This is a genomic window from Arthrobacter sp. CAN_A214 (assembly GCF_015751955.1).
Lineage (GTDB): Bacteria > Actinomycetota > Actinomycetes > Actinomycetales > Micrococcaceae > Arthrobacter_D.
Map to the genome: position 1 here is coordinate 283,530 of NZ_JADOUU010000003.1, position 51,488 is coordinate 335,017.

37 protein-coding genes and 1 pseudogene (1 of these 38 only partly in view) are annotated in these 51,488 nt (G+C 62.4%); 25 read left to right on the forward strand and 13 right to left on the reverse strand.

The features are described from left to right. On the forward strand, positions 1 to 1,060 hold the 3' portion of the coding sequence (locus IWX65_RS04945) for a DNA cytosine methyltransferase (protein WP_334683664.1). Its footprint begins 395 nt before the window's first position; only the last 1,060 of its 1,455 coding nucleotides appear in the window; the start codon falls outside the window, past its left edge; its stop codon occupies positions 1,058 to 1,060. Here the strand turns inward: IWX65_RS04945 and IWX65_RS04950 are convergent. Genes IWX65_RS04950 through IWX65_RS04965 form a run of 4 tightly spaced genes read right to left on the reverse strand, consistent with a single transcriptional unit; the run spans position 1,050 to position 8,477 of the window. Continuing rightward, on the reverse strand, positions 1,050 to 3,131 hold the full coding sequence (locus IWX65_RS04950; protein WP_196881312.1) for an AIPR family protein: 2,082 nt from the start codon (positions 3,129 to 3,131) through the stop codon (positions 1,050 to 1,052). The genes IWX65_RS04945 and IWX65_RS04950 overlap by 11 nt on opposite strands. 2 nt (positions 3,132 to 3,133) lie before the next feature. Then, a complete protein-coding gene (locus IWX65_RS04955) occupies positions 3,134 to 4,117 on the reverse strand; it encodes a PD-(D/E)XK motif protein (protein WP_196881313.1) in 984 nt (327 codons plus the stop codon). Next, entirely contained in the window at positions 4,114 to 7,023 is a 2,910-nt protein-coding gene (locus IWX65_RS04960; protein WP_196881314.1) for a Z1 domain-containing protein, read from the reverse strand. Before IWX65_RS04960 ends, IWX65_RS04955 begins: the two co-directional genes overlap by 4 nt. Continuing rightward, positions 7,020 to 8,477, reverse strand: coding sequence for an ATP-binding protein (locus IWX65_RS04965; RefSeq protein ID WP_196881315.1), 1,458 nt, complete (start codon positions 8,475 to 8,477; stop codon positions 7,020 to 7,022). The genes IWX65_RS04960 and IWX65_RS04965 overlap by 4 nt, the downstream gene beginning before the upstream one ends. A gap of 349 nt (positions 8,478 to 8,826) precedes the next feature. Here IWX65_RS04965 and IWX65_RS04970 point away from each other — a divergent pair, with 349 nt between their 5' ends. After that, complete coding sequence (locus IWX65_RS04970) at positions 8,827 to 10,140, forward strand: hypothetical protein (protein ID WP_196881316.1); 1,314 nt, start codon at positions 8,827 to 8,829, stop codon at positions 10,138 to 10,140. A 283-nt stretch (positions 10,141 to 10,423) separates the two neighbouring features. Beyond that, a complete protein-coding gene (locus IWX65_RS04975) occupies positions 10,424 to 10,657 on the forward strand; it encodes a hypothetical protein (RefSeq protein ID WP_196881317.1) in 234 nt (77 codons plus the stop codon). Between the two features lie 207 nt (positions 10,658 to 10,864). Here IWX65_RS04975 and IWX65_RS04980 read toward each other — a convergent pair whose 3' ends face one another. Then, positions 10,865 to 11,554 (reverse strand): DUF6308 family protein, encoded by a 690-nt coding sequence (locus IWX65_RS04980; RefSeq protein WP_196881318.1) that lies wholly within the window; start codon positions 11,552 to 11,554, stop codon positions 10,865 to 10,867. 92 nt (positions 11,555 to 11,646) lie between these two features. Further along, positions 11,647 to 18,132, reverse strand: a complete 6,486-nt coding sequence (locus tag IWX65_RS04985) for a DUF4011 domain-containing protein (protein ID WP_196881319.1) — start codon at positions 18,130 to 18,132, stop codon at positions 11,647 to 11,649. A gap of 151 nt (positions 18,133 to 18,283) precedes the next feature. Between IWX65_RS04985 and IWX65_RS04990 the strand changes: the two genes are divergently transcribed. Next, positions 18,284 to 19,894 carry an SIR2 family protein gene (locus IWX65_RS04990; RefSeq protein ID WP_196881320.1) on the forward strand — a complete coding sequence of 537 codons (1,611 nt, stop codon included), beginning with the start codon at positions 18,284 to 18,286 and terminating at the stop codon, positions 19,892 to 19,894. 1,407 nt (positions 19,895 to 21,301) lie between these two features. On the opposite strand, the gene IWX65_RS04995 is transcribed toward IWX65_RS04990, so the two are convergent. Continuing rightward, positions 21,302 to 23,023, reverse strand: coding sequence for a GmrSD restriction endonuclease domain-containing protein (locus tag IWX65_RS04995; RefSeq protein WP_196881321.1), 1,722 nt, complete (start codon positions 23,021 to 23,023; stop codon positions 21,302 to 21,304). A gap of 289 nt (positions 23,024 to 23,312) precedes the next feature. Here IWX65_RS04995 and IWX65_RS05000 point away from each other — a divergent pair, with 289 nt between their 5' ends. The 7 genes from IWX65_RS05000 (at position 23,313) to IWX65_RS05025 (ending at position 29,354) form a co-directional block, all read left to right on the forward strand. Then, complete coding sequence (locus IWX65_RS05000; protein WP_196881322.1) at positions 23,313 to 24,395, forward strand: 2-keto-3-deoxygluconate permease; 1,083 nt, start codon at positions 23,313 to 23,315, stop codon at positions 24,393 to 24,395. Beyond that, positions 24,392 to 25,684, forward strand: a complete 1,293-nt coding sequence (locus tag IWX65_RS05005) for a four-carbon acid sugar kinase family protein (protein WP_196881323.1) — start codon at positions 24,392 to 24,394, stop codon at positions 25,682 to 25,684. Before IWX65_RS05000 ends, IWX65_RS05005 begins: the two co-directional genes overlap by 4 nt. Next, a complete protein-coding gene (gene pdxA / locus IWX65_RS05010; RefSeq protein ID WP_196881324.1) occupies positions 25,681 to 26,706 on the forward strand; it encodes a 4-hydroxythreonine-4-phosphate dehydrogenase PdxA in 1,026 nt (341 codons plus the stop codon). The genes IWX65_RS05005 and pdxA overlap by 4 nt, the downstream gene beginning before the upstream one ends. Positions 26,707 to 26,782: 76 nt before the next feature. Then, positions 26,783 to 26,914: a hypothetical protein gene (locus IWX65_RS17710; protein WP_334683665.1), complete on the forward strand. Its 132-nt coding sequence runs from the start codon at positions 26,783 to 26,785 to the stop codon at positions 26,912 to 26,914. Between the two features lie 59 nt (positions 26,915 to 26,973). Further along, positions 26,974 to 27,861, forward strand: coding sequence for a GntR family transcriptional regulator (locus IWX65_RS05015; protein WP_196881325.1), 888 nt, complete (start codon positions 26,974 to 26,976; stop codon positions 27,859 to 27,861). A 372-nt stretch (positions 27,862 to 28,233) separates the two neighbouring features. Then, entirely contained in the window at positions 28,234 to 28,473 is a 240-nt protein-coding gene (locus IWX65_RS18045) for a UTRA domain-containing protein (RefSeq protein WP_196881326.1), read from the forward strand. Further along, positions 28,470 to 29,354, forward strand: a complete 885-nt coding sequence (locus IWX65_RS05025) for a class I SAM-dependent methyltransferase (protein WP_196881327.1) — start codon at positions 28,470 to 28,472, stop codon at positions 29,352 to 29,354. The genes IWX65_RS18045 and IWX65_RS05025 overlap by 4 nt, the downstream gene beginning before the upstream one ends. 102 nt (positions 29,355 to 29,456) lie before the next feature. On the opposite strand, the gene IWX65_RS05030 is transcribed toward IWX65_RS05025, so the two are convergent. Beyond that, complete coding sequence (locus IWX65_RS05030; RefSeq protein ID WP_196881328.1) at positions 29,457 to 29,915, reverse strand: SRPBCC family protein; 459 nt, start codon at positions 29,913 to 29,915, stop codon at positions 29,457 to 29,459. Positions 29,916 to 30,083: 168 nt separating this feature from the next. On the opposite strand from IWX65_RS05030, the gene IWX65_RS05035 reads away from it, so the two are divergent. Then, positions 30,084 to 30,539: an excalibur calcium-binding domain-containing protein gene (locus tag IWX65_RS05035; RefSeq protein ID WP_196881329.1), complete on the forward strand. Its 456-nt coding sequence runs from the start codon at positions 30,084 to 30,086 to the stop codon at positions 30,537 to 30,539. 152 nt (positions 30,540 to 30,691) lie between these two features. On the opposite strand, the gene IWX65_RS05040 is transcribed toward IWX65_RS05035, so the two are convergent. Continuing rightward, positions 30,692 to 31,936 (reverse strand): metal-dependent hydrolase family protein, encoded by a 1,245-nt coding sequence (locus tag IWX65_RS05040; protein ID WP_334683666.1) that lies wholly within the window; start codon positions 31,934 to 31,936, stop codon positions 30,692 to 30,694. Between the two features lie 139 nt (positions 31,937 to 32,075). Between IWX65_RS05040 and IWX65_RS05045 the strand changes: the two genes are divergently transcribed. The 3 genes from IWX65_RS05045 (at position 32,076) to IWX65_RS05055 (ending at position 35,069) form a co-directional block, all read left to right on the forward strand. After that, a complete protein-coding gene (locus IWX65_RS05045; RefSeq protein WP_196881331.1) occupies positions 32,076 to 32,921 on the forward strand; it encodes a MurR/RpiR family transcriptional regulator in 846 nt (281 codons plus the stop codon). A 132-nt stretch (positions 32,922 to 33,053) separates the two neighbouring features. Next, a complete protein-coding gene (locus IWX65_RS05050) occupies positions 33,054 to 34,493 on the forward strand; it encodes a sodium:solute symporter family protein (protein WP_196881332.1) in 1,440 nt (479 codons plus the stop codon). A gap of 252 nt (positions 34,494 to 34,745) precedes the next feature. Next, positions 34,746 to 35,069, forward strand: coding sequence for an NIPSNAP family protein (locus IWX65_RS05055; RefSeq protein ID WP_196881333.1), 324 nt, complete (start codon positions 34,746 to 34,748; stop codon positions 35,067 to 35,069). A gap of 99 nt (positions 35,070 to 35,168) precedes the next feature. On the opposite strand, the gene IWX65_RS05060 is transcribed toward IWX65_RS05055, so the two are convergent. Beyond that, positions 35,169 to 35,609: a DoxX family protein gene (locus tag IWX65_RS05060; protein ID WP_196881334.1), complete on the reverse strand. Its 441-nt coding sequence runs from the start codon at positions 35,607 to 35,609 to the stop codon at positions 35,169 to 35,171. Positions 35,610 to 35,936: 327 nt separating this feature from the next. Between IWX65_RS05060 and IWX65_RS05065 the strand changes: the two genes are divergently transcribed. The 3 genes from IWX65_RS05065 to IWX65_RS05075 all read left to right on the forward strand — a co-directional run bounded on the left by IWX65_RS05065 (position 35,937) and on the right by IWX65_RS05075 (position 39,580). Then, on the forward strand, positions 35,937 to 36,767 hold the full coding sequence (locus IWX65_RS05065) for a matrixin family metalloprotease (RefSeq protein ID WP_334683667.1): 831 nt from the start codon (positions 35,937 to 35,939) through the stop codon (positions 36,765 to 36,767). A 61-nt stretch (positions 36,768 to 36,828) separates the two neighbouring features. Beyond that, entirely contained in the window at positions 36,829 to 38,652 is a 1,824-nt protein-coding gene (locus IWX65_RS05070) for a tetratricopeptide repeat protein (RefSeq protein WP_196881336.1), read from the forward strand. 88 nt (positions 38,653 to 38,740) lie between these two features. Continuing rightward, complete coding sequence (locus IWX65_RS05075) at positions 38,741 to 39,580, forward strand: class I SAM-dependent methyltransferase (protein WP_196881337.1); 840 nt, start codon at positions 38,741 to 38,743, stop codon at positions 39,578 to 39,580. 411 nt (positions 39,581 to 39,991) lie between these two features. On the opposite strand, the gene IWX65_RS05080 is transcribed toward IWX65_RS05075, so the two are convergent. Beyond that, positions 39,992 to 41,413, reverse strand: a complete 1,422-nt coding sequence (locus IWX65_RS05080) for a ferredoxin reductase (RefSeq protein ID WP_196881338.1) — start codon at positions 41,411 to 41,413, stop codon at positions 39,992 to 39,994. Further along, positions 41,410 to 42,714, reverse strand: a complete 1,305-nt coding sequence (locus tag IWX65_RS05085; protein WP_196881339.1) for an aromatic ring-hydroxylating oxygenase subunit alpha — start codon at positions 42,712 to 42,714, stop codon at positions 41,410 to 41,412. Before IWX65_RS05085 ends, IWX65_RS05080 begins: the two co-directional genes overlap by 4 nt. 160 nt (positions 42,715 to 42,874) lie before the next feature. Here IWX65_RS05085 and IWX65_RS05090 point away from each other — a divergent pair, with 160 nt between their 5' ends. The 5 genes from IWX65_RS05090 (at position 42,875) to IWX65_RS05110 (ending at position 49,900) form a co-directional block, all read left to right on the forward strand. Beyond that, complete coding sequence (locus tag IWX65_RS05090) at positions 42,875 to 43,807, forward strand: LysR family transcriptional regulator (RefSeq protein WP_196881340.1); 933 nt, start codon at positions 42,875 to 42,877, stop codon at positions 43,805 to 43,807. 142 nt (positions 43,808 to 43,949) lie between these two features. Further along, positions 43,950 to 44,543, forward strand: a complete 594-nt coding sequence (locus tag IWX65_RS05095; RefSeq protein WP_196881341.1) for a TetR/AcrR family transcriptional regulator — start codon at positions 43,950 to 43,952, stop codon at positions 44,541 to 44,543. Positions 44,544 to 44,861: 318 nt separating this feature from the next. Further along, positions 44,862 to 46,565 (forward strand): choline dehydrogenase, encoded by a 1,704-nt coding sequence (gene betA / locus IWX65_RS05100; protein WP_196881342.1) that lies wholly within the window; start codon positions 44,862 to 44,864, stop codon positions 46,563 to 46,565. Between the two features lie 33 nt (positions 46,566 to 46,598). Continuing rightward, positions 46,599 to 48,170 (forward strand): aldehyde dehydrogenase family protein, encoded by a 1,572-nt coding sequence (locus tag IWX65_RS05105; protein ID WP_196881343.1) that lies wholly within the window; start codon positions 46,599 to 46,601, stop codon positions 48,168 to 48,170. Positions 48,171 to 48,328: 158 nt separating this feature from the next. Next, positions 48,329 to 49,900, forward strand: coding sequence for an APC family permease (locus IWX65_RS05110; RefSeq protein WP_196881380.1), 1,572 nt, complete (start codon positions 48,329 to 48,331; stop codon positions 49,898 to 49,900). Positions 49,901 to 50,003: 103 nt separating this feature from the next. Here IWX65_RS05110 and IWX65_RS05115 read toward each other — a convergent pair. Beyond that, positions 50,004 to 50,186, reverse strand: a pseudogene (locus tag IWX65_RS05115) (DMT family transporter); the annotation flags it as partial. Positions 50,187 to 50,543: 357 nt separating this feature from the next. Here IWX65_RS05115 and IWX65_RS18050 point away from each other — a divergent pair. Further along, positions 50,544 to 50,834, forward strand: coding sequence for a helix-turn-helix domain-containing protein (locus tag IWX65_RS18050; protein ID WP_442859163.1), 291 nt, complete (start codon positions 50,544 to 50,546; stop codon positions 50,832 to 50,834). Beyond that, positions 50,834 to 51,427 carry a 5-formyltetrahydrofolate cyclo-ligase gene (locus IWX65_RS05125; protein WP_196881381.1) on the forward strand — a complete coding sequence of 198 codons (594 nt, stop codon included), beginning with the start codon at positions 50,834 to 50,836 and terminating at the stop codon, positions 51,425 to 51,427. The genes IWX65_RS18050 and IWX65_RS05125 overlap by 1 nt, the downstream gene beginning before the upstream one ends. Positions 51,428 to 51,488: the final 61 nt, after the last annotated feature.

The window sequence follows — 51,488 nt, forward strand, 5'->3', positions numbered from 1 at the left end:
CCAGGCATACTCTCTTGCCGGCAGATCCAGACGCACAGGAGACGCGAACTTCGCTTCAGATCACAAACACTTCCTGTATCGCGAGTACCTCCACATACTCGACGAGTTCAAGCCGACGATCTTCGTTATGGAGAACGTTAAGGGCCTGCTCTCGTCAAAAAACGGCGACGACAGCATGTTCCAAACAATAATGGCCGACCTCCGAGCCCTGCCGAGCGGCGTGACGTACGAGATTCGATCACTGGTCGTCGATGAAGATCCGGAAAGACTTAAGCCATCAGATTTCATCATCAAAGCTGAAGACTACGGGGTGCCGCAGAAGCGGCATCGGGTCATCCTCCTCGGTGTTCGATCGGACGTCGCTCCATTAATCCCTCGTCAGGTACTCGTTCGAGCAGACACGCCTGTCACGGTTCGTGCAGCTTTGGAGGATCTGCCTTCCGTCCGCGCTCAGACGTCGAAGCGAGTCCCGAAGGCTACTGTTGATTGGGCGGTGGCAGAGCAGGCTGCGCTGCAGGAGCTTGCGGAGCTAGGGTCTGTGCCAGTTCCTGTTGGTGACGTCCTAGGAAGCACAGCCCACCTTATATACCGAATTTGGATACGGGATGACATGGTGCCGGTGCCGAGTCAGCACCAGCCCCGGCCTCACATGGTTTCTGACCTTGCCAGGTACCGAGTTATGGCAACAATGGCCGAGAGGATGGGTAAAAGTCCTAAGTACACGGACCTACCCGCCGTCCTGCACCCTGAACACAGCAATGTGTCGAAGGAGGGCACCCCTTTCACCGACCGCTTCCGGGTTCAAGTATGGGACGCGCCCTCCACGACAATCGCTTCGCACATCTCAAAGGACGGCCACTACTACATCCACCCAGCTCGCGATCAAGCGCGCAGCTTCACTGTCCGCGAAGCCGCGCGCCTTCAGACCTTCCCGGATAACTACTTCTTTGAAGGCCCAAGGACGCAGCAGTTTCACCAGGTTGGAAACGCCGTTCCGCCGCTACTGGCAAAGCAAGTTGGCGAAGTAGTGGCATCGATGTTGGCAGCGATTAGGGACTAAAAGTCCTGAATCCCTTAGCATTAGCTGCCCCTACCAAGGCAAAAAGACGCGCAGCCTGTCTTTCAGATGGCAGCCCTGGTCGTCGACCTGTCACCAAATCGAGAATGCCCATGTCAGTAGGGCTGCCCACTCGGTTGCTCAGCGCGAAGGCACGAAGCTCAGTCCAGTGCTCAGCCGGGATCTCAAGCAACCGCATCTGCTGGTTGATTCCGTTGTCAATTTTCTGAGTCTGTCGAGCATTGCGCTTCTTCTCGGCTACTGCAGAGGGGTCAGCCAAAGCTGCCATGAACTCAGCCGGCAGCATAAACGAGTAGGCGGCGACAGTGTTCCAGCAATCGACCTTCTTCGCCCATTCCGTGACGTTCCTGACGGGACGTTGCTCATTCGTCAAAATCTTTTGAACGGCGGTGGCGATTTCAACCGCAACGTTAAGCACGCTCTCGGGTACCGCCTGTCGCCTCCAAATCACTTCAAAATCGAATAGGCGGCCCCGACCCTGCGTCTCGACCAGCTGTGCGATTTTTGCGACGGTGTAGGTGACGATATTTGCAAGATACGCACGTTCTTCCTGATACCAGTCAGTCTTGATAACGCGGGAGCGGATGGCGTCGAAAAGCAGTGCTTTGGCGACTGCTTCCTTGAAAAACGTCTCGTTGAAAGCGGATTCGTCTTTTTCCCACTTCTTCGCAATCAAGTCAGCGAAAGCAACAAAGTTCTTTTGCGCCCCCGCGCTCACCGTGTGAGGGCGTTGCTCCCAAGACATCAAGTATTTGGCCAGCCCCGGCTTGTCGAACTTGTGTTGCTTAGGGTATTGCTTATCGAAGCGGGCAGCAGAGGCGGCAGGCAATTTGTTTCGCTCGTTCTCGTACTGACCCCTTGTTCTCTCGTAGTACCACTTGGTGTCATACGTCGCGCCTGCCACAGCCGGAGCCAGTATCCGCCGGGACAGCTCCTCAATACGAACGTGAAATGGGCTGTTGGAGAAGAAGTCGGCCGCGCTCACTGCATTCTGGCTATTTGCATATCTCGAAATGCTGGGTACCAGGTCATTGGCCAGGTCAGGGGCAATGACAACCAGTTTCATCGGGACGTGTACGCTGTCGAGGACACTTTTAGTCTTCGATTCCTTCTGGACGAAAAATAGCGAGGCGGTCGTCTGACCCCCGTTAACAATTTGCAGATCCTCGATCAGGACTAGAGACGAGGAATCATCCGATGTCTGCACGGACGTGGCCGTCGCGGTGATGCCGTTATTGAACGCCATGAAGCGTTCGGGCGAGGCGAAAACGGTTTCACGGATACCCTTGTTTACGCGTCCCCTATTTGTTAGGTACGACCGCACGTTGCTCTCCAGCAGTCGACTGCCAAACTTCCCATAGAGAGAAGCAAGCAGATTGCCTGGGACGGATGCGAGATACGTCTTAACCTCGCTTGTTGCTTCTACCTCAAGCGCCGGTAGACCATTGTTTCCGGTCCAAGGGCGAAGATCGATGAGAAGCGGCTCTCGTCCGGACTGTGACTCCTGCAACTGGTGAAACCGTTCAATGTCCCAGAGGTGCAGGTCAACCGGAATGCCGCTTTCTGTCTCTGGCGGCAGTTCCCGGAGACGGGAGCTCAACTTATCATCTGTAAGGAGATAAATGCGGTACCTAGATACGTTCGCCGCTCGATTGTAAAGATCATAGGCAAGCTGGAACGCCGCTGAGCTTTCCTCCCGTCCGTCGAAAAATGATTTGTCGCGTGCATCGGCCAAGAAGTTCTGCACTGACTTGAGGTATGCCTTCGCATCCGTCGAGGAGAGCACACCGGCCTCATTCCCCCCAGAGTAGGCCGTGACGATAAGCGCGACACTATTGTCGGCATTCTCAAGGTCATACCCGTTAACTCTCAGTTTGCGGCGCCGGGCGCCCACACCTTCAAAGTCCAACGTCACTACGTCGTCAAATTCGCCGGCCTCGGCCAGAATCTCCGTGCAGCGCTGGGTGAAAGCCGTGGCGAGGAACTCACCGTCGGCGTCAGCAATCGAACCAACTGCGGACAGCAGGTTCGATCGGTAGTCGTCAAGTTCCATCGTTAATCCTTACTCTTCAGAAGCGAAATAAAAGCTGCCTCTTCATCAATTTGATAGGGCGCTAGCTCATCAAGACCAAGCTTGTAGCGGACGCTGGTGACACCCGGGGGCGTCGTATCGCTGGTAATTCGCGGAAATGACTCTGAAACTGCAAAAAAACTGAACGAGCGGCAGTGCAGGTACACATCCTCGTAGTTGGAATCGTTCGGCTCAAGGCCGAGTTCCTCCAGTGCTTGGTCGAGGCCCTCCAGACTCCCGGGCTCGGCAGTCTCAAGGGTCGATCTAACCGCTCGCACTTTCGAACTAAGCGACATTGCCCCGTCGAAGGGTACTGAACTGTCCAAGACTTCGACGAGAACTAGCACAATGTCGGTGCCTGTCAACTGATACTCAGAGCTAATGTCTATCGCTCGAGCCGTGGTTCGCCTACTCTTTACCTCGTAGCGACGCTGCGGAAATTCGAAATCCTGGTCCGCGCCGTACGGTCCTTGCCAGGCATCCATTAGCGATTGGACTCCCACTCTCGGACCTACCTGGTCGAACGCGAAGGCGAGCTCAGCATAAAGTCCCCTGATTTTCTCAATGCTCAACTTCTGCCGATCATCCTTGAGGAGCGAACGCCACTCCTCGATCGATGCCAGTGCTCGAGTGAGTCCTGCCTCCTCATTTAATTCCTGACGCACCCGCGCGTAGATCTGCCCGCACAGCTGCAGGAACACATGGCTGAAAGTTTGATCAGCCAATGTGAAGAGAAGGAGCCATGACTGGTCATGCTCCCGCCTCACCCGGGACACTTCGACCGCGGATGACATCGCTGGCAGGTCGGGGATCCTTCTTGCAATCAGGCCGAAACTTAGTCGTCCGCGCAGATCACCGCCGTAGACCAAACGGGTTGGAATTTCAGGATCAAGTTCACGCAGACCGACTAAGCCACCAACATTCACCTCGAGTGCCCAGCGATCCGTGGACCACGGCTCTGCGCTCATTGCTGTTCGTCGTCTTCAATAAACAGGTCCTCGAAGTCATCCAGCCAATATTGCTGAGCAACTTTGTTCAACACGTACTTCACCCTTCCGTTAGGTGAGTTCCCGCGATCGGACGCAGTCGCCGCGGGCAGCGCGATTTTGAGAGCGAGGAGGGCTTCCACCTGCCGTAGAGACTCGACTAATTCTTGGTCCTCCTGTGTCGCATCGCCTTCGATACGAATCCCGCTGGTCCTTCCCGAATCAGGAATCACGGCGGGGTTCGGATCGAGACAGTAAATCATCAGCTGCGGCCTTGGCAGGAAGCGATAGAAGGCGCCCTCAGGCACAGCAGCAGGTGTGGTGGTCTGCAGGTATGCATCAATGGCGGCTGTCTGAACGTCTTCGTTTAGCAAGCGACGGAGATCGTCACTACCCGCGACACGCGCACGTGCGCCACTGACCCATAGCGATGGAGCGAATGTCCTCGCACCTCGCTGCGGGGTGGCTCTTAGTACAAGCTGCCTATGCACCTTGATCACTGCGTTACTATCCGTGTCGCCACCTACGAGAAGAGTCTGGCCATCGTGATTCCTGAGAAGAGATGAGTCATCACCACGCTTGCCGTTCATGAGGACGATGTCCCATTCCCGGAACTTGGCGCCCTGGCTCGCCCGAATCATATTTTCCAAACCGGAGCCGGTGAAGAAGATGTCGTCGCCCGCTGCCTTGAACTGATGAAGGAAGTCAGCCACCAGTTCCTTCGGTACTCGACTAAGCCGGTTGTACCCGCGAACAGTGTGGTCAAGGAAGGAGGCCGACTGTGCTCCAGCGGACAGCAGATTTTCAAGCGCTGTGAGGTTGCCTCGTTGCTCGTCGAAGTCCGTAGAAAGGCGCCGAGTTTCGAGATTCCGTCCGAGCAGATTGACTACCTTCTCCGATACGAGCGTGTGCTTCGACTTATTCCGCGCGGTGATAAGCAGTGACTCCGGATGCTGCTGGACTGCCAAGCCAAAGTCGCGTGGCGTCATGTTATTCCGCCGCATCTGCGCGAGGTCCTCGCGGAGCTCCTCAATGGCATCGGCGACAAATCTGTAATCCGCCGCGGTCTTATCACTAATCCATAGGCGACACAGATCCTGAAACCCGTCTCTGTACCCGAACCATCGCGCCATCTGCATCATCGTGTCAGCGGCTCCAACACTTCTGTGGAAGTAACTCACGACCAACCCGTCCAGGGTGAGACCACGGCTAAGTAGATCGCCACCTACGGCTATCTGTCGCGGCGGGACCTGTTCTTCGAACTCGTCGTCCTCTCCTTGGCTGTTTACCGCGGAGTTGTAGACCTTGACCCTGACCTCGGATGCAGCACTATGAAGCCGCTCGAGCACAGCATCCCAATCCTCGTTAACCCCGGCGTAAGCCTCCTCGAAGGTCTCCCGGAACTCATCGAGAATTGCGTTCCCTACACCCTGCGCATAAGCCAAACTGTGTAGCTCAATGGCCGACTTGTAGCTGAAAAGCTCCTGAGTCAGGAGTTCTCCAACCTTGTTCTGAACTGCAGTGAAGCGCGATACGTTCACGAGCATGGACCTACGCTTTGGGGGCTGAACCCGAAGGTCCATGACTGCGTTAGCCAGTAGAAATACACGCACAGCTTTTCGGAGGCTTTCCGGAAGGGCAGATACAACTTGAGTCTTCTTGTGCTTGATCGGAATCCACGACTGGGCGTCCGCCAGACTCATCAACCCCGTGCTATCCGATTCCGAACGGCCGAACGTAGCCCTCATGCCGACGTAATTCGAAGGTGCCTCTAACGGGTAGATGTAGTCCTCAGGAAAGAGGTCATCGTAGACCTCGCCCTCCGATTCCACGGCCCCGGATGCCTCATGGTCGATGAAGATGTTTGCGAACGGCGTCGCCGTGATGGCGACATAGGAGGACCTGCTGAAGCTACCGAGGATAGTGCGGATGGCAGCGTTGATCGCCGTCGGATCCTCCTCTGCGGCTGTATTGATTGATGCGTAGTCAGACTCATCGTCGAGCAGAAGTAGCGGCAGATCAATCTTTCGACCATGTTCCGCTTGGCTTCGGGCCCAACCCGTTACTGCGTTTAGGACGTGTTTGTTTTTCTTCAGTACGAAGACGACTGGCGCCGAACCATCATTCGGTAGCGGCATACTCGAAGCCTTCTTGCTTGCCTGGAGGTAGTCCATCAGCACAGTCGTCTGGCTGATGGTATTCGCGACGCTACGATCAATTTGGCCCACGCCGATGTGAACGTCCTTCGTTAGAGAGGCACCTCTCGGCGTGCCTACTCGCGCTGTGTCGCGACCGATGAAGCCTTCATCAACGCGCTCGTGAGTCTGGCGGCGCAGGTACTCCGTGTTCCCCGACAGGATGATCACCAGCCGGTACCCTGCATCAGCTGCCTTATTGATTAAGCCAAGGTAGTTCTGCGTCTTCCCTGACTGAACATCTCCGATGATGAGCCCGCGCCGGTTCCAAGGAGCTGCTGCTTTTGGATCACCGGCGAGGTCGAGGATGTCGTCCGTAAACTTATCCAATCGTTCCAGCATCTGCCCCGAGCGCCCGGCTCGTGCAAGCATCGTCCGATAGGCCCGCCACCTGTTCCACCTGATCTCCGCCTTCACGTCGGGCAGCCATGGAATGTGATTCTTTACCACCGGACCATCTCCAGGTCCGGTAGGTATGTGCGCACCTACACGGTCCATCACCCGTCGCCGCAGCTGGTGAAGTTGTTCATCCGTCGCATCAACTGGCATCTTAGGGAGCACCAGCTCGAACGCGTCTTCGACCTGCGACTCAGTAAGACCGAGGTAGCTTTCACCTGACTTCGGGTCGGTTAATATACCCAGCACCGCACCTTCAACAGAGGACAGCGGGAAGTAGAACTTAAGATCAGTCATGATTTGCTAACCGTTCCTTCCAATATTTGGCGTGACTTCGGGTTGGAGTCAAATGGTTCAGAGACGGCGATTGATTGCACGAAGGCCTCGGGCGTCAGCGTTCCTCGCAGCGAGCTCCATAGGGATGAGGCGAGCAGCATCAACTCTTGGTCAGAGTCCTTGCTGTCCAGTTGAGTCTGATCTTGGCCCATACGGTTGTAGACGTCATCCACCGGGAAGCTTCTCTCAAGCAGACGAAGCAATGCGTCCATTGATTGACTGCCGCTGGGCGGCTCGGATGCTAAAGCTATGACGGCGGGATGCTCCCTGTTGATTTCATATCGGAACGAGTTGCGGTCGTCGAACACGTTCCAGAGCCGCGTATGCTGTCCCCCACCCGTGCTGCGGCCCCTGTACTCGTGAACCTTGCGGCTTGGAGCGATGATGTTGTTGGCAACCTGACGAAGGCGGCGTTGGATGCTCGGCGGTGGAACGGCTTGGGCCTTCTTGATGTCGAGTGCCCAGAGGTGATCGAGGGAGTTCGGCACATCGACCCGTACCCGGGCGAGTTTCCCTAATTCGTGTTTGGGTGCAATGCGAAACCAAGTGCCCCAGATCACGAGACGCTTCTCACGATATATGTAGAAGCCCTGGCTGTCGCGCATGGAGCCTTCGACCTGCGCTCGCTGTCGATCCGCAGTAGAGAGCTTATTTAGGTGAGGAAGAGTGTACGGACGTAGCTCGATGGACTCGCCTTCGACGTCAATCCGTTCGATAGGGCCAGGAAGGGTCGCTTTGTGGTTCTGCAGGAGCGGATCCGCGCCCGTCACGGCACGATAGTTGATGGCAATTGAAAACTTAGTGCCGTGCTCTCCGGCAAGGAATCGGTGAAACACGAGCGCCAGGTGCTTGCGCACCTCGATCATGTGAGCGTCGAGCCCTGCCACCAGATCTCCGACCGTCGCTTCCAACTGGTCGAGCTTCCTCCAAAGCACAAGTGTGCCGTTTTCATGCTTGTCGAGCTCATCAAAAGCTTGCAGTAACCGGCACTCGTCCTCGGATAGCTCCAGCAGGCTCCAACTCTTCGTTTCCATTAAGTAGTCGAGATCCCATCGGTAACCGCTGAGGCAACCGTCGTGTTTAGTGACCAGAACCAAGTCTCTACATTGAGATATGGACGCCGTTTTCAGGCCTAGCCCAAACCGGCCGAGGTCATGGGTAGCTCGCTGATCCCGTGAGCTCGCACCGGCAAGCCTCATTGCGTTCTGAGCTTCGATGGCTGACATTCCGACGCCGTTATCTACTATCGCGACATAAGGCTCTTGCTGAGCGGAGAAAAAAAGATTCACCTCCGTCGCACCAGCCGTGATCGAGTTGTCAATCAAGTCCGCGACAGCGGTCTCCAATGTGTAACCAACGGCCCTCATAGATTCCATCAGATGTGGATCCGGCACCATTGCAATCACGTGGCTCACACGTCCCCATTCTTCTCGTGCTCCTAATACTGCTAGCCACTGTAGTGGTTGCGCACCCGAAATGAGCTTGCCCTCGATGGACAGGTTGGTATCGGATTGATTATGGGGTAGCTGCAGCTATCGGATCATCCCGAGTCCGCCCTTGAGCGGCGGCTGCTTAGCGCAAGACCCGCTCCTGTGTTTGGTGCATCCCCTTACCGCCAGCACTCCAGGTCATGGCGCAGGACTAGCTGGCGGTTACCCAAACATACTAGAATCGCGTCCCTTACCGGGCTTTCCTGACGCCACGGTCGGATCGCTACGACCATGCGGGACCCTTTTGAAGTCCACTCAACGGAAGCAGGTTGGATTGACTCACGACGATGGCGAAATTGATTCCGGAACACACTTAGTTCCGGTGAAGGAACATAAGTGGCAGCTACAGTTTGTCAACGCTCCACGGACCAAGGTTGATGACGAACTCTTTCTGGTCCGGTACGTTGTCGGCTCCACCCAGGAGTGCCAGTACCGCACAAACGGTGAATGGCTGGATACTTCTCGATGCCACGAGGAGGACGCTTGGTTCTTCCTCATCGCAGCCGATGATGAGTTCTCCCTGTTCGACTATTCACAGATGCACGATGAGAGCATTGGAGTAGAAGTCGGTTACCTGGTAGATCAAGCCGTCGAATGGTACGACCACCCCGGCTTGAGATTGAATATTGCCTACGAGGTTTTCGACATCAAGGAGCAGCAACTGTACGTTCGGCGCCTGCCAGGGCGCTCCGACCTTCGAGTTGAGCTCGCAACGCAGGACCTTTTGTGGGGCCGCGGTTCAGGTGGCCGATGGACGCTCCAAGAACACCTCACGTTACGTGAGCGTATGCAACGATTAGTCCTCATCGAGCATGCCGAAAAGTTGATACGGGAATCCAACACCGTTCGATTTTCGCACCCCACCGCGGACGAAGCCTTCGACCTCCAATTGGCAACCGCGATTGCACTGGGAGTCCCGTTTCGAGTGATTCCGACCTTCGATTCAATGCTGTTCGAGTTAAAGGACGACAACCTTCTTCGCTGGGAGGCCGTCCGGCCCTTACTGACTATCTCCGCAGAAACCGCGCTCATAGGACGACCACAAGGCGACGAATTCATGGGGGTCCTAGTCCGGTCCGGTCCGCATACCTGGATCCGTCACAGCGGCTCCTGGCTGCCTGTCCGGAGGAAATCAGATCATGAGCGGAGCTTGATGCCGCTTGCCTTCGAGGACCTGATGGACGCTGTCCTGACATGGGACGTAGCAGAGGAGACGAAGACCCTGCAGCCTCAGCGACCCGAGTTTTCCGTTCGTTCGGTCTATTTTGTCACCAAGGACGATCCCGGGGAGGTATCGGACTTCTCCATAGTAGGGCTGGTTCGTGGCAGCATCGGAAAGGGGTATGGCAAAATTCGTCGTGGGAGATTCTGGCAGCACGGGTACTTGCCCGTCCTGGATCAGGAGAACCATATGCCTACCGATGAGAACGACTTACGTCCGGGGGGAGGAGAGTTCCTATGCACTGTTGATCGTGATTTGGAACCCTTCGCCATCGCATTCTGGGATGCGAATAGCGCTCCTAGCTCCGAAGCAGGACCGCGGGTCACGAAGTCGAACTTCACGGCATGGATTGCAACATCGACCTAGGATGCTGGTCCTGATGCCGGATGTCAGCACAATACAGTTCAAAGGAGTGGTCGTGTTATCGCTAGATGTTACATGGGGAGATATGAAGTCGGTGCACCGCTATAATTTCGGTTCCGATACGGTTCTCTCGATAGATCACCTGGCTGACCGGGACATATTGAAGTTGGGGTACTTCAAGCACGACGACGAGTTCTACTACGAGATGGACCCAGCGTCGGTAGTCCAAGCCCGACTGGAACGTTGGCCCCGCCGCCCGTCGCCTGGAGACCATGAAGAATTTTTCGTGACGATGAATGCCGCCGGTACCGTACTCCTCGTACTCGTCCTGGTGAATGGCGAACGTTTCTACTATCGAAATGAAGCCGAGTGGGTCTACATCGGCCCAGGAGACAACGTCGTCGGCTTCGACGAATATTCGCTGGTCGCCGTTGCCGGACGAGTGGTGGACTTCTTCGACTACGCGGAGGCCAACGAGTTCGGCCTCATCGAGGAGAGTGTCGAGAGTCTCAGGATCTGACTCCGCCGGCGGGTTCGACCAGCATCAGGTGAGCAGGACATGATGCTCGACTGCAAATCCGCACCGGTGACAGCTCCCCCCTGCCTAAGCGTGCAGGGTTACGCGACAGGCCGGGAGCTGCTGGAGGTCGGCCTCACGCTCGTACCCGCCCTGCAGCGGCTCACTCCAGGAACCACCCCAGTGGACGCACGAGGATGGAGGAGACCCCTACTCCTCGGGGTCCACTATGTCATCGTCATTGTCAGGCTTGAGCCCAAGCTCGATGCCATGCATCCAGAGCACGATGTCCATGACCCGCAACGCCGAGATGTGTTTGGGAGCATCAGCGGCTTCGCGGATAGCCTCCAGCCGCCCGGGGAGATCGGTACCATCAGTCAGCGCGGCGTGCCATGTGGCCCACTGGCTTCCGGAATCCTTGAGCCCCATGAGGGGACGAACTACAGAGTCGTAGATAGGAATCAGGCGCGAACGTTTACGAGCCATGATCTTGCTTGCCCGGGTGGGGCCGATGCCCCACTTTCCGTACTTCCTGCCCCGTAGGAGACGCCACAGCTCGTCCGCGGGATTACCCGGTGCATTCAGCTTCTCGATGTCCGCATCCCAGAGGTCGACGTCGACCGGAATCTGCCGAAGCAGTTCAGTGATTTCGTCGGCGTGCTTCTCAAGCAGACCGATAGCTGCGCGTCCCTTGATGTCTACCGATAGGAAGCACACAGCCACCAGGTCATCGGCGGTGATCCGGTCAGCAACCTCGGTACGATCGCCGCCCCCTGCCCAGTCATCGAAGCGGGTGCCCGTGCGAGGATTGATGTTGCCCTCGATAGGCCGGTAGTAACGGTGGACGAGTTTAGCGGCATCGGCCACCTGGTCTACTCGAAGAATCGGTGGATAGATCATCGCGCTCTTTTCGGTAGTTGTTGTGGTTGAAGATCCTGAGTCGCTCTCTCGAGCTGAGAACCGAATTCGATCATCCAGGTCGGAAGATCAAGTCACTTCGGCGACGCACGAATGAAACCGGCGCCGTCGGCGTGCAGCTTTCCGACTTCCTGCGCGTCCCGCACTGCATCGTCCAACCGCTCCCCTATGCCGGCGGTCACCCGCATGCCGCCGAAAACCCGAATCACTCTGCGCTTGAGGTCCTCCAGCTCGATGCCGTGCGCCTTACGGCATACAGCCACCATGGCGTTCGCGATCTCGACCTTGCTGACATGTTCGATCTTGCGGTCGATCTCGGGCCCATTCTGGCGATAACCGCACCATCTGTCGGAGTACAGCCCGACAGACCACACGAATGCGTCGCTATCGACGCGATACCTCTCCTGGTCGATCAACCGTAGGACCGCTCCGGCGCGCTGACTGTTCACTTTGTTGAGTGAGAATGCGGCGCACGCCAGCTTCGCCAGACGAACGGTATGGATCGGCCCCTCCGCATCGATGATCTGAGTCAAGACGGCCGTAACCAGCGCCCTCGACCGCGATGACGATGAGAGGGTGTCGAGAACCTCGATCCCGCCGATTACCCTTGGACTCCACGGCCGGTAGATGCTGGCATTGGTGGTGTCCGCTGCGGCGGTCGTGTCCGTTGTCGCAGCACGAATCGGTTCGAAGTCTTCCTCCTGTTCTAGCGCCTGTTCCATATCCGGAGCCGACAGATAGACATCCGGCATTGAATCAGCATGCTCTTCTTGTTTGGATACGTCCGACTGAGCATCGGCGCCCTGAGCAGCCGGATCATTAGTCGGGTCCTCGGACGCAACCTCGAACCCGTCGACGATAATCTGCTGTGCAGACACCACCGCGGCACGCAGGCGTTCGATCACCGCGGCGGAGTCGACCAGCCATTCAGGGAGCCAGACCCGTTCCACAGCCGGCCAGCGGAGCATCCGTGACAGGACATCGGAGGGAAGTCCGTCCCGGTCCCCCACCGTCGCTCGAGCAGCCCAAGCCGGCGAATCCAGCAGCACCGCCATCAGCGGGCGGCCCGGCTCCTCCGCGGTCGCGACGCTGATGTCGACCTTGAAGTCCGACAGGCCGACGTCCGTGGTGACAGCGAAACCTTGCTCGCGCAGCGCGCCGGCAATTTGCTCCCGGTGACGGTCGATCGCAGGCTTTCGGCGTCCGTCGAACGGCAGTGCGCTGGGCCCGTGAGCCGCGATCTCCAGGTAGCTTCGGAGGTGCTTGACCCCGACCGAGGACGTTTCCTCCGCCCGTAGATCGGCCGGATCGAAACTGGAGAACACGACAACCTGGCGCCGAGCACGGGTAACGGCGACATTGAGCCTGCGCTCACCACCACTGCGGTTCAGCGGGCCAAAGTTCAGCGGGAGGTATCCGCGGTCGTTCTTGCTGAACCCCGTGGAGAAGAGGATGGTGTCCCGCTCGTCGCCCTGCACGTTCTCGAGGTTCTTCACGAACAGACCGTCCGCAACCTCCAGCGCGTCAGCAATGCGCGAATCCTCCGAATCACGCAGAAGTGCTTCGATGTACGCCCGCTGTTGCAGGTTGAAGGTGACCACCCCGATGGACGGCGCTACAGCGGGCGAGGCGTCGAATCGGCGCTTGATCTCGTCCACTACGGCGACTGCCTCGACCGGGTTGGTTCGCAGGAGTTTCCCCACCCCTGATCGGTGGAAACGGCCATCCACCCGGACGAGGCTGATGCCGTACCCTTCAGGGCCTGCATTGGCCGGTCCGTGGACCGGCGCAGGGAAGGAGGACAGCTTGTTGTCGTAGTACTGCTGATTGCTGAACGCGATGAGCGATTCGTCCTGGCTGCGGTAGTGCCAGGACAGCCACTGCCGGGGCACCCGCGCCAGCACACACTCGGAGAGGATCGACTCCTCGTCCTCCACCGTCTCGTTGGCCAGTTCGGCGTCTTCGTCGCGGTCCGTGGTGGTTTCGGCGAAGGACGTCGGCGGCATCTGCTTGCTGTCGCCCACGACGACGACAGCGCGCCCGCGACCCATGGCACCCACCGCGTCCGCTACACGAATTTGTGACGCTTCGTCGAAGACCACAAGATCGAAGAGCTCCGCCGTCGCAGGGAAGAAGCGTGCCACCGAATCCGGGCTGACGAGCACGCACGGCATGATCCGCGTGATCAGGTCGCCGTGCGTCTCCAGCAGCGCACGGACGCGCAGCCCGCCGGTCTTGTAGTTCAGCTGGCGCTGCAGCAAACCCATGCGGCCCCCACTCGAATCGGCGTTGAAAGTCCGCGCCTTGAGCACATCATCGGGCAGCGCCGTCGTCAGTTCCTGTCGCACCTCGGATGATCGAGCGGTGAACCGACCGATCATCCGCTCATGAGTACGGGGCTCGAAGTTGTTCAGGCCCGACGCCGCTGCACGCTCGCGCTGCGACGCTTCGGTGAGTCCAAGCTCGAAAGCGCGTCCGGCGTCGTCGGCCTCGATGTGCCCTAACTTCAACTCCTCCCGCGCATGGACAAGGCCTTCCCTGCGCAACGGCTCCAGCGCATGCAGGAAGACGAGCCAGCGGCGTAAGGTCGGCGATTCGTCGCCCTCGACGCCCCGGCCACGTCCGGTCTTCTCCCACCGGGTCAGAAACTGCTGCCCACCCAGCCAGTTCGCCAGAGCTACCTCGTCGAGACCAGCGACGGACACCAGGTCGCGGACGGCACGGGACAGTGAGACGACAACGTCGACCGTAACCTGGTCGACGGGTGACCCCGCCCGGAAAAAGGACCGCATGACCGGCACGAAGTCCTCCTCCGCGTGGGCTGGAGGAGCCTTGATGACTGTGGAAGCCCACTCGAGCCACTGCACGTTGCGTCCGAGGTATTCCTGCCCTTCGGCAGTGAAGGGATTCCACGACGTCGGCAACTCGATCCCGGGGATGGATGTGGCCCCTGACGCAAGTCCCCGAACGGCGCCCTGAACTGCCATCAGTGCACCCGTCAGTTCAGGCAGCGCGTTGGGCTTCACCTCCGCACCGGGCCGGATGTGGGAAGCAATTCTTTCCCGCACGGCGACAAGCCGCTTTTTCCGGCCGAAGAATCCCGATGCCGCCGCCGTGACCGCTTCCGCATGAATGTCGGCAATCGGCAAATCGAGAACCTCCGGTACCACCTTGTCGAGACCCGGATGGGACGCGGCGAGAAATGCGCTCATATGGGTCCGGAGGTTCTGGGTGGCCACGGCCCACCGGTCCGTTCCCGCTTCGTCCAACACCTCGATATCTATGGTCCGTGACGGGAGCAGGACCGCGAACTTCTCGAAGTCCTCCACCGTACGGGCCGCCATGAGGACGGTGAGGAGCACCTCCGACGCAGGCAAATGATTGAGCGCCACCTGCAGCCGCCGTGCCGCGCCGAACACCACCACCGCGTCGGCTCCACTGAGCGGCCTGTCCAGAAAGCCCCAGGGATGATCCTCGCCCGGGTCGGCGGGCTCGGCGGCATCGGGGAGTTCGGACAGAACGGTTCGGAGCTGCTGCAGCCGCGGTAGCGACACTGCCTCGACGAAGGAATCGGGCACGGGAAGAGGGCTGACTTCTCCGCCGATGGTGAGTTCCTGGGTGCGGGCGGAGTACAGCGAGAGCTCAGCGCTGTTCTCCTCATGCAGCCGCGTTGCGTAGCGCACCAGACCACGGCGCGCGTTGTTTAGCTCACCAAGCGCTGCGTCGAGGCCCTGGCGATCCGGGTAAGTCACATGGTCCAACGCCTGTCGGATCTGCCGACGGACGGCGGCGGGCTTGCTCCCCTTGTCGTGCAGGTCGAGGGAGAAGACTCCCATACCGACCTCGTCGAGGCGTTTCTGCACGACGTCGAGCGCCGCCCTCTTCTCCGCCACGAACAGGACGCGCTTACCTTCGGCGATCGCGCGCGTGAGGAGGTTCGTGATCGTCTGCGACTTCCCGGTGCCGGGAGGGCCTTCCAGGACGAACGTCTTCCCTGCCACCGCTTCGGCGATGGCCTGCAGTTGCGACGAGTCAGCCGGGATCGGCACCTTCGTGGCGAGGAGGTCCAGGTCCTCGGCGGAGGCGTTCTGCACCCGATCGGTGAAGGACTCCGCTGGCGAGTGAACGAGGTGATGCACCAGCGGGTTCTTGCACAACTCGTCCCAGCGTTCGTCGAGGTCCTTCCACAGCCTGAACTTGGCGAACTGGAGAATCGACAGGTCCACCGTCGGTTCGACGCGGAACGGCAGTCCCTTTTCGGCAACGGCTACTCGAACCGCTTCGAACGCCTTATGAAGATCGATGCCGGCATCGTCCTCTGCCGGTTCGGCGAGACCAGGGATTTCTAGACCCAACGAGAGCCGGAGCTTCTCGAGAAGGCAGTAGTTGGGCGTGGAGGTGCCCGCGTCGTCGAGGCTGATCTGGTATGGGCCCTGCTTGGAAGTGGGGCGGAGCCGGACGGGCACCAGGACTAGTGGCGACCGCAGGTCTCGTCCATCAAGATTCCAGACGAGCGAGCCCAGCGCCAGATACAGGTTGTTGGCGCCGGTCTCCTCGATCAGGGTCCTCGCTTTGTAAGCAAGATTGCGCATGCGAGTCTGGTAGGCACCCCGGGTGACATCAGCAAATACCGCGTGCTCGCTGATGAGCAGGTCAGCGAGTTCGTCCTGGGGCAGGTCCCGCCCGAAGCGGACGCCGCGCTCGGCCTGCATCGCGGAGACCTCGTCGGAGGGCGCCAGCATGATGTCCTTGCCGTGGTTGATCATGTCCTCGAAATTTCCGACCTGCGCATCAGGCACGGCAAGGGGGAACCGAGCCGTCGCTGTGAAGTTGATAAGGCGGTTACGCAGGCTCAGATCGAGGAGAGTGTTCTTCCACTGGGTGACGCGGGTGGGCGGTTCAGGCCGTTGGGTGCGGCGACGCTCCCTCTGCTCCTGCGCGGGCGCGACGACCGGCGTCTCTCGGCGAGGCGGGGTGTACTCGATGACGGTTACCGTGCCAGCGCCGTCGATGAACCGGACCGGGATCGGACGGATGCCGGAGTGCCGTGCTGCGTAGAGGTCGACGACTCCCAGCACCTCCTCCATGTCTCCGGTAAGCCATCTCGCATATGGGCGCTCGTGCAGTTCCTCCATGGTGTGGTGTTTAGCATCGGTCAGCAGCGTGGTCTCGATGAGGCGGATCCACTTGAGGTCGATCGCGTTGACCAACGACGCGGGATCCTCGACTGCCGGTATCTTGAAGTTCGCCTGGTCGCGCCAGTAACCGAGGAAGATATGCCCCTGAACGAGCCAGAGGTTCGCCTGCAGACCGGCGAACTCCATCGCTGCGGCAAGCACGACGACGGTGTCGAGGCAGGTGCCGAAGCGCCCGTTGAGAACCTCATCGGCGTTCCGGACACGTTGTGCGCGCTGACCCCAAGAGGCCGGTGGCTCGCTATAGCGGACTTCGCGGTCCCAGAGTGCCTGAGCGAGCGCTTCCGCTATCTGGTCAGTGCGTTCGGGTCCGGCCTGGTAGCCCTCGAGCGAGCCACTGCCCGTGGTCGCCAAGAGGAGATCCGAGGCTTCAGAACAGAGCGCGGCGACGGCGGGATGATTCGGTTGGACGAGGGCGGCAAGGGACTCCAGGGTCAACAGTCCGGGATAATGACGCCAGTGGTGCGCCGCGAGCAGCTCGATCGGTACGGCGTGCTGAGCGAGAAGCTGACCGTCGACTTCGAGGCCGGCTTGAATGACCCCGGGCTGTCGATCCTGAAGCTGAAGCAACACAGCTGGATCAGCACGGACCTCGGGTTCCGCGATCATGACCGTCTGGTTCGGCGGGATGTCGAGGTAATGCTCTGACGGCTGGGTTACGAGGCCCGATTCGCCCGAGACACTCAGTTTGAGGACCGCTCCCCTAATTTCCGGCCCGGCGTTGGTGATGGTGAGTCGACTGATGATGCGCTGACCGTTGTACGCCATGGCGTAACTCAGTTCAGGGGCGGAGTCGAAGATGAGCGACTGAGGTGCCGCAGCTCCGGCGGGCTCCGTTGTTGCTCGGGAGTCCTCGACGACGGTCGGCGGTGTATCCTCGCCGTCCGTTCCGTCTGACCCGGTCGTGTCCTGGCCGGAGTGCGAGTCCGGCTGCGCCGCCCGCTTCTTAACCTCGGCTAGGAGCGATAGGGTCTGCTCCGCTTCAGTGTCGGCGCCCAGTGCTCGAAGGAGCCGACAGGACGTGTCGAGGTACCGCTGCACGTCGTCATCGGTGAACGGCTCGTTGTGTGCCCAGAGGTTACGCACCTGGCGCATCTCGCTGGCGTAGGCCCGACCTTCGGGCGACAGATCGAAGGGGTATCCTAGCCCGCCGAGACGCTCGGTGAGCACCCGCAGCTGGACCTGAGGATCGGTGGCTTTGAGCTGCTTGGATTCCCGGTGCTGGAGGTCGTCCTTGTGCTCCAGGATGCGCGGCCACTCGACCCCTGGAGCAACCTGCTCCAGGGTCGCGCGAATGACTGGCTCCAGCCCTTCGGCCATGACGTCCAGCGCGCGCCCGACGAACTCGCGGTTCGATAGCCCCATATTGTCCCCTATGTCCCCAGCGATGGTGTTCGTCACACCGTTGGGAACAGCGTAGTACGAAGGTGTGACACCGACCGCAAAAGTGCGGATTCGCTGCGGTTGACGGGGCTCTGAGCACCCTCTCGCCGGTGAGTGCGTGATAGGAACGAGCATGAATACCTCACACGTCTTCGTCACGATGGGCGATCTGAAGAACATCGCATGTGATGCCTGGCTGCTGCCAACTGACCATAGACCGCGGGTCAGCCGGGAGTGGACTCACGGTATTCCCGGTCTCGAGACAGCCGTAGCGCCGGAGCGCGCTAAGCGGTTCTATCTGAACGAGGAACCCGCATTCTTCCCTCCGGACTGGCCACTCAACTGGCCGCTTCCCGTGCTCACGGCCGTGCCGATCGACGGCATCACGAGTGCCGAGCAGATCATTCCCGCTATCACTCACTTCATTCAGACCGCCGCAACTGCCGTGCGGAAACGGCGCGCAAGTGCCACCGAATCGGTCAAAGTCAGAATGCCCTCCAATCGGCCGGTTCCGCTTCTGGCGCTGCCGCTCTTCGGCACCGGTGGCGGCGGTGCGGGTCCGATCCGTGGCGAGATTCTGACCACCCTTCTTCGGGTGTCACTGGACGCCGCCACGCAGGAGGGAGTTGATGTCGTCCTCGTTCTTCGGGATCAACGGGACTTCGCTCTCGCCCAACAACTCAGGAAGCGCGATGCCGGAACCTGGGGTCGAGTACTGGCCCCGGCCCTGAGGAATCAAGCCATAGCGCTTGCGAAGCGAGCCCGCACGCATCAGCTGGTCCCCTTCATGGGCGCCGGCGTGAGCGTCAGCGCGGGAGCCCCCACATGGTCGGAATTGATCAGCAAGCTCGCCGCGCGGGTAGGACTCAGCGAGGATGAGCTTGCCGAGCTACAGAAGCGCAACGTGCTGGACCAGGCCAGCATTTTGCGGACCATTTTCGATCAGCGCGAGCTGTCGCTGAACGATGCCATCGTCGACGAGGTCACGCTGGAACGCTACGGTCTTGCGCCGGCGCTTCTGGCCAGTCTGCCCTGCAGGCAGGCCATCACCCTGAACTACGATGACCTGTTCGAGAGAGCCTGTCTCGATGCGGGCACCCCGACCGCCGTCATACCCACCGGAACGTCCGGGCAGCGAGACCGTTGGCTGCTCAAGCTCCACGGCTCGGTGACTCATCCGGAATCGATCGTCCTTACCCGCGAGGACTACCTGGGCTTCGATGCGTCGCGCTCGGCACTTTCCGCGCTCGTGAAGGCCAACCTGATCACCCATCACCTGCTCTTCGTAGGCTTCGGGCTGACCGATGACCACTTCCACGAGATCGTCCATGACGTCCGCCGAGCCTTTCCGGATCTGTCGTCGGACAAGGGTGAGATTGCTACCGCTCTCACCCTGTCCCGTGACCCGCTCGACGAATACGCATGGAAGGACAAGCTCACGCTTCTGCCGATGAGTGATGACTTGGACGTCCCCGCTGCTGCCCGGACCCTGGAGATCTTCCTGGATGCGCTTCTGGCGCACGCTGTGGATAGCCATACCTATCTCCTTGCCGACGGGTATAAGGAGGTACTCACGCACGAGGAATCCTCCGTCCGCGCCAAACTGCTGCAACTCGGCGATAGTCTCTCGGCTGAGGAGCGAGCAAGCAGCGGAGGGATTCGGGTCCTCGCGATGCTTGAGAATCTGGGGGCGGAGTTATCGGACCCGCAGAGCTCCAAGACTCAAGCGAAATACCTCCGATGATCTGGTTTCGTATACAGCCTGGGGTGACACGACCTAGAAGGCGCAAACCCGAGCGACTAACGAAGGGCTGCACCGAATCATGGTGAGACAGGACAACGTGCTGCCGTACTGCGGGAGCTACTCGAGGAGGCAGGCCGGCAACCGTCGTGCCGGCGCCCCCGCGGCTTCACTATCTCGAGGACGCCCTGGCACAGAACATCCTGCAGACGTACCACGAGTTCTGTGGGACAGAACAGGGCCCGGCTCTCCGACCGGGCGCCTAGGATCTCGCGTTCGTAGGCGGCTTGGCAGTGGAACTGAATGAGGGATTGCATTTCAATCGCTACCGAAGTCAGACGCTGGCCGCTGGCTCTCGGTGAGGGTCTAAAACTGAGCCGCTGTGACGGTTGAAGACTCAGCCATATGTTCCATACGATTTGGCGGTTGCATTCTGTCGGGGGTCAGTCGATGAGGTCGATAGCAGCACGGCTGGGTGTCCTCCGGAGGACTGTCGCTAAAGCGGTCGCGCTGCTGGTCCGCCGATCTATATGCGGGCGCGGCAGGATTCCGAGATGAAGACGGTGGAGCCGGCAATTTGGTTGCTGAAAGATACTCCGTGAATGCTTGCAACGGTGCTGGCCAAGCGCGGGCGGTCTGGTCCGGGTACCCGGTTTGGTCTTGTTAGAGCGTTGCACGAATCTGCACGATGGCATCGAACAGATTCGCCTAGCGGAGACCTGACCACCATCGCTTATACCACCGCCACAAAAGTGGATCCCTTCCAGTGGGCAGGAATTGGCGCAAAGCAGGAAGGTCGTCCAGTCCAAGCTTTTGCAATTCTGCCGCATATGGCTCACTCTTCAGCTGAGCGCGCATACCCAATGACCAGACCTTCCAGGTTCGATCGGTGATGAAACCCTGTTCGCGTAGATCAAGCTCATCCTCACATAGTCGCAGGTATGCGTGAATGACTCGTTTGTTGCTTCCAGATAGCAGACGCAGGGGTTTATTCATGTACAAATTGAAGGACATGCGATCCAGTAAGTCCCAATACCGCTGGACGTACAAATTCTCGAACTCCCGATGCCTCTGAGTTTGGCTACCTACGAATTGCAGAGCCGCGAACACGATGGCTGAAGCGGTGAGTGCTTGTATGCATAGAGAGACCCAGTTGAACCAATTCATACCCTTTTTCCACCGTTCTGTGCGATGTTTCCGCTTTTTGGCCTACACAAAAATTCACGTCGAAGCGATACTCTCGTCCATCTCGAGCCCATTGATAGGAAGCGTCACATGTGGAGGTGCCAGCCTCGCCAGCATCTTGAATTACTCAGCGCGGCTCTCGCAGGCAAGCTTTTGAGCAAGAACCTCTGGGAGAATGAGAATGTCGAAACCAGCAGATGCATTCTCAAGAAAAGCGGCACTCCATTAGCTTCCCGCACCAGCACATAGAGACTGAACGACGGGAAGCATCATCCGCGCACGGGCAGCAAGGAAGTTGTCGTAATCACGAATCAGCTTCTCGCCGTCGGACTCAAGGTACGGGCCAGCTTCGGCCAGCTCGGCGTACGGAATGAGATGTGACGCGAAACGAGCACGAACCGCATCCTCTCCCATATCCGAACGGCTTACGCGGTCCTGAAGATACTGCAACGGGGACTTGTTCGAGATATTCCGATTCGTACTCCAAGAGATGAGTGCGCAGTTGAGAGCCCGCATAGTTTTCTGCTGCTCCACCTTGCCTATTTTCAGGAGCAAGGAATCCGGAAAAAGGTGGTGATACTCTCGTTTTGATAGATTACCGGCAGTGACGGTCTGATCATCGGCAACATCGCGCGCCCCTTTGCGAAGCGCGACGGCCAAAAGCCCCCGAGCAAGGACTTCCCGTCCCCGCGGCCATGCGGCACCTATAAGATCGTCCTCTGTTGGGAGCGGAGTGACTTCCTCGTCGAAGATTGGAGCGGTTTTCCAATTGCTTTCCTCACCCAGAAGTAGGCGCCGCAGTCCGCGGTAATCCTGTAACGCTCTCGTCGACGCCGACTGATCGTATCGACGCGTTAGGAATGACCTCCACAAGTACGCTCGTAAGAGCCGCCGCGCGTTGCCTGCTTCGTCCAGTGATGACGGGAAGTACTGGTGCAACGCCGCAATAATAGGAAGTGACGCCACGGAAGGAAGCCGCTGGGCGTCATAGATGCGTTCAGCATCCAGCATCTCAATAGCCCACTTGATGCCTGCAATGATCCTGTCCCAATCGCCTGCCACGTCACTAATGTTCATCCGTTGGTAGCTGCGCTGATTCGGTGCTCGATCTGACCTCAGAGCTGCACAGTCAAGCGCTAGGGTCCCGCCATCGATGTATCGCTGAAGTGTGGGCACGGCAGCGTGAAGATCCTCGACGAGCTCGTGCAGCGATGAGCCCGTTGCTTCTTCCAACTGGGCGACAACGATATCGAATGCTGACAATCGCACAGAGGACGTATTCATCTTAATGAATACGTCCAGAGCAACATCTTTGGGCGTTTCCTCGGGGAGGCTCAGATAGGGAATGTTGTATTGGGATACATTAGTCGCCAGTTCTTGAACCTTAAGATTGAGCTGCCAAGCATCCTGGAAGTTTCCGTCCGTAGCCGTCAGTGCCCATTCATTGCGCTGGTCGTTACCCAATGGGTTGAGGAGCCGCAACGGGATATAACCACGGCGGTGCACCTCAATAGGGTCCTCACACCACAGGGGGTAAAGCTTTCCGCCCCTGTTCCACCGGTACTGCCCCAGCACTCGCGGCGCCGGCTGCGACCCGTCTTCCTCGTCGTTCTCAAACCGAACGAAGTATGTGCGGTTTGAGTAGTTGTCGTGCATCGCTCGCCACAACGCCGTGAGTCGCTGCTGACCATCAAGGAGATGTTCGGTGACCCGGTCCCCTGCCCGGAGTGCGGGTGCCGATTCGAGCTCTCGACTGGCGAAGGGTTCTTCCGCCCCCACCTTCAGGACAAGCACCGCGCCCGCAGGTAATTTGCGCAGGACGGTCTCCAGCAAACTTCCTACCTCGTTGTGACTCCAAGCCTCGAACCGTTGAAATCGAGGGAGCCGGAGACGTCGTTCGGCCACGGAGGTGAACCAATCCTTCAGAGGCCTATTCAAAGCTTCCATCAGCTCCCCCGTCCTATTCTGCTTCGTTCACGCCCTGCCCATAACCCTTCCGAGTCTATTCGCCATCCCACTCCATCTTCGGCTCCTACTAAGGTCTGACAGTCGCTGTGGCTAGCGATCTCGCACTCGTCAAAAGCGGGACACTTGGATCCTCGCGACATTGGCGCGGGTTGAGATTGCAAGCGATACCCACTCCTTGCGTGATCCACCACACTCCCCGTACCCTTGGTACATCTTGTCCGTACTACTTGTACGTACACCTCGCCCCGCATAGAGAGAAGATTCGCCAATGGCAGCCGAATCGCTTCCCAAGTCCCGCATTCCCCTGTTCGACGGCATGAACCGCATCCCCGGCGGCCTCATGCTGATTCCCCTGATCCTCGGCTCGATCGTCGGAACGTTCGCCCCCGGCTTCCTCGAACTCGGCAGCTTCACCACCGCCCTGTTCGCCGACTCGGCGCTCCCCCTCATCGCCGTCCTGATCTTCGCCACCGGCATGCAGATCACCGCCAAGGCGTCGGGCCCCGTGCTCGCCACCACCGGCGTCATCCTGCTGTTCAAGACGATCATCCCCGCCGCCCTGGTCGCAGGCCTCGGCCTCGTCGTCGGCGTCGAGGGGATCCTCGGGATCTCGATCCTCGCCCTCCTCGCCTCCTTCGACAACAGCAACGGCGGCCTCTGGCTCGCCTTCACCGGACGCTACGGCGACTACCGCGACCGCGGCGCCTATATGGCTTCCGCCATCAATGACGGCCCCTTCTTCACCCTCCTCTTCCTCGGCATGTCGGGCCTCGGCAACATTCCGTTCCTCACCCTCCTCGCCGCCGCCATCCCCCTGATCCTCGGGTTCATCGTGGGCAACCTCGACGCCAAGTGGACCGAGGTCATGCGGCCCGTGCCGAACATCGTCATCCCGTTCTTCGCCTTCGCCCTCGGCACCGGCATCGATCTCAAGAACGTCATCGCCGGCGGCATCGGCGGCATCTTCGTCGGCATCGCCGCCACCCTGATCACCGGCGCTCTGGTCTACTTCGGCTACCGGTTCATCCTCCGCCGCGGCGGAAAGTCCGGCATCGGCATCGCTTCGGCCACCACGGCCGGCAACTCGATCGCCACCCCGGCCATTGTCGCCGCCGCCGACCCCACCTTCGCCCCCTTCGTCGAGGTCGCGACGGCGCAGGTCGCCTCCGCCGTCCTCGTCACCGCGATCTTCGCTCCGCTCCTCGCCACCTGGGTCCTCAAACGCCAGGGCGGCCTGGATACCGACGACGCCGTCGGGGTCGTCCCCACCTCCGCCTCCGAGCTCCCGCCCGCGGGGAATCCTTCGGCACCGCCAAGCACCCCCCGGCGGACGCAGGAAGACGAACGGTGACGGACTCCCCCCGCGCACCCATTGTCGGCATCGCGGCCGACGACGTCACTGGCGCCACCGACTCGGTAGTCCAGTTCTTCCGCTCCGGCTGGGCCTCGCGCCTGCTCCTGGGCGAGCTGCTGCCGGGCTCGGTGGAACCGGGCAGCGCCCTGGCGATGAATTCCGACGCGCGGGCGATGGGCCTGGCGTCAGCACGGGAAGCGACGGCCCGCGCCGTCGCCGGCCTGATCACCGCCGGCGCCGACCACCTGTACCTGAAGATCGACTCGACGATGCGGGGCAGCGTCGAAGCCCAGGTGGCCGGGGCCCTCGACGCCTGGCAGGAACGGCACCCCGGCTGCATCGCGGTCGTGTGCCCGGCCTATCCGGCGATGGGACGCACCATCGAGAACGGGCTGCTGCGCGTGAACGGCAGCCCGATCGAGGACACCCCCGCAGGTAGGGACCCGGTCACCCCGGTTCCCACGAGCGAGTTCTCCGCGCTCCTGCCCGGCACCACGACCATCTCCCTTAGTGGCTCACCGGACAATGACGCCCAGGCGCTCCGGGACGCAGCGGACGGCCGGGTGGTAGTGGTGAACGCAGCGTCCGACGACGACCTCCGCACCCTCGCAGCGGCCCTCGTCGCGTCTGGCCCGACGGCGATACCCGTCGGATCAGCCGGCCTCGCCGCGGCGATGGCGGAAGCGTGGGTGGACGCAGCAGCAACCCTTACTGCGCCTGAGGCCGCACCCGCTGCCCAGGGGCAGCGCATCGTCGTCGTCGTCAGTTCGCTGCACGACGTCGCTCGAGCCCAGACCGACCGCCTGCGGGAACAGCTCGACTCCGCCGACCTCCGCATCCTGCAGCCCGACGACTCACTGCTCGACCAGCCGAACCGGCTCCACCAATGGGCCGCCGCAGAGCTCGAGTACCCGCAGACTCTGCCCCGCGTCGTCGTCATCCTCTCCCCCGAGGCCGTCGGCGGCTCCGAGACCCTCAGCGGTGCCGCCATCGCGCGCAGCCTCGCTTCGGTGGTGCAGCAGACGCTGCACAGCACGGACGTCGGTGCGCTGGTTCTGGTCGGTGGCGACGGCGCCCGCGCGGTCCTCGACTCGTGCTCCGCCCAAGCACTGCGCATCACCGGCGCCATCCAGGAAGGTATCCCCGTCGGTGTCGTCGAAGGTGGCGCTGCTGCCGGGAAGATCGTCGTCACCAAGGCCGGCGGTTTCGGCCCGGTATCCGCCCTGCTCGACACCGTCAACGAACTCACCACGACCCTCGCCCACTCAACGGAGGCACACCCATGAGCATCCCCACCCTCGCCGTCACAATCGGTGACGTCGCCGGCATCGGGCCGGAAATCACCGCCAAGTCGCTCCTCGGACACGACGACATCCGACAGGAATGCATGCCCGTCGTCATCGGCGACGAGGCAGCCATGCGCCAAGGCGTCATCAACGTCGGCGGCGACCCGGACAAGGTCCGCGTGCTGAACTCGATCGAGGACGCCACGAACGAACCCGGCATCATCGAACTCCTGCAGACCGGCCCGTCGCTAGCCGACGTCAAGATCGGCGAACTCAGCGCTGCCGCCGGCGACGGCTCCTACCGCTTCGTCGTCGAGGCCTGCCGCTTGGCCCGCGAGGGCAAGGTCCAGGGCATCGTCACCGCTCCCCTCAACAAGGCGGCCATGCACGCCGGTGGGCACAAGTGGCCCGGCCACACAGAGCTGCTGGCCCATGAATTCGGAGTCAAGAACTTCAGCCTCGTGCTCTCCGCCGGTGACCTCTACTTCTTCCACCTCACCACCCACGTCTCCCTGCGGCAGGCCATCGAGGACCTCACCCCGCAGCGGACGTCCAACGTCATCGAACTCGTGAGTGCCTTCACGAAGGCACTTGGCAACCCGGACGAGCCCATCGGACTCGCCGGACTGAACCCGCACGCCGGCGAGAACCGCCTGTTCGGCGACGAGGACGCGGACATCCTGGCCCCCGCCGTCGCCGCCGCCCGTGAGGCCGGCATCAACGTCCACGGACCGCTGCCGGCCGACGCGCTCATCCCCGCGGCGGTGAAGGGTAAGTGGAATATGGTGATCGTCTGCTACCACGACCAGGGGCACGCGCCGTTCAAGGCGGTCTACGGCGACGACGGCGTCAACATCACCGTCGGCCTGCCCGTCGTCCGCGTGTCGGTGGACCACGGTACGGCGTTCGACATCGCCGGCCAGGGCATCGCCCGTGAAGCGAGCCTTGTCCTGTCCCTGCGCCGGGCCGCGCAGCTCGCGCCGGGTTGGGACCACGTCTGGCGGACCGCGCAGAAGAAGTAGGAATACGAACGGGTAGCTGAGCACGGCAGTAAAAGGGAGGCGCCCATTCCTGATGGTCGCACCTAGGATCGAGATCATGACAAGCGATGAAGACCTGGATCCTCCTGTGCCCAGCTACCTCGAGGGCATCACGCTGAAGCGGGTCCACGACGGACAGGTCACCGAAAAGCACGACGACTCGGCACCAGTGGACGGTCCAGGCGAGTAGGTCCTTGCTGCGGGTCCACCGAAGCCCTTGACCATCAACCTGAAGCGGAGAAAACCCTCATGGCTGGAACAGATTCTTCGGACGCCCCGGGACGTCCGTTGGACTCCGATAGCAGCGAACCGCTTCACCTGCAACTGCGCGGGCATCTGCGGGCGCAGATCCTGAACCATTCGTTGCCGCCGGGCACGTCGCTGCCCAGCGAGGCGCAGCTGCAGGTGCGGTACGGAGTGTCCCGGTCCGTGGTGCGTCAGGCCCTCGGCGCCCTGGCCGACGAGGGCCTGATCGAGCGAGGCCGGGGACGAGGCAGCACCGTGGCCCCCCGCCGGGAACACCATCGACTCGTGCATAGAACGTCGGGGCTCTCGGCACAGCTCGGCAGTACCGGGGCGAGTGTCGGCACCGAGGTGTTGTCGCTGTCCGTGCAGGACGCCGATGCGTCGACGGCGGTTCTCGGGACTCCGCAGGTTCTCTCGCTCGAGCGGCTGCGCACGGCCGACGGCGTCCCTATCGCCGTCATTCACACCTGGCTACCGGTGCCAGCGTTCGCCGACCTCACTGCCGAGTCACTGCAGAACGCTTCCCTCCACGCGGTACTCGGGGAGAAATTCGGGGTGCAGATCACATCCGGCAAGCGGCAGATTCGTGCCGTCCCGGGCGACCGGGACCTGCTGCGGTTGCTGCGGCTGGATACGTCGTCGCCCGTGCTCCTGCTGGAGGGCACGAGCTTCGACCAGGATGGGCGACCCGTGGAGGTTTTTTCTACCTGGCACCACCCGGACCACGTGGTGTTCGACATCGACATCCAGCGGGAGCCGGCGGTGCCAGCCTCAGCCGGCAGCCTGGCGTCGCCTGCTGCCGACGCCCCGGACGCGGTCGCGGACCAAGCCCGCCAACTCGGCGCGGACCTGCTCCGCCTCGCTGACCGGCTCTCGCACCGAGGCTATTGATCCATGCGGGCTGCATCACCAGCCGGGCACGCACCCAGCGATGAGGAGTAGTCTCAGCCCACCACTGCACGTCGAAATTTTGATAAAGGAGTTCCCTATGGCAGACAAATCACCCAAGAAGAGCGGCGGCAAAACGGCCGCTGCAAAGTCTCTCAAGGAGAAGCGCGCCGACAAGAAGGCGAAATCGCCGAAGAACACAGGCGCCTGAGCCAGTTCGGGTATTGAGGAGCCGGACCTACGGGTTCGGCTCCTTCCGTCGATCCGGCTGATGTACTTGCTCGGTGACGGGGTATGGAGACCAGGTTCCGGTTCGGATCGAAGATCCAACCGAGTGGTGGTATCGCTCGCTGCTCGCTCGTATGGCATGGGAGGATGGTGGCGCTCGAACGGGTGCGCATGGCCGACAGTGTTCCCCTCGCCGTAATCCACACGTGGCTTCCGGCACCCTCATTCTCCAAGTTGACCGCGGAGGCCCTCCGCAATGCATCCCATCACGCAGTACTCGGCGAGAAGTTCGGAGTGCGGATTACGGTCCGGTCGGCGTTGATCAGGTGGAGTCTTGAGTTGAGGCTTTCCGGTGGCAAGGGTCGACGTTGTACTGTGATGGCGTGATCCTCCCCAATACTTCCCAGAATGCCGCGGCGGTCGCGGATCACTACGACGAGCTCGATCCGATTTATCGGCGAGTGTGGGGCGAGCATGTCCATCACGGGCTGTGGGCGACGGGTCGCGAGACGCCCACCGAGGCCGTCGAGGCGCTGGTCGACACGGTCGGCGATCGGCTCGGCCTTCTACCCGGCGAGGCGTGCGTCGACATTGGCTGCGGTTATGGCTCCACCGCGAGGCAGCTCGCGGTGACACGCGGGGTCCGCGTTACCGGACTCACGCTTTCCGCTGAACAGGCCCACTACGCCGCCACGCATCCGGTACCGGAGGTGGACATCCACCTCCGCGACTGGCTCGACAACGGGCTGACCGATGCCTCGGCCAATGCCGCATGGGCGATCGAGTCGAGCGAGCACATGGTCGACAAGCCCAATTTCTTCGCCGAGGCGCATCGCGTGCTGTCGCCCGGCGGCCGCTTCGTCGTCTGCGCGTGGCTTGCCGAGACTGATGTCAGCGGGTGGAAGGTTCGCCACTTGCTCGAGCCGATCTGCCGCGAAGGGCGCTTACCCTCGATGGGCACGCGCGAGGAGTATGAAGCGATGGCAACGGCGGCGGGCTTTGTGATCGATGACTATGAGGATGTCAGCCGCCGCGTCGCGCGCACCTGGACGATCTGCGCCCGTCGACTGGTGAAGGCCTTCCTCGTGGATCGCGAGACCCGTCGCCTCGCCCTCGGCGCACGCAATCGCTTTGTCCTGGGCATCCCCCGCCTGATCCTGGCCTACCGCACCGGTGCGATGCGCTACGGGATTTTCACGCTGTCGAAGGCGAAGGAGAACGGGGCGCCACGTGAACCCGGCAGTTCACCGCAGCAGGAGTCAGCCTGATCACTCGCACCGCTGCGGTCGAACTCGGGAAGACCAGAACGAAGGCACAGGCACCGGCCCGCAGCACCCTCAAGCGACTGAGCGCTAGAGAGACTCGATCATCTAGAACGATTCCGCCTTAGCCGCAATATCTCCCAAATCCTTGGCCAGTGCCTTCCGGGTCATCGTCATTCCGATTTTGCCGACCAGTGCCAGCATTATTCGGCTGAATCTGTTGGATTGAGTGACTTCCGCACCGAAAAGCAGCGTCAGGTCAGTTCCGCCATTCCGTTCCGCCAAGGTGAAGCGGGTGGTGTAGTCAGCCCCGCCCTGGAGTGCTTTGACCGTGGTACTGCGGGGTGGATCGGACTGCGCAACCCACATCTCCACGGTCTCCGACCGACCCATCATCCTGCGGGTTTCCTTCCAGCGCGTGCCTTCTCCGTAGGGTCCGTCACTGAGCATCTGCACCGACTCGACGCCGGACAGGGTTGTCTCGGCGCCCGGGATATCCGAAATGACGGACCATACTCTCTCCGGCGAAGCGTGGACGTGCTGGGTAAGGCTGATGCTGGAATCCATCCGCCGAGCCTAGCCGCGGACTCCGCCAATTAACAGGAGAATGTCGACTCATCGCCCCGTTCGTCACTCCGTCAACTTTATTTCCTGTGACAGAAGGGGTAGTTGCCTCAGGCAAATCCAGCTAGGGTCGTTGGACCGAACACTATAAATCAAGCTAGGGGATTCTCGATGAAAAGTAGTTCAATAGGCCTTGCAGCACTAGCAGTTGCAGGGTTCTCGCTCTTCTCCGCCTCACCGGCTTTGGCCGTCGGCCTTCCGTTCAACAACTGCGGCGAAGCCGCTGCTGTTGGCGTCTACAACATTCCATTCGGCACCCCGGGGTACCAGAGTGGCCTTGATGCTGATAAGGACGGCTTTGGCTGCGACGCAGCGGGCACTCCCGCATACGACGCAAGCATCGTCGCCCGCATCGTTCAGGAGAACTCGCCCGCAACCACCCCGCCGGCCGCCCCAACGACGGCTCCGACCCAGATGGGGCAAATGCCGGTCGGTGGCGCTGAAACAGGCGTGGCACAGACCCCCGAGAACGACGCCGCGGGTGCCATTGCCCTCGGTGGCGGTCTGCTCCTGGCAGCTGTGGGTGGAACCTACGTGGTCCGCCGTCGTTCCGCCGCTCATTCCTAGCCCAACCGCAGGCTCCTAGTTTCTGTGGAGTCGGCAGTACAAGGATGGTCCTGGCCGAGACATCTCGGCCAGGATCATTTTCTTCAACAAGCTAAGCGGCTTACTGAGCTGCTTCCGCTGTCGGTTTAGAAGCAGCGCAATGAACCTGCCGCTCAGGCGGCCGTTTCCATCCGCTTGCCGCCCTTGATGACGGAATGAATAGCCGTCTCCGGCGAAGCCAGGACCGTGACGTCGTCGAGCGGGTTCTCATTCAGAATCAGCAGGTCCGCGAAAGCACCGGCGGTGACGACGCCCAGCTTGCCTTCGAGGCCGATTAGCTCGGCAGCGGTCACCGTGGCAGAGAGCAGGACTTCCTGGGCGGATTGCACCTGCGCCCGGATGCGGAACTCCTGGCTCTGGTGAATCTGCATCGCACCCAGCAGGTCGGTGCCGAAGACGATTTTCACGCCGCCCTTGTTGGCCCGATCGAGCGCCTCGAGCCCTGCGTGCAGGACGATATCGACCTTCTCACGGCTCGCAGCCGGCAGGCCCGCCGCTTCCCCGTCAGCCTTCAGCCGCTCGTAGGTGATGAGAGTGGGAACAAGGTACGCGCCCTTTTCCACGAAAAGCTTCACGCTCTCGTCGTCAATCAGGTTTCCGTGCTCGATGCACCGGACACCGAGCCGCAGACCGCGGTTCACTGCGCGGGCGGTATAGGCGTGGCCGCAGACGTACCGGTTGGCGCCTTCCGCCTCCTCGACGACGGCCAGGATCTCGCTCTCCGAGAACTGTGTCGAATCCACCCGGTCCGTCGGCGACGCGACACCACCGGACAGCATGATCTTTATATGGTGGGCGCCGGTCCGCAGCTGGTCCCGTGAAGCCTTCCGCACGGCGTCGACGCCGTCGCAGACGATCCCGATCGAGGGGCAGCACTGGTGCGGATCACTGACGCTGGTGCCCATCCCGCGCATGTCCCCGTGCCCACCGGACTGCGACAGCGCCTTGCCGCCGAAGATCACCCGGGGGCCGATGAACAGCTCTTCCTCGACGGCGAGCGCCACACCGTAGTCGGCGCCGGCCACGTCGCGGACCGTGGTGAATCCCCGCGCCAGCATCGCCTTGAGGTTGCGCGCGGTGTGGGCGGCGACGTAATTGGGCGACCACTCCCCCATTGCGCCGAGGTCGGCGGTCGCTGCAGTGACGTGGACGTGGCCGTCGATGAGGCCCGGCATCACGAACTTGCCCTGCGCATCGATGGTCTCGCCGTCGAAGCCTTCTACGTCGGCCGCTCCGGAGTCACCCACCCAGGTGATGACGCCCTTCTCGATGAGGATGCTCTGATCTGGGGAAGCAGTGCCGTGCTCGATGTCCAGGACCGTTGCGTTTCGGATGTGCAAGTGTTGTGCCGTGGGCATGCTGCTCCTCATGGTGGGCCGCGGATGAACCTTCGCGGCATGTCGTCGAGTGACCTTGACTGCCGATATACCTGACACGATGATCACAAGTAATGAATGAACATGCAACATTCGTTGCATAGAGCAAGGAGCGTCTTTGTTGCAGATCACCGACTGGGTGGATGGACTCGTCCTGGGACGCAAGGCGAGCCCCGGGATCGAAGCGGTATTGAACGTCATCCGGCATGACGCCGGTCCGGCCTCCTTCATGTCGACACAGGAGCTGGCCACCCGGGCGAATATCAACGTGGCAACTGTGGTGCGCGCCGCCCAGTTCCTCGGATTCTCGGGCTGGTCCGCGCTCAAATCCGAACTCCGCCACCGCTACCTTGCCTCCATGACCGCCGAGAAGCTCCTCGACAAGGACTCGTCCCCAGGCTCAGGGCCGGCAAGCGCGTCGCTGGCCAGCGATGCCCGGAACATGGCGCGGCTGGGCAAATCCATGGACCCCGACCAGGTAGCGCGGGCTGCTGTCATCATCGCCTCGGCCCAACGCACCATAGTGTTGGCGACGGGAAGTTACGCGGCGGCCGGCTTCCAATTGGCCCATGTGGGCCAGTGGATGGGCCGCGACATCGAGCTGCATACCGCACCCGGCACCGCCCTGGTCAATCGCCTGCGGATGCTGGAGCCGGGTGACTGCCTGGTCAGTTGCAACTTATGGCGTGCGAGCAAGTTCGTCCTCGAGGTGGTGCGCGTAGCCGCGCAACGCGGTATCCGCATCGTGGCTCTCGCCGATCGCAAGACCGGAATCACCGACCTCGCCGAGGAAGCCCTGGTGGTTCCCAGCGAGGGTTCCAGCTTCATGCCTTCCACTGTTGCAGCGGTCTCCACCGTGCAGGCGCTCCTTGCCGAGCTGTCAGCAATCGACCCTGTACGGACGACGACGGCACTCCGGGAAACCGAGGAACTGTGGGGCCAGCTGGATCTGGTGGACCCCGCCTGATCGTCTGATCCGGGCACATAACCACTTGTTTCAATCAGATGAATTCCTGCAATAACTATTGCAATAGCACTTCCAATCAGTGAGACTTCTCTCTAATTGCCGTCCGCCCCGGCACCTTCGAGAGGCTTTTTCATGCAGACAGTGCACGTCATCATCCTGGTGGGTTACATCCTGCTCATGGTCCTGATCGGAGCGTGGTTCAGCCGCAGCAAGACCGTTGCCACCGGCGAGGACTTCATGCTGGCAGGCCGCTCCCTCCCCACCCCGGTGCTCGCCGGGACCCTCCTTGCAACCTTCGTCGGATCAGGCTCCATCATCGGTGGAGCAAGCTTCGTGTACACCTACGGGCCGGTCGCGGGAATCTTCTTCTTCGCCGGAACGATCGTGGGCATCGTGTGCCTCTACTTCATGGCAACCAAGGTACGGAGGCAGTCACACCACACCATCCCGGAGATGCTGGAGGATCGCTTCGGCAAGCCCGTCCGCGTGCTGGCAACGATCATCATTCTGGTGGCCTTCATCGGAATCACGGCCTATCAGTTCACCGGAGCCGGAGCCATCCTTAGCGTCATCACCCCGCTCAGCACCGCCCAGGGAACGATCGTCGCCGCGGTCCTGATCACCTTCCTCGCCCTGGGTGGAGGCCTCAAGTCCGTGGCCTGGACGGACTTCGTCTCAGTGATCTTCATCGTCGTCGCCCTGGTGGCTACCCTCGCCGTCGTCTTCATCGGCGACGTCGGTGGCGTCGGAAGCTACGTGAACCGCCTCGACCCAGCGCTGACCTCGCTCACGGGCAGCCTGACGCCCATCCAGCTGCTGGGATACTTCCTGCCCCTGTTCCTGCTCATCCTCGGCGATCAGAACATGCACCAGCGTCTGGCGGCAGGACAGGATGAGGGCACTGCTCGCAGAGCGACCATTGGCTTCTTCGTTGGTGCCGTCGTCATCCTGGGAACGATCATCCTTCTCGCGTCGATGTCCTCGTTCCTGCTCCCGGATATCGATCCGGGACAGGCGATCCTCGGCCTCGCCGGAACGGACCTTGTGCCGCTGGGTATCGGCGGCATGCTGCTTGCCGGAGCCTTTGCGCTCATCGTGACCACCGGGTCCTCCTACCTCCTGACCTGCTCAGGAAACATCGTGTACGACCTCGCCTTCCAGCGGAAGAACGCTGTGGCCAACCCGGACAGGGCATTGAAGCTCGGCCGCTGGGCTGTCCTTGCGGTGACCGTTCTCGCCTACGTGATGGGACAGTTCTTTCCAAGCGTCCTCGCGCTCCAGATGTACGCCTACACGATGTACGGGGTAGCGATCACGCCCGTTGTCCTGGCAGCACTGTTCTGGAAGCGGGCCACCTCCAAGGGCGCAATCGCCGGAATGGTTGTCGGTGGAGTTGTCACCGTGCTGTGGCAGGCGAGCAGCATGTCTGCGGACGTCAACGCCGTCGTCGTCGCCCTGCCAGCAGCCGTCATCGCCCTCGTCGCCGTGAGCCTTGCGACGAAAGACAAGCGTGGAGTACCCGCTCGCAACGACTCCGCTGAGTCGTCGGTCCTGGCCGAGCGCGAGATGTAGCCGCTCAGCGTCGCCCCCGGTGCCCCCGGTCCTTCCGATGGAGGGACGGGCTACGATCAGGACGGACCCGCCGAGGTGTTTTCGACCTGGCATCATCCCGATCAGGCGGAGTTCGACAAAGCTACGCCACCGGGGAAATCATCGAACCGTGTTGCCCGTCGCACCCGACAGCAGGGAGCCGAGCTACTGCGTCCGGCTGATGACCAATTCGGCGCCAACGGGCCGTAACGCCGGTTACTACGAGGAGACAGTATGACTTACGAACTGCGCACCTACACCGCTGCCCCGGGCAAGATGGACGCCCTTATGGAGCGGTTCCGCGAATCGACCATCGACCTTTTCACCGAGCATTCCATGACGAGCCTCGGGTACTGGACTCCGGTCGGCACTCCGGACGTCCTGATCTACCTCCTTCGGCACGAGGGCGATCCGAAGGAGAACTGGAAAGCCTTCGGCGCCGATCGGCGGTGGATCGACGCGAAGTCGGCATCCGAAACGGACGGCGTCCTGGCGGCGAAGATCGAGTCGGTACTGCTGGAAGCGACCGACCTCCACCCCATCGTGGAGGCGAACTAGAGAGCAGCAGCAGCATCGCGAGGCTCGAACCGGACGTCCACCAGGGGCGGCCGGCGGAATGCAGGAAACGGCTACGTCGGTCTCGTAGCACAACTACCGCTACGGCCTCCCTCTGCGCGACTGCAGCCCGTTAATCAGGCTCCGCCGATCCCGCCACGCACCCGTCGACCACAGCGCCCACAGCACGAGTACCGGCTGGAAGAACAGCCGGATCAGACGCGCACGATCCGAATCCAGCCCGAACGCGCTGACTCCGTCCGCATACTGCGCGATGTTGCCGGGGAAGATCGCCACGAAGAACGCCGCCGTCAACCATCCAACGGGTACCCGCTGACGCGGCAGGAACATCAGCGCCGCACCGAGCCCGATTTCCACGACTCCCGACGCGAGGACAACGAAGTCCGCATCCAGTGGTAGCCACGCCGGTACCTGCGCCGTGAACTCCTGGCGCGCGAACGTCAGGTGACTTGTTCCCGCGAAGAGCAGGGCGCCGCCGAGCAGAACCCTGGCTGCCGTGCGGAGCGGAGAAACGGCGCGCACCGGCGATCCTGTGCGCGCCGGCGATGCTTTGCCTAAGGGGCACTTCCCAAGAGCAGTCATTCGATGGAGCCTAACAGCGCCGGCTGGAACCCAGCCTGCAGCGCCCGGCGAACGCAAAGAAGGAGGGCCTATATAGGGGAGAACCTTGCCGGGCCCGGCAAGCCGGCGCACACTGGGAATCACGCTGACAAGGGAATCAGGTCAATGGGAGTAAGCGATCGGGATCGGCCGCGGAAAAACGGCCCGCCTGCTCCTCCGGGTGCCCTCCGGCAATTCCAGAGCCGAGAGACTCAGCGGGCACGAACAATGCAACCACCTCCGCCAAACTTGGGAGGAAGTCGCCCGCCGAGGCGCCGTCGTCGTCCGTCCTCGAAACGGAAGCTGCGCTGGGGCACGGTCGGCGTTGTCGCCGTCGTCGCCGCGCTCTACCTGCCGTTCCTCCTGTCCGAGGACGCCGACTTCCCGGCGACCCTCCCCTTCTCCCCGGGATCCGATATGCCGCCCCCCGGCGTCGGAGCCAGCGACACCCCACTCGGCACTCCCCCGGAGGTCGAGGAATCGGATGAGTTCGTCCTCCTTGAGCCGCCCGATCGGTCGCAGGACTTCATCGCCTATGACCCGTGCCGTCCGGTGCACTATGTCGTCCGGCCCGAGGACGCGCCTCCCGGATCCGAGGGGCTCATCAAGGCAGCGGTCGCGGAGATCTCCGCGGCGACCGGCCTGCAGTGGGTCTATGACGGCACCACCTCCGAGGGCCCGAGTTCGGACCGGGCCACCTATCAGCCCAAACGGTATGGCGAGAAATGGGCTCCGGTCCTCTTCACCTGGACGAACGAGGACGAGACACCGGGGCTGGAAGGCACCATGATTGCCCTGGCCAGTAGCGAACACGCGCAGCGGCCGGGCACTCCGGCCGTCTACGTCGCGGGCCAGGTGAAGCTCGATGTCGACCAGTTGTCCGAGATCCTCGAGGAACCGGAGGGACGGTACGAGGTGAAGGGACTGATTCTGCACGAGCTCGGCCACGTCGTCGGCCTCGACCACATCGACGACCGCGACCAGCTCATGCACGCGACCGCTCCGGTCTACGAGATGCAGGACGGCGACCGCGCCGGTTTCGCCCTTCTCGGAACAGGCCCGTGCGTGCCAGAGCTCTGATTCCTCCACACGATGCCGGCCAGAGGCTGCGCACCCGCTGCGCCCGGCTCTACAGTTGACCATGGCCGGGTTGAGCATCCACCTCCTCGGGCCTCCTTTCATCGAGCACCCGACGGGAGCAGGCAGGCAACCGCGCGGCCGCAAGGCGTGGGGCCTGCTCGCCTACCTCCTGCTGCACCGCACCCCGACTCCGCGCAGCCAGCTTGCCGCCATGCTCTTCCCCGACGCCGACGATCCGCTCGGCGCCCTCCGCTGGCACCTCTCGGACCTGCGGCGCGTCCTCGGACCCGGAACGGTTCTCCAGGGTGATCCGCTGACGCTGCGCCTGCCGCCGTCGTCGGACTACGACGCCGACACCTCCGATCCCCACTCCACTACCAGCCCGCTCAGTACCGAACTCCTCGACGGACTGGGCTTCGCCGATTGCCCCGGCTTCGACATCTGGCTGACCGTCGAACGCCACCGTCTCCGCCACTTCGTCGAGACCCTCACCTACGAGAACGGACTGGAAGCCCTTGCGGAGGGGAATACCGATGAAGCGGTGCGGCTGGCAGGCCAGGCGGTGGCGCTCGACCCCCTCAATGCCGACTTCCACGCGCTCCTCGTCCGCGCCCTCGTGGCGTCCGGTGACCGCGCCGGAGCGCGCCACCAGGCGGGAGCCTGCAAGCGCTTTTTCGAGGAGCACCTCGGGTCCGGGCTGCCGGCGGAAGTGCAGCAGGCGCTCGCGGCGCCGGACACCCTCGCCAGCGCACTGCCCGCCACTCCCCTGACCGTGAGGTCATACCTCGAAGCCGCAGAATCCTGCCTCTCGGCCGGGGCAACCGCGCCGGCCCTCGCACACCTGCGGGTGGCGGGCGGGCTCGCTCAGCGGACCGGCAACCGGGGCCTGCAGGCCGAGGCCGAGCTCGCGCTGGCGAGTGCCCTCATCCACGGCACGGGTGGGCGCGGTGCGGAGGTTGCGGCTTCCCTGTACCGGGTCCTTTCGCTTGCGCGCGACGGCGAACCCGCCGTCCGGTCGGCCGCCTACCGGGAACTGGGATTCCTCGCGGTACAACGCGGCTTTCCTGCCAGTGCGCTCCGCTGGCTTACCCAGGCGACGACGACGGCAGCGGGCCTGGCGGGCGAGACCGCCCGGGCACTCGGTGTCCGCGGCATGCTGGCCACCGATACCGCCGACTACCCGGCCGCGCTCGCCGCGCTGAACGAGTCATTGCGGCTTGCTTCGGCGGTGCCGGGGGCCCGCCAGGAAGCCTTTGCCCGTGCCATGCTCGGCCGCGTCCATCTCCTGACCGGTGACACTCCTGCCGCCGCGCTGGAACTGGACCGTTCGCTCGGCATCATCACCGCCGAGCACTGGACGGCGTTCCGTCCCTTCGTCGAGTCCCTTCGGAGTGAGGTGCTCCTCGCCGCGGTCCACGTGCAGGAAGCGGAGGACCTCGCGGACCACGCCACCGCCCTCGCCGAGACCTCCGGCGACCGGTGCTACCTCGATGCCGCCACCCACGCCAAGGCGGAGGCGCTCAGGACGAAGGGCGACGACGTCGGCGCCCGGAGGTGGATCGCCCGCGGCCTTCGACCGGACCCCTGGTATCGCTGGTTCCGCGGCCGGAACCTCGACCTGGCCTGCACCCTGTTCCTCTCCGCGGAACCATACCGTGCCACCCGTTTCGCGGAGGAGCTGGGTGCGCTTTCCAGCCGGTACGGCCACGACGAGCTGACGGTCCGTGCCTACTCGACCCGCGCGGTCCTCGGGGATGCCGCGGCGGCCACGGCGATCCCGCTGCTCGCCGACCGGATCAGGAATCCCCTGCTGACCGAGCACCTCGCCCGGCGCAACCAGCTGAAACACCTTCCCGCGGACACGAGGAGCAGCATCACACGCTAGCGCACACGGCCCGCATGGATGCTGGACCCGTTCACTGAAACCGAGGGCCGCCGTCGTACCCGGCCCACCAATTGAGGACGGAACCACCATGACCGACACGACAACCACCACCCCCGACGCCGACCAGGCGTTGAAGGCCAAGCACCGCACCATGTGGGCGCAGGGCAACTACACCGCCGTCGCTACCGAGCTCATCCCCAGTCTCGGACCGGTCCTGGTCCGGCAGTGCGGCATCACCGCGAACCACCGCGTGCTCGACGTCGCGGCCGGCACCGGGAACGCCGCCATCCCGGCGGCCGAGACGGGAGCGTCCGTCACGGCGTCGGACCTGACGCCCGAGCTCCTCGAGTCCGGCAAGCGCATCGCGGAAAGCCGGGGCGTGAACCTGGACTGGGCCGTTGCCGACGCCGAGGCCCTACCCTTCGAGAGCGGCAGCTTCGACGTCGTGATGTCCTGTGTGGGCGTGATGTTCGCCCCGCACCACCAGCTGACGGCCAACGAGCTGGTACGCGTGTGCCGCCCGGGAGGGACCATCGGACTGATCAACTGGACGCCGGAGGGGTTCATCGGGCAGATGTTCGCCACCATGAAGCCTTACGCCCCGCCACCCCCTCCCGGCGCACAGCCGCCTCCGCTGTGGGGACGCCGGGAGCACGTGGAATCACTCCTCGAGGGCCAGGTGCACGGTCTGGAGGCCGAACGGCGGACGGTGCGGATCGACCGCTTCGACGAGCCCGGCGACTTCCTCTCCTACTTCAAGACGAACTACGGACCAACGATCGCGGTCTACAAGTCCCTTGCGGCAACTCCGGAGCGGGCAGAGGCGCTCGACGCCGACCTTCTCGCACTCGGAAAGGAGTTCAGCGCGGGCAATGACCGCGCTGTCATGGACTGGGAGTACCTCCTCGTCACGGCGCGTCGTAACTGACCTCCCAAGGGATGGTCCTGGAGACAAGCACTGCTCCCTGCGGCTGAATCGATTCCCCTGCACGGAATATGAGCCACTCCAGAGACAGGAAGGGCCCTCGCCTTCGGGCGAGGGCCCTTCCAATGGTTGTGGAAAACCCGAGGCTCAGGTCGACTGCTCCTGTACCTCGGAGAGGCGCGCGAGGGCCGTGTGCAGGGCGGTGTCTGCGTCGTCGGCCACGTCGTCGGCCTCGACCACATCGACGACCGCGACCAGCTGATGCACGCGACCGCTCCGGTGTATGAGATGGAGGACGGCGACCGCGCCGGTTTTGCCCTTCTCGGAACAGGCCCGTGCGTGCCAGAGCTCTGACGCGTGAATGCGCGGCGCGGCGGGAGCTGAAGCCGTCCGGCCTAGAGCAGCTGGAAGCGGCTAGGCATCGATCACCATATCGGTCCGCGCGGTGGAGCAGCAGGGCAGGAACTTGCCTGCGTCGATTTCCCGGGCCCGGATCCCGCCCTGGTGGTTCATCTCGATCTCCCCGGAAAGCTTGACAATCTTGCAGGAGCCGCACATGCCTTCCTTGCAGTTCGCGCCGATCCGAATGCCCGCACGCTGAGCCACCCCCAGGATGTGTTCGGTGGGGTCGATTCGCACATTGACGCCGGTGCGCAGAAAGGACAGGGTGAGGCTTCCCGTCCCGACCGTGTCGAAGCTCGAGGCATCGGTGGACGCCACCTCCGGCCCCGCGTCCGGACTGGCGTCGGGGGTTACGGGGGCTTCGGGACCGGGCGCGTCCGCGGTTTCCAGCGTCAGTCCAGTGGCCTCCAGGGTTCCCTCGGCGTCGTAGCCGGGCTCGTAGAGCCCGAATGCGATGGGCTGGCTTTCGTAGTAGTCCTCGGCGGAATCGGCGATTTCCTCGGCGATCTCCTCCGCAATGTCCACTGCATGCGCGAGCTCCACCTGATATTCAAGGAGCGTTTGGCGGTCTCCCGAGAAAAATTCCATGTGGATGGAGGTGTCGTCGACGCCGACCTTCTCGAGAAGCTCGGCGGCGCTGTTCAGGTAGGCCTCGGGACCGCAGGCATAGACCTGGCGGCCGTTGGCATCGGGGGCCACCTCGTCGAGCATTGCCGCCGTCAGCCTCCCGGTGAGCCATTCCCATCCCTCGGGTTCCTTGTTGCGCTCACCCAGGGAGTAGAAGACCTTCACGCGCGAGTCCACGGAGGCGATGTAGGCCAACTCCTGGTGGAACGCAAAACCTCCGGCCGCCGCTCCGTGATAGAGCACCACGACATCCGCCTGCCCGGGCAGGGAATGGATGGTCCGCACCATCGACATGATCGGGGTGATGCCTGCGCCGGCGGCCAGCAGGAGGTACCGTGCGCGCCGGTCGGCGTCGGGCAGGTGGAATGCCCCGACCGGCCCGAGCATCTCGAGGACGGTGCCGGGTTTGACGTTCTCGTGCACCCACGGTGAGACCAGTCCCATGGGGTCGCATTTGACGGTGATGTCGAAGGTCCACGGTCTGGTGGGTGAACTGGACAGCGAATAGCTGCGGTCCACCGCGTCCTGGTCCTCGCCGTTCACGGGAAAGGCGACGTTCACGTACTGGCCGGGACGGAACGCCAGGGGCGCACCGTCGGAGCGGCGGAACACGAAGGTCTTCATGCCGCCCACCTCGGGAACGATCTCGACGCATTCCGCCAGAAACTCCTGCGGATACCAGGGACCCAACGCTCGGGCGGCACCGGCGGGCCCCTCGGTGCTGCTCATCACCCTGTTCCACGGCATCTCAAGACCACGAATGCGCCGTGGCTCCTGAATTGTCGTGTCGCTGCGGAGTTCGATCATGCCAAGTGCTCCTGCACCCGCTGCACGTACCAGTTGATGAACGCCTCGACCTGGTATTCGCTCTTCATGTACGGGCCGGGCTCGTAGGCCGGGCTGCCGGCGCCTTTCTGGCACAGCTCCACGAACGCCTTGTCCTGCAGATTGGTCTGCTTCCAGGTGTAGGTGAGTTTCTCCAGGTCGTAGTCGACGCCTTCCTCGGCATCGTCAGCCACCAGCCAGGTGGTGCGCACAAGTGTCTGGTGTTCGTTGACGGGAAAGACGGCGAACGTGATGACGTGGTCCCCGAGGAGATGGAACCAGCTGTTGGGCTGCAGGTGCATCGAGCAACGGCCAAGGCGGAAGTCCCGCAAGTCGCCGAGCAGCTTCTTGGAGAGCCTGCGCCCATCGGGCGAGAACGATTCGCCGTCACCGTCGAGCGACTCTCGTGAGATGCGGATTCCCGCTATGCGGGTGTCGAGTTCCTCGACGACCTCATAGGGAAGACCATAGCGGCGGCAACGGTCCTCGAGCGAGGACTGTGCTTCCTTGTTGCGGTCCCACACCTCCTCGAGATGGAGCGGGATCAGGCCCTCCGTCAGTCCCCAGGTGGGAAAGAGGGAACAGGCGAGTTCCGGGTGGCCGTCGCAGTGGTAGCACTCACGGTTGTTCTCCATGACGAGCTTCCAGTTGCCCTCCTCGACGATGTTCTGCTGGTAGGCGATTTTCGTCTTCGCCAGATCGTGGGGTGCGACGTAAGGTTCGAAGATCTTTGCGGTTTCATCGAAATCCGTCGGCGGTTCGTCCGCGATGCAGACGAAGATGAGTCCGGCGACCACGCGGCTGTGGGCGCGCTTGAGGCCGAAACAGCCCTTGTCGAACTTCGTTTCCCCCGGTGCCGAGGCATGAATGAGATTGCCGTTCGGGGAGTACGTCCAGGAGTGATAACCGCAGACCAGGTTGCCCGTCGTTCCCGCGGGTTCGGTCAGGACGCGGGCGCCGCGGTGGCGGCACACGTTGTGCAGGACGTTCACGCCGCCGTCGTCGTTGGCCAGCACAATCAGGGAGTAGGGCCCGTAGTCGACGGTGACGTAGTCGCCCGGCTCCGGGAGCTCGGCGATGCTCGCGGCAAAAATCCAGTGCTGGCCGAAAATGGCCTGCATGTCGAGGCTGAATATCGTCGGATCGGTGTAGAAGGGGGCATCAAGGGAATACCCTACGCGCCGGAACTCGAACAACTCGGTGATTTCCGCCCGCTGCTCGGCAGGCAATGATGAAGCGAGTTTCCCGCGAGAATTAAGGGGCACGTTCACTGGAGCAGACATGGATTTCCTCCCGGGAGGGCTGGGTCAGGGTGCGATTCGTGGAGACCCCGGGTTAGATAGGTGCAACCGGTGTTATCGAAACGTTGTAGTCACGAGATTAGAGACGATTGACCTGCAATAAAAGCGCAACATTTAGTAGATAGCGGTGCACAATAAGTGCATGATCGATCCACGGCTCATAACCCTTCGGGTGTTCGCCGGATGCGGCACCGTCAGCGCAACTGCGGAGCTCACGGGCTATTCTCCCTCCGCCGTTTCCGCGCAATTGCGGGAGCTCCAGCGCGTGCTTGGAATGCAGCTGCTGACGAAGGACGGCCGGGGTGTTCGGTTGACCGCCACGGGCCGTTTTCTTGTGGCCGGTTCGGACACCCTCATTGCGGAATGGGAGAGCCTGCGCGCCGCGGCCCTGAAGGCCGGTGACCAGGTGCAGTCCCGATTGGGCCTCGGCGGATTCTCCACGGCGGCCGCCCAGTTGCTCGCTCCGCTGGCCGCTACCCTGCGCTCAACACGCCCCCTGCTGCAGGTGCAGGTACTCGAGGCCAACCCGGCCCGCTGCTTCGACTTGTTGGTTGCCGAGCGGATCGACCTCGCGGTCATCGTCGCCATGCAGTCCTACACCTATGTCGAGCACGATCCGCGCTTCGAACAGACCGTTCTGCTCGACGACCCCCTGGACGTGATCATCCCCTCCGACCATCCGTTGGCATCGCGGGATACGGTGACGCTCGAAGAACTGGCGTCGGAACCCTGGATCACCGAGGCCGCCGGTTCCGCCTATCATTCCCTGTTCACCGCGGCGTTCACGGCAGTCGGGGTGACACCGCGGATTGCCCATGAGGCCGTCGAATGGGAGACCCAGATCGCCTTCGTCGGAGCGGGGCTGGGCGTGGGCCTGCTGCCGCGACTGGCGCCCCTGCATAGTGGCGAGAACGTGGTTCGGCTGCGCATCACTGGCAGGGGGAAGCCCACGCGCCGCATTGTCGCTGCGGTGCGCAGGGGCAGCATCGCCTCACCCCTGATTCAGGAGTCGCTCGGCATCCTGCAGGTCAGCGCCAATCGGATTCTCACCGCCCGACCCGAAGACGATCCCTGACATCGTATGGCCGTGATTCGTCGCCCACGGGCCGGCAGGTCCATGGTGAAGATGCAGCTACCCGACTGCTTCTGGCGCCGGCCGTGCGCAGTGCGCCCTGTTCGCGGGATGCACCATCGCGACTTTGCCATAGTCTGGCCAGGTGATGACAAACACCGTGAAGTCGGGCCAACAGGGCGAACAGATCGACAGGCAGGCGCGCATTCTCGAAGCGGCACTGGAGCTGCTGTCGCGCCACGGCATCTCAGGGGTCAACATGCGCGCGGTGGCCCGGGAAGCCGGCGTCGCACTCGGGCTGGTGAACTACTACTACGAGGACAAGTCCTGCTTGATCCGTGCCGCCCTGCATCGAATCGACGAGCACGACCTCATGCTGGTCGAGCCGGACGCTGATTCGCCCCCGGACGATCAGCTCCGTAAGGCTCTGCGGCGCGTTGCGGGCGCGGAACTCCTGACCACACGATATCTATCGCTGCGTCTCCACCTCTGGGCTTTGGCCCAGGCCAGCGAAGAGTTTGCACAGATCAATGCGGTGGCGTTCGAGAAGTATCTCGCTGGACTCGCGACGCTGATAGGTAATGCCAGGCCCGAGCTTTCCCGAGATGAGTGCAGGGAGCGGGCAGCCGACATCGTGGTCGTCCAGAACGGCATGTGGCTGACTGCACTCCTCGGCGTGGACGAGGCCTCCATCCGAAGGAGCATCGCTCGTACCGAGGAGATCGCCTTCGCGGCCTAGCGGGAATTGCCCAGGAATTCCGGAAAAGCACCACGGCCATCTCCAACGACGCCGGAACTGCTCAACCTCAGCCGCCGCACGCCCGCCGGTTCCTGGCACATGTTGAGCCGCCGCAGCCCTTGGACGTAACAAAGAAACTTTTTTGAACACTTGTTCAATAGTGCGATGAGTTGCATTACTGTTCCTCGGTATGACCTACACCACACAAGTGAGCTCCTGCGGTTTCTCCGGAGCGCAGTGGTGTACTACCGGTTTCCGGAAGCAGGATCACCGACCCAGGGCGGATGATCTGCGCCAGGCAGAAGGAGAGTTTGCAGCATGACAAAAACCAACTACGACTACGTCATCGTCGGTGGCGGAAGCGCGGGATCCGTGCTTGCCAACCGTCTGAGCCACGGAGGCCAGAGCAGCGTCCTGGTCCTCGAAGCCGGGCGGAGCGACTACCCGTGGGACCTCTTCATCCAGATGCCCGCCGCGCTGACCTTTCCCAGCGGCAATCCTTTGTACGACTGGCGATACGAGTCGGACCCCGAGCCGCACATGGGCGGCCGTCGGGTGGCCCACGCACGCGGCAAGGTACTGGGCGGCTCCAGCTCGATCAACGGCATGATCTTCCAGCGCGGCAACCCGCTCGATTACGAACGCTGGGGCGCGGACGCCGGGATGGAAACATGGGACTTCGCGCATTGCCTGCCGTACTTCAACCGGATGGAGAACGTGACCGCCGCGGACCCGAACGATGATCTGCGCGGACACTCCGGCCCCCTCGTGCTGGAACGCGGCCCGGCCACCAACCCCCTGTTCCAGGCCTTCTTCGCCGCCGCCCAGGAAGCCGGTTACCCGCTGACGGATGACGTCAACGGTTACCGCCAGGAAGGCTTCGCGGCATTCGACCGCAACGTGCACAAGGGCCAGCGGCTCTCGGCGTCCCGCGCCTACCTCCGGCCTCATTTCGGCCGGGACAACTTGACCGTCCTGACCCGGGCCTTGGTCACCAAGGTCAACTTCACGGGCAACGTGGCTACCGGCGTCACGTACCGCCGCAACGGCAGAACCCACGAGGTGAACGCAGGCGAAGTGATCCTCGCCGGCGGCGCCATCAACACCCCACAGCTGCTCCAGCTCTCCGGCGTTGGAGACGCAACCCATTTGAACTCCCTGGGCATCAAGTCCGTGGTCAACCTGCCCGGCGTCGGCGAGAACCTCCAGGACCACCTCGAGGTCTACATCCAGCACGCCTGCACCCAGCCGGTCTCCATGCAGCCCAACCTCGACCTGTGGCGCTACCCGCTGATCGGGCTCCAGTGGCTGCTCGGCCGGACGGGACCAGCAGCCACCAACCACTTCGAGGGCGGCGGCTTCGTCCGCTCCAACGAGGATGTTGCGTACCCGAACCTGATGTTCCATTTCCTCCCGGTCGCAGTCCGCTACGACGGCCAGAAGGCCGATGCCAAGCACGGCTACCAGGTGCACATCGGTCCCATGTACTCCGACTCCCGCGGCACCCTCAAGATCAAGTCCACCGATCCCACCGTGCATCCGTCCATGGTGTTCAACTATCTCTCCACGGACCAGGACCGCCGCGAGTGGGTCGAGGCTGTTCGTGTGGCCCGTGACATCCTGGGCCAGTCCGCCATGGGCCCCTTCAGCGGGGGTGAGCTGTCTCCGGGCCGGGCCGTGCAGACGGACGCGGAGATCCTCGACTGGGTTGCCCGCGACGCCGAAACAGCACTCCACCCGTCCTGCACAGCGAAGATGGGCCCTGATTCCGATCCTCTGGCCGTAGTGAACCCGCTGGACATGACCGTGCACGGCACCAGGGGCCTCCGCGTGGTGGACGCTTCCGCCATGCCCTATGTCACCAACGGCAACATCTACGCGCCTGTCATGATGCTCGCTGAGAAGGCCGCCGACCTGATCGCCGGCAATGCGCCTTTGGCGCCGCAGCACGCGGAGTTCTACCGGCACGGCGTCAGCCCGCTGGAGCGTAACGGCAACGCCGCCCCTGCGGCCAGGGGCTAGGAACGATGGATGCACACACCAGAAGGAGAGACAATGACTGCCACGGCTGAGCAAGTCCATCAGGCCAGGAATTCACAGGATCCCGTCAAGGGCCTTTACATCGGCGGAGCCTGGCAGCAGGCGTCCGACGGCGGCACCACATCCGTGCGCTGCCCGGCGAACGGGCACGAAGTGGCAGTTGTCGCGTCGTCCACCGTCGAGGATGCCGAGCGTGCGATCGCCAGTGCACGGGCAACGTTCGATGGCGGCCCGTGGCGCAGACTCACAGATATCGAGCGGGGTACCGTGCTGCTTCGTGTAGCCGACCTGCTCGAGCGGGACAAGGCAGCCTACGCCCAGGCGGAAGCGCTCGACACCGGCAAACGGCTTGTCGAGGCCGAGTACGACATCGACGACATCGCTGCGTGCTTCCGCTACTACGGAAAGATCGCAGGCCTCGACGCCGGCAGGGTGATCGACACGGGCCGGCCCAACGCCATCAGCCGCGTGGTCTACGAGCCGCTCGGCGTCTGTGCCCTCATCGCACCGTGGAACTACCCGCTCCTCCAGGCTGCGTGGAAGGTGGCGCCGGCACTCGTCGCCGGGAACTCGTTCGTGCTGAAGCCCAGCGAGCTCACACCGTCCACGTCGATCCTGCTCATGGAAACCCTCGAAGAGGCAGGCGTCCCGGCCGGCGTCGCCAATCTCGTCACCGGACCCGGCCCGACGGTGGGCGGCCCCCTCAGCTCCGACCCGCGCGTCGACCTCGTCTCCCTGACCGGGAGCCTGGCCACAGGCCGGACGATCATGGCCGCGGCCGCGGAGACGGTGAAGAGCATCGCCTTCGAACTCGGCGGGAAGAACCCGAACGTCGTCTTCGCGGACGCGGACTGGGACGCCGCCGTCGACAACGCCCTGACTGCCGTGTTCCTGCACTCCGGGCAGGTCTGCTCGGCAGGGGCGCGGCTCGTCGTCGAGGAGTCGATCGCAGACCGCTTCGTGGCCGAGATCGTGGAACGGGCGAAAAAGATCCGGATGGGCGGGCCTTTCGATCCCGACGCCGAGACCGGGCCGCTCATTTCCGCCAAGCACCGGGATCAGGTCCACGCCTATGTACAGGCCGGCATTGCGGAGGGCGCCGAGCTCCTATGTGGCGGCTACATCCCCGACGAGGGACCGCTCGCTGACGGCTACTTCTACCCGCCCACCGTACTCGGTAACTGCCGCTCCGGCATGAGCGTACTGCGCGAGGAGTCGTTCGGCCCCGTGCTGACCATCGAGACGTTCCGGACCGAGGATCAGGCTATCGCAATCGCGAACGATACCGAGTACGGCCTGGCCGGCGCGGTATGGACATCGGACGCCTCCAAAGCGCAGCGCGTCGCCGGCGCCCTTCGGCACGGAACCGTATGGATCAACGACTACCACCCGTACGTACCCCAGGCGGAGTGGGGCGGCTTCGGGAAGTCCGGGATCGGCCGTGAACTCGGCCGCGCGGGCCTCAACGAGTACCGCGAGGCGAAGCACATCTGGCAGAACATCCAACCCGCACCCAGCGGCTGGTTCGGCCAGGCCCAGGCTCCAACTCCGGCTCCGAAGGAAACGGAGCCAGGCACAGCCGGCTAGGCAACAGTATTGGGGGAAACCACCGGGCGCCGCAACGGTGCGCTGCCCGGTCCCTTGGTTTCACCTGCGTCCGAAGCTGCCGCAGATCACCACCATCGTGCTTTTTTGACTTAGGAGTTCAATTGACAGTGCCCAGCAAGAGTACTGATTCAAGCGGCATGGACCAGTTCGGCTATGCCCAGACCCTGGACCGAAGCATCGGCAAGTTCGCCAGCTTCGCGGCCGGAGTCAGCTACATCTCCATCCTTACCGGCGTTTTCCAACTGTTCTATTTCGGTTACGCCATGGCCGGCCCGGCCTACGCCTGGTCCTGGCCGATCGTCTTCGCCGGGCAGCTGATGGTGGCCTTGTGCTTCGCCGAACTGGCCGGGCGTTATCCTGTGGCCGGTTCGGTCTACAACTGGGCCAAAAGGCTCTCCTCCGGCACCTTCGCCTGGCTGGCCGGGTGGCTGTTGTTGATTTCCTCGATCATGGCCCTGGGCGCCGTGGCACTGGCCCTCCAGCTCACCCTCCCCCAGATCTGGTCCGGGTTCCAGATCATCGGTGACGGCACCGGCACCACGGACTACGCCCTCAACGGGGTACTGCTTGCGAGTATCATGATCGGCATCTCCACCCTCATCAACGCCTTCGGCGTGAAACTCATGACCAAGATCAACAGCGTAGGCGTCTTCATCGAACTTGCTGCCGCGGTGTTGCTTATCCTCGCACTTGCATGGCACATGGTCCGCGGACCCGGCATCCTTTTCGAAACCACGGGGTTCGGGGAAGACCACCCCTTGGGCTTCTTCGGGGTGTTCATCATCGGCGCCATGGCATCGGGCTACGTGATGTACGGCTTCGATACTGCCAGCTCCCTCGGCGAAGAGACGAAGGACCCGAAGCGCACGGCACCGAGGGCAATCCTGCGGGCGATCACCGCATCCTTTGTGCTGGGCGGACTGATCCTGCTCACCGGGCTCCTCGCGGCCCCGGACCTGGATGACCCCAAGCTGGGCTCTGCCGACGGCGGCCTGCAATACATAGTGCTCTCCGTACTGGGCGGCCCCTTCGGCAAAGCCTTCCTGCTGTGCATCGTGGTGGCCGTCATGGTCTGCACGCTGGCCGTCCACGCCGCTGCCATCCGCATGATGTTTGCAATGGCCCGGGACAACAACCTTCCATTCAGCCGCCACCTGGGCAAAGTACACCCCGTCCGGAAGACCCCAACGGTCGCCGCCATCGTGATCGGTATCATCGCCGTCATCCCGCTGATCGTGAACGTCTCCCAGCCCGCCATATTCACCATCCTCTCCAGCATCAGCATTGTCCTGATCTACCTCTCCTACCTGCTGGTGACCGTGCCCCTGCTCCGGAATCGCTTGGCCAAGAAGTGGCCGCTGCCCGATGACGGCACCGAGCCCGGCTTCAGCCTGGGCAAATGGGGACTGCCGGTGAACATCCTCGCGGTCCTGTGGGGCGCCGCCATGACAGTGAACCTCATCTGGCCACGCTCGGAAATCTACAACTCCGTGCCGCCGTTCGAGTGGTACCTGCAGTGGGGCGGGGTTCTCTTCGTCACTGCCGTCACCCTCGCCGGCGTCCTGATGTACCGACTGAAGCTTCGGCATCGGACGGGTGTCCTCGCCGGGCATGCAGCCGCAACCACAGCACCTCCGTCGCGGGGCTCCGCCGAGACAGAATCTTCGGCTCCCACCGAACTGGAACCGGCCTCGGTGTCCAACCCATAACACTGCACAAACCGTGAAGGGCGCAATGGGGCACAAGTGAGCCGTCAGTTCTTCTTGAGTGGTTCGGCAAGGCTCTTACGGGCTGGTTTTTCGGGCGTCCTGTTCAGTGAGCTGGCCCTACCTCGATGAGTAGGACGCCCCCGACGATGAGGATGATGCCAAGGCCCATCAACCAGGTGAGGGGCTCTTTGAACAGGAATCTGGAGATGATGGCGGTGAGGGTCACACCTGCGGCTGCCCAGATACCGTAGGCGATGCCCAGGGGACGCCCGCTGGTGAGGGTGAGGGTTCCACTTCGATGGTCCATGCGATCTCAGGATCAACCGAAGAGCTCAGTAACTGGGCTGTTGTCGACTGAAGCTTCCGAGCCAGCGCCATCGGCAGCTGGGGGTCGGCCATCAAGCCCACTGTTTTCTTGGTCGATACCGTTGCCTTGCTCCTATGTTCAGGATAGGAGAACCGCTGATCGGGTGTTGACGGTTGTGCCTACTGGCCCGCCGGAAGGCCCTGATCGATCGGAGAACCGGTACGTCCGGCTCGTGCGTCTGCCCGAGTTCGGCGGGTACGGGGTCCTTTACATCCGGCATGGCAAAGCCATGCGCGGGTCCCCTCCCAAACGCCGCGTCGAACTTTCCCCTCCCACATCTCCCGGCTCGTGGGACAGAAACCGGAGCGCATGTCGATGACTCTGCTCGGCGCGCCCTGTGATGCCCTCGACTGCGCTGTTGAGGATTTGTGCCAGGTCCACGTGGCTGCGACAGCCCAGCGAAAAAGCGCCGTGAATGGTCCGGAAGCGGTTGATGTGCACACGACGATCAGGCCTGAACGCGCCCGGGTCCGCCCCACCCCGTCGACCGATGCTCACCGCATACGGGCGTCCTGCGCGCCCCTGGATCTTGAGCATCATCGGTATGGTGCAATAATTTGCCCGTGATGTTAACGAAGCGCGAGTTGCGAGCCGAGATTCGCGCGGAGCGCCGACAACGTCCGGTAGCGGAACGGGAGGGTGCGGCAGCGAACATCTCGACCCGTTTGGTGAGCTTGGTCATCGACCGCGCCCCGCGTCTCGTTGCCTGTTACCTATCAACTGACGATGAGCCCGGAACGAGACCCTTCCTGGAGTGGGCAGCGTCCAACGGGGTCGATGTGATCCTGCCGGTGAGCAGGGTTGACGGGCTCTTGGACTGGATTCCAAACGGTGGCGGGACAGAGCAACTAGGCCTTTTCGGCATACCGGAAATCGTCGGGCAACCCTTGAGCGCCGAAATCACGGCCGGGGTGGACCTGATGATCATTCCCGCGGCCGCTGTGGACCGTTCAGGGATGCGGCTCGGCTGGGGACGTGGCTACTTCGACCGCACCCTGTCCGCCCTGGAGCATTCCCCAACGGTTTACGCCGTCGTCTTCGACTCCGAGTTTCGGGAGACAGTGCCGCGCGAGCCCCACGATCATCCCGTTGACGGCATCGTCACCCCCAGCATGACGGCTTTGTTTGAGGTGTGTCAAGGATTTGAGACAGTTGGTTAGTTTCTTTTGGTTAGGCAGCCGCGGGTAGCGGCTGATTTCCTCTTGTGAAGTTGGCCATTGC

Excerpts from the sequence above, each read along its gene's own strand:
- betA (WP_196881342.1), top strand. The coding sequence starts at position 44,862 with ATGACAAAAACCAACTACGACTACGTCATCGTCGGTGGCGGAAGCGCG.
- IWX65_RS05000 (WP_196881322.1), top strand. The coding sequence starts at position 23,313 with ATGGCAGCCGAATCGCTTCCCAAGTCCCGCATTCCCCTGTTCGACGGC.
- IWX65_RS05015 (WP_196881325.1), top strand. The coding sequence starts at position 26,974 with ATGGCTGGAACAGATTCTTCGGACGCCCCGGGACGTCCGTTGGACTCC.
- IWX65_RS04985 (WP_196881319.1), bottom strand. The coding sequence starts at position 18,132 with ATGGGGCTATCGAACCGCGAGTTCGTCGGGCGCGCGCTGGACGTCATG.
- IWX65_RS05105 (WP_196881343.1), top strand. The coding sequence starts at position 46,599 with ATGACTGCCACGGCTGAGCAAGTCCATCAGGCCAGGAATTCACAGGAT.
- IWX65_RS17710 (WP_334683665.1), top strand. The coding sequence starts at position 26,783 with ATGACAAGCGATGAAGACCTGGATCCTCCTGTGCCCAGCTACCTCGAG.
- IWX65_RS05040 (WP_334683666.1), bottom strand. The coding sequence starts at position 31,936 with ATGCCCACGGCACAACACTTGCACATCCGAAACGCAACGGTCCTGGAC.
- IWX65_RS05080 (WP_196881338.1), bottom strand. The coding sequence starts at position 41,413 with ATGATCGAACTCCGCAGCGACACGACAATTCAGGAGCCACGGCGCATT.
- IWX65_RS05055 (WP_196881333.1), top strand. The coding sequence starts at position 34,746 with ATGACTTACGAACTGCGCACCTACACCGCTGCCCCGGGCAAGATGGAC.
- IWX65_RS04995 (WP_196881321.1), bottom strand. The coding sequence starts at position 23,023 with ATGGAAGCTTTGAATAGGCCTCTGAAGGATTGGTTCACCTCCGTGGCC.
- IWX65_RS04960 (WP_196881314.1), bottom strand. The coding sequence starts at position 7,023 with ATGACTGATCTTAAGTTCTACTTCCCGCTGTCCTCTGTTGAAGGTGCG.
- IWX65_RS05110 (WP_196881380.1), top strand. The coding sequence starts at position 48,329 with ATGGACCAGTTCGGCTATGCCCAGACCCTGGACCGAAGCATCGGCAAG.
- IWX65_RS05085 (WP_196881339.1), bottom strand. The coding sequence starts at position 42,714 with ATGTCTGCTCCAGTGAACGTGCCCCTTAATTCTCGCGGGAAACTCGCT.
- IWX65_RS05030 (WP_196881328.1), bottom strand. The coding sequence starts at position 29,915 with ATGGATTCCAGCATCAGCCTTACCCAGCACGTCCACGCTTCGCCGGAG.
- IWX65_RS05125 (WP_196881381.1), top strand. The coding sequence starts at position 50,834 with ATGTTAACGAAGCGCGAGTTGCGAGCCGAGATTCGCGCGGAGCGCCGA.
- IWX65_RS05035 (WP_196881329.1), top strand. The coding sequence starts at position 30,084 with ATGAAAAGTAGTTCAATAGGCCTTGCAGCACTAGCAGTTGCAGGGTTC.
- IWX65_RS04950 (WP_196881312.1), bottom strand. The coding sequence starts at position 3,131 with ATGGAACTTGACGACTACCGATCGAACCTGCTGTCCGCAGTTGGTTCG.
- IWX65_RS18045 (WP_196881326.1), top strand. The coding sequence starts at position 28,234 with ATGGTGGCGCTCGAACGGGTGCGCATGGCCGACAGTGTTCCCCTCGCC.
- IWX65_RS05050 (WP_196881332.1), top strand. The coding sequence starts at position 33,054 with ATGCAGACAGTGCACGTCATCATCCTGGTGGGTTACATCCTGCTCATG.
- IWX65_RS04990 (WP_196881320.1), top strand. The coding sequence starts at position 18,284 with ATGAATACCTCACACGTCTTCGTCACGATGGGCGATCTGAAGAACATC.
- IWX65_RS04980 (WP_196881318.1), bottom strand. The coding sequence starts at position 11,554 with ATGATCTATCCACCGATTCTTCGAGTAGACCAGGTGGCCGATGCCGCT.
- IWX65_RS05070 (WP_196881336.1), top strand. The coding sequence starts at position 36,829 with ATGGCCGGGTTGAGCATCCACCTCCTCGGGCCTCCTTTCATCGAGCAC.
- IWX65_RS05075 (WP_196881337.1), top strand. The coding sequence starts at position 38,741 with ATGACCGACACGACAACCACCACCCCCGACGCCGACCAGGCGTTGAAG.
- pdxA (WP_196881324.1), top strand. The coding sequence starts at position 25,681 with ATGAGCATCCCCACCCTCGCCGTCACAATCGGTGACGTCGCCGGCATC.
- IWX65_RS05090 (WP_196881340.1), top strand. The coding sequence starts at position 42,875 with ATGATCGATCCACGGCTCATAACCCTTCGGGTGTTCGCCGGATGCGGC.
- IWX65_RS04955 (WP_196881313.1), bottom strand. The coding sequence starts at position 4,117 with ATGAGCGCAGAGCCGTGGTCCACGGATCGCTGGGCACTCGAGGTGAAT.